This window comes from Pirellulaceae bacterium, assembly GCA_029243025.1.
GTDB lineage: Bacteria > Planctomycetota > Planctomycetia > Pirellulales > Pirellulaceae.
Window position 1 is genome coordinate 1 of the sequence record JAQWSU010000057.1, and the last position, 57,671, is coordinate 57,671.

At 51.7% G+C, this 57,671-nt stretch carries 42 protein-coding genes (1 of these 42 running past the window's edge); 24 read left to right on the forward strand and 18 right to left on the reverse strand.

What is annotated here, in order from left to right; all coding sequences use genetic code 11:
* The 4 genes from P8N76_28305 to P8N76_28320 all read left to right on the forward strand — a co-directional run.
* A partial coding sequence (locus P8N76_28305; GenBank protein MDG2385605.1) for a hypothetical protein occupies positions 1 to 1,077 on the forward strand: 1,077 nt, incomplete at its 5' end.
* Between the two features lie 294 nt (positions 1,078 to 1,371).
* Positions 1,372 to 4,461, forward strand: coding sequence for a HEAT repeat domain-containing protein (locus tag P8N76_28310; protein MDG2385606.1), 3,090 nt, complete (start codon positions 1,372 to 1,374; stop codon positions 4,459 to 4,461).
* Between the two features lie 10 nt (positions 4,462 to 4,471).
* Positions 4,472 to 5,254 carry an amidohydrolase family protein gene (locus P8N76_28315; GenBank protein ID MDG2385607.1) on the forward strand — a complete coding sequence of 261 codons (783 nt, stop codon included), beginning with the start codon at positions 4,472 to 4,474 and terminating at the stop codon, positions 5,252 to 5,254.
* Complete coding sequence (locus P8N76_28320; protein ID MDG2385608.1) at positions 5,251 to 6,024, forward strand: amidohydrolase family protein; 774 nt, start codon at positions 5,251 to 5,253, stop codon at positions 6,022 to 6,024. The genes P8N76_28315 and P8N76_28320 overlap by 4 nt, the downstream gene beginning before the upstream one ends.
* 173 nt (positions 6,025 to 6,197) lie before the next feature.
* On the opposite strand, the gene P8N76_28325 is transcribed toward P8N76_28320, so the two are convergent.
* The 3 genes from P8N76_28325 to P8N76_28335 form a co-directional block, all read right to left on the reverse strand.
* The gene (locus P8N76_28325; GenBank protein MDG2385609.1) at positions 6,198 to 7,205 is read right to left on the reverse strand and encodes a hypothetical protein; all 1,008 of its coding nucleotides are present in this window, start codon (positions 7,203 to 7,205) and stop codon (positions 6,198 to 6,200) included.
* 180 nt (positions 7,206 to 7,385) lie between these two features.
* Entirely contained in the window at positions 7,386 to 8,633 is a 1,248-nt protein-coding gene (locus P8N76_28330) for a PQQ-binding-like beta-propeller repeat protein (protein MDG2385610.1), read from the reverse strand.
* Positions 8,634 to 8,821: 188 nt separating this feature from the next.
* On the reverse strand, positions 8,822 to 9,229 hold the full coding sequence (locus P8N76_28335) for a hypothetical protein (GenBank protein MDG2385611.1): 408 nt from the start codon (positions 9,227 to 9,229) through the stop codon (positions 8,822 to 8,824).
* Between the two features lie 132 nt (positions 9,230 to 9,361).
* On the opposite strand from P8N76_28335, the gene P8N76_28340 reads away from it, so the two are divergent.
* Both P8N76_28340 and P8N76_28345 read left to right on the forward strand, forming a co-directional pair.
* Positions 9,362 to 10,654: a right-handed parallel beta-helix repeat-containing protein gene (locus P8N76_28340; protein MDG2385612.1), complete on the forward strand. Its 1,293-nt coding sequence runs from the start codon at positions 9,362 to 9,364 to the stop codon at positions 10,652 to 10,654.
* Between the two features lie 35 nt (positions 10,655 to 10,689).
* Positions 10,690 to 12,978: a hypothetical protein gene (locus P8N76_28345; GenBank protein MDG2385613.1), complete on the forward strand. Its 2,289-nt coding sequence runs from the start codon at positions 10,690 to 10,692 to the stop codon at positions 12,976 to 12,978.
* A 79-nt stretch (positions 12,979 to 13,057) separates the two neighbouring features.
* Here the strand turns inward: P8N76_28345 and P8N76_28350 are convergent, their stop codons facing one another.
* The 7 genes from P8N76_28350 to P8N76_28380 all read right to left on the reverse strand — a co-directional run bounded on the left by P8N76_28350 (position 13,058) and on the right by P8N76_28380 (position 24,481).
* The gene (locus tag P8N76_28350) at positions 13,058 to 14,116 is read right to left on the reverse strand and encodes an NAD(P)-dependent oxidoreductase (GenBank protein ID MDG2385614.1); all 1,059 of its coding nucleotides are present in this window, start codon (positions 14,114 to 14,116) and stop codon (positions 13,058 to 13,060) included.
* Positions 14,117 to 14,230: 114 nt separating this feature from the next.
* Complete coding sequence (locus tag P8N76_28355) at positions 14,231 to 15,880, reverse strand: aldolase/citrate lyase family protein (protein ID MDG2385615.1); 1,650 nt, start codon at positions 15,878 to 15,880, stop codon at positions 14,231 to 14,233.
* A gap of 72 nt (positions 15,881 to 15,952) precedes the next feature.
* Entirely contained in the window at positions 15,953 to 17,089 is a 1,137-nt protein-coding gene (locus P8N76_28360) for a bile acid:sodium symporter family protein (GenBank protein MDG2385616.1), read from the reverse strand.
* Positions 17,089 to 19,092 (reverse strand): hypothetical protein, encoded by a 2,004-nt coding sequence (locus tag P8N76_28365; GenBank protein ID MDG2385617.1) that lies wholly within the window; start codon positions 19,090 to 19,092, stop codon positions 17,089 to 17,091. The genes P8N76_28360 and P8N76_28365 overlap by 1 nt, the downstream gene beginning before the upstream one ends.
* A gap of 64 nt (positions 19,093 to 19,156) precedes the next feature.
* Complete coding sequence (locus P8N76_28370) at positions 19,157 to 20,596, reverse strand: DUF1501 domain-containing protein (GenBank protein MDG2385618.1); 1,440 nt, start codon at positions 20,594 to 20,596, stop codon at positions 19,157 to 19,159.
* 7 nt (positions 20,597 to 20,603) lie between these two features.
* Positions 20,604 to 23,660, reverse strand: coding sequence for a PSD1 and planctomycete cytochrome C domain-containing protein (locus P8N76_28375; protein MDG2385619.1), 3,057 nt, complete (start codon positions 23,658 to 23,660; stop codon positions 20,604 to 20,606).
* 47 nt (positions 23,661 to 23,707) lie between these two features.
* Entirely contained in the window at positions 23,708 to 24,481 is a 774-nt protein-coding gene (locus tag P8N76_28380) for an FCD domain-containing protein (protein ID MDG2385620.1), read from the reverse strand.
* A gap of 643 nt (positions 24,482 to 25,124) precedes the next feature.
* Between P8N76_28380 and P8N76_28385 the strand changes: the two genes are divergently transcribed.
* The gene (locus P8N76_28385; protein ID MDG2385621.1) at positions 25,125 to 25,322 is read left to right on the forward strand and encodes a hypothetical protein; all 198 of its coding nucleotides are present in this window, start codon (positions 25,125 to 25,127) and stop codon (positions 25,320 to 25,322) included.
* A 628-nt stretch (positions 25,323 to 25,950) separates the two neighbouring features.
* A complete protein-coding gene (locus tag P8N76_28390) occupies positions 25,951 to 27,345 on the forward strand; it encodes a hypothetical protein (GenBank protein ID MDG2385622.1) in 1,395 nt (464 codons plus the stop codon).
* 223 nt (positions 27,346 to 27,568) lie between these two features.
* Here the strand turns inward: P8N76_28390 and P8N76_28395 are convergent, their stop codons facing one another.
* A complete protein-coding gene (locus P8N76_28395; protein MDG2385623.1) occupies positions 27,569 to 28,360 on the reverse strand; it encodes a hypothetical protein in 792 nt (263 codons plus the stop codon).
* 1,048 nt (positions 28,361 to 29,408) lie between these two features.
* On the opposite strand from P8N76_28395, the gene P8N76_28400 reads away from it, so the two are divergent.
* From P8N76_28400 to P8N76_28420, 5 genes are read left to right on the forward strand one after another with little or no spacing between them, the layout of a single operon-like run.
* Positions 29,409 to 29,921 (forward strand): hypothetical protein, encoded by a 513-nt coding sequence (locus tag P8N76_28400; protein ID MDG2385624.1) that lies wholly within the window; start codon positions 29,409 to 29,411, stop codon positions 29,919 to 29,921.
* 2 nt (positions 29,922 to 29,923) lie between these two features.
* Positions 29,924 to 30,169: a GNAT family N-acetyltransferase gene (locus P8N76_28405; GenBank protein ID MDG2385625.1), complete on the forward strand. Its 246-nt coding sequence runs from the start codon at positions 29,924 to 29,926 to the stop codon at positions 30,167 to 30,169.
* Entirely contained in the window at positions 30,144 to 31,142 is a 999-nt protein-coding gene (locus tag P8N76_28410; GenBank protein ID MDG2385626.1) for a glycosyltransferase family 2 protein, read from the forward strand. The genes P8N76_28405 and P8N76_28410 overlap by 26 nt, the downstream gene beginning before the upstream one ends.
* On the forward strand, positions 31,135 to 32,310 hold the full coding sequence (locus P8N76_28415) for a glycosyltransferase family 39 protein (GenBank protein ID MDG2385627.1): 1,176 nt from the start codon (positions 31,135 to 31,137) through the stop codon (positions 32,308 to 32,310). The genes P8N76_28410 and P8N76_28415 overlap by 8 nt, the downstream gene beginning before the upstream one ends.
* Before the next feature lie 57 nt (positions 32,311 to 32,367).
* A complete protein-coding gene (locus tag P8N76_28420) occupies positions 32,368 to 32,820 on the forward strand; it encodes a hypothetical protein (GenBank protein MDG2385628.1) in 453 nt (150 codons plus the stop codon).
* Between the two features lie 456 nt (positions 32,821 to 33,276).
* Here the strand turns inward: P8N76_28420 and P8N76_28425 are convergent, their stop codons facing one another.
* Positions 33,277 to 33,441 carry a hypothetical protein gene (locus P8N76_28425; protein ID MDG2385629.1) on the reverse strand — a complete coding sequence of 55 codons (165 nt, stop codon included), beginning with the start codon at positions 33,439 to 33,441 and terminating at the stop codon, positions 33,277 to 33,279.
* A 774-nt stretch (positions 33,442 to 34,215) separates the two neighbouring features.
* On the opposite strand from P8N76_28425, the gene P8N76_28430 reads away from it, so the two are divergent.
* Entirely contained in the window at positions 34,216 to 35,523 is a 1,308-nt protein-coding gene (locus tag P8N76_28430) for an MFS transporter (GenBank protein MDG2385630.1), read from the forward strand.
* 83 nt (positions 35,524 to 35,606) lie between these two features.
* Here P8N76_28430 and P8N76_28435 read toward each other — a convergent pair whose 3' ends face one another.
* From P8N76_28435 to P8N76_28445, 3 genes are all read right to left on the reverse strand, one after another.
* Complete coding sequence (locus tag P8N76_28435; protein MDG2385631.1) at positions 35,607 to 37,346, reverse strand: sodium/solute symporter; 1,740 nt, start codon at positions 37,344 to 37,346, stop codon at positions 35,607 to 35,609.
* Between the two features lie 276 nt (positions 37,347 to 37,622).
* A complete protein-coding gene (locus tag P8N76_28440; protein MDG2385632.1) occupies positions 37,623 to 38,846 on the reverse strand; it encodes a Gfo/Idh/MocA family oxidoreductase in 1,224 nt (407 codons plus the stop codon).
* 93 nt (positions 38,847 to 38,939) lie between these two features.
* A complete protein-coding gene (locus P8N76_28445) occupies positions 38,940 to 39,803 on the reverse strand; it encodes a GntR family transcriptional regulator (GenBank protein MDG2385633.1) in 864 nt (287 codons plus the stop codon).
* A gap of 138 nt (positions 39,804 to 39,941) precedes the next feature.
* On the opposite strand from P8N76_28445, the gene P8N76_28450 reads away from it, so the two are divergent.
* The 9 genes from P8N76_28450 (at position 39,942) to P8N76_28490 (ending at position 53,119) form a co-directional block, all read left to right on the forward strand.
* Positions 39,942 to 41,120, forward strand: a complete 1,179-nt coding sequence (locus tag P8N76_28450) for an enolase C-terminal domain-like protein (protein MDG2385634.1) — start codon at positions 39,942 to 39,944, stop codon at positions 41,118 to 41,120.
* Positions 41,121 to 41,140: 20 nt separating this feature from the next.
* Entirely contained in the window at positions 41,141 to 42,523 is a 1,383-nt protein-coding gene (locus tag P8N76_28455) for an alkaline ceramidase (GenBank protein MDG2385635.1), read from the forward strand.
* Between the two features lie 36 nt (positions 42,524 to 42,559).
* Positions 42,560 to 43,477 (forward strand): dihydrodipicolinate synthase family protein, encoded by a 918-nt coding sequence (locus P8N76_28460; protein ID MDG2385636.1) that lies wholly within the window; start codon positions 42,560 to 42,562, stop codon positions 43,475 to 43,477.
* A 171-nt stretch (positions 43,478 to 43,648) separates the two neighbouring features.
* The gene (locus P8N76_28465) at positions 43,649 to 45,961 is read left to right on the forward strand and encodes a hypothetical protein (protein MDG2385637.1); all 2,313 of its coding nucleotides are present in this window, start codon (positions 43,649 to 43,651) and stop codon (positions 45,959 to 45,961) included.
* A 448-nt stretch (positions 45,962 to 46,409) separates the two neighbouring features.
* Positions 46,410 to 46,949, forward strand: coding sequence for a sigma-70 family RNA polymerase sigma factor (locus P8N76_28470; GenBank protein MDG2385638.1), 540 nt, complete (start codon positions 46,410 to 46,412; stop codon positions 46,947 to 46,949).
* Between the two features lie 5 nt (positions 46,950 to 46,954).
* Entirely contained in the window at positions 46,955 to 47,392 is a 438-nt protein-coding gene (locus P8N76_28475; protein ID MDG2385639.1) for a hypothetical protein, read from the forward strand.
* A 10-nt stretch (positions 47,393 to 47,402) separates the two neighbouring features.
* Positions 47,403 to 49,040, forward strand: coding sequence for a hypothetical protein (locus tag P8N76_28480; protein ID MDG2385640.1), 1,638 nt, complete (start codon positions 47,403 to 47,405; stop codon positions 49,038 to 49,040).
* Positions 49,041 to 49,494: 454 nt separating this feature from the next.
* A complete protein-coding gene (locus P8N76_28485) occupies positions 49,495 to 50,364 on the forward strand; it encodes a GNAT family N-acetyltransferase (GenBank protein ID MDG2385641.1) in 870 nt (289 codons plus the stop codon).
* 43 nt (positions 50,365 to 50,407) lie between these two features.
* A complete protein-coding gene (locus P8N76_28490; GenBank protein ID MDG2385642.1) occupies positions 50,408 to 53,119 on the forward strand; it encodes an alpha/beta fold hydrolase in 2,712 nt (903 codons plus the stop codon).
* A gap of 110 nt (positions 53,120 to 53,229) precedes the next feature.
* Here P8N76_28490 and P8N76_28495 read toward each other — a convergent pair whose 3' ends face one another.
* Positions 53,230 to 53,652, reverse strand: a complete 423-nt coding sequence (locus P8N76_28495) for a rhodanese-like domain-containing protein (GenBank protein ID MDG2385643.1) — start codon at positions 53,650 to 53,652, stop codon at positions 53,230 to 53,232.
* Between the two features lie 681 nt (positions 53,653 to 54,333).
* Between P8N76_28495 and P8N76_28500 the strand changes: the two genes are divergently transcribed.
* Positions 54,334 to 55,206 carry a PHB depolymerase family esterase gene (locus tag P8N76_28500; protein MDG2385644.1) on the forward strand — a complete coding sequence of 291 codons (873 nt, stop codon included), beginning with the start codon at positions 54,334 to 54,336 and terminating at the stop codon, positions 55,204 to 55,206.
* 75 nt (positions 55,207 to 55,281) lie between these two features.
* On the opposite strand, the gene P8N76_28505 is transcribed toward P8N76_28500, so the two are convergent.
* Both P8N76_28505 and P8N76_28510 read right to left on the reverse strand, forming a co-directional pair.
* The gene (locus P8N76_28505; GenBank protein MDG2385645.1) at positions 55,282 to 56,511 is read right to left on the reverse strand and encodes a serine hydrolase; all 1,230 of its coding nucleotides are present in this window, start codon (positions 56,509 to 56,511) and stop codon (positions 55,282 to 55,284) included.
* Between the two features lie 742 nt (positions 56,512 to 57,253).
* A protein-coding gene (locus tag P8N76_28510) for a hypothetical protein (protein ID MDG2385646.1) crosses the window boundary here: on the reverse strand, positions 57,254 to 57,671 show its 3' portion. It continues 200 nt past the right edge of the window; only the last 418 of its 618 coding nucleotides appear in the window; its start codon lies beyond the right edge, outside the window — the gene reads right to left on this strand; it ends in the stop codon at positions 57,254 to 57,256.

Sequence of the window (57,671 nt, forward strand, 5' to 3'; positions counted from 1 at the left end):
ACGATAATTCTTGCTGCTGAACAGGATTACAAAGACATTCGGTTTACCCGGAAGACGTTCGCTGAGGCTCGGGCAACTTATGATCTGCTGCGGCAGGCCGATCGCATGCAAATGTTTTCCTTCAATGATAAGCACTCATTCAGCCGACCTCGCCGTCAAGCGGCGACGCAGTGGATGCGGCAATGGTTGTTGGGCGATTCAAATCCCGTGATAGAACCCGAGTTGGCTACCTTCGAAGAAAAAGATCTTTGGGTTACAGAATCAGGGCAGGTACTTCGCGAGTTTCCCGATGCAGTCTCTGTGGCCGCGTTGAATCTGAGCCGAGCGCGCCAGTTGGCTTCGGCACGTAAGGATTTCTGGCAAACGCACGAAATTTCTGATGCATTGAAGAAAGTCCGTGAATTGGCTGGCATTGCCGAAATGATCGGTCCGACCGAAATCGAACGTTGTGGTCTGATCGATCGCGGTGATTACCAGATTGAAAAACTGATCCTGCGTCGAGAAGGTGAGGTTGCTGTTCCTGCCTTGCTGACTCAGGCAGTGCCAGCGGTCGAGAAATCGCCGGTAGTTCTTTATGTGGATGGGGCGGGTAAGGCGTTTGGGGCCTCCCCCGGGGGACCGGTCGAGAAACTTGTGCGGTCCGGACAGGTTGTGCTCAGTCTCGATTTGCGCGGTTGTGGAGAAACATCTGATCCTCCCAATCCGATCATTTATGTAGCTGGCGACCACCGGCCCGCGATGTGGTCAATGCATCTGGGTAAAACGTTGCTTGGTCAACGTGTCGAGGATATTCTGGCCGCGTTGTCTTGTGTTCCACGTCTGATGGAAATGGAGGAGACAATGAAGATTGATCTTGTCGGTGTCGGGAAAGCAGGGCCGGTAGCGCTTCACGCAGCCTGCTTGGATTCTCGCATCGATCGGTTGACGCTGCGGGAGTCAATTAGTAGCTGGGTGGAAGATGTGGTAGCACAACCACGCGACCTTCACGTTATCAGTCACGTTGTGCCCTCGGCCCTCAAGTTTTACGATCTTCCTGATCTAGCGGCGCTACTTGGAGATCGATTGGCCCTGGAATGAAAAAGAGGGTAGTGAAACTCTTTGAGCCGGAAATCCGAACAGATTTCCAACAACGTCTTGAAAAAATAGATGCCTCCATTCATCTTTGTGACGGCGTTGTCCCCTCAGTGTCAACGCCTGCGGATCTTTTTCGCCCAGCGATTTCGATTTCAGTTTCCGCAAGTGAATCGTGATAAGATGGGGGTTGGCTTTGTAAGGAGTCGGCAGGCTCTGAAGGCTCTCGAAAATTTCTTGTGTGAAAAAATAGTGATGCAAATACGTTCAGATTTTTCTTGCTCCAGCCGGAGAACGCTGGTGCCTCAGGTTCGCAATATCGCGATGTGGTTAGTGGGTGTCGTTGCGATGACAGGCGCAAGTCAGCGAGCTTACTCCGTCACACCCCGTGACGTAGTTAACGAGTCACTAGAACGCGTGCCGGCAACCGCACCCGCTGATGCAGCCAATACGCTGCGTTTGCAAAATGGATTTCGAGCCGAATTGATTGCGGCTGAACCTCTGGTGACGGATCCAATTGCCATGCAATATGACGAGAACGGTTTAGGCTATGTCGTGGAAATGAACGACTATCCCTACTCTGATAAGTCGCACGACGAGTCTTGGACGGATCAAACCTCCGCTTCGATCGGACGGATCCGGGTGCTGGAAGATACCGATGGGGATGGGAAGTTCGATCGATCGACTATTTTTGCCGATAAGCTTTCATGGCCGTCCGGTATCGCTTTGTGGAAAGGAGGGCTCTACGTTGCTGCCACGCCTGACATTTGGTATCTGAAAGACCTCGATGGTGATCGTCGCGCGGATGTACGCAGAAAGGTGTTCGCCGGCTTTCGGAAATATAATGTTCAGGCGATAATCAATAACCTTCAATGGGGACTGGATCACCGCATTTATGCTGCGGGATCAAGCAACGGCGGCAGCATTTCTGCCGTTTCAGCAATCGATAACCAGGCAGACTTGAATGATTTACGTCGCGACGAGCAACCAGTTCGGTTGGGTCGTAATGACTTTTGTTTTGATCCTCGGTCCGAGCAATTTGAATTGGTTTCGGGAGGGGCTCGATTCGGTCACACTCGAGACGATTGGGGAAATCGATTTCTTTGCAATATACGTAATCCGGTGCAACAGGTTGTTCTCCCGGCCCATTACCTTGCACGCAATGCTTTTCTTCCTGTCCAGTCCGCGATCCACGATGTGGCAAGGTCCGGCGATGATCTTGCCGTTTTTCAAATCAGTCCCGCGGAACCATGGCGAGCAATCAAAGCTCGCCGATTGGCTGCCAATCAGGCTACCAAATCACCGTACGACTCAACCGTTGCAAAAGGTTTCGTCACTTCTTGTAGTGGAGTAACGATTTATCGGGGCGCTGCCTATCCTTCAGAATTTTATGGAAACGCCTTTATTGGTGAGGTTGCGGGTAACCTTGTCATGCGCTATCAGATCGACTCGATGGGGATCGGGTTTACGGCAGCTCGCGCACACGATCGCGTTGAATTTCTGGCCTCAACGGACAACTGGTTTCGACCTGTCAATTTCATCAACGCCCCGGATGGGACGTTGCACGTGTTGGACATGTACCGCGAGACGATCGAACATCCGTGGTCGATGCCGGATGATCTGAAAGCTCAGCTTGACCTGACGAGTGGTCGAGACCGCGGACGCATCTTTCGTCTGACTCCACCCAAATATCGAGCTGGGTTTCAAGAACCGAGTCCGCCGCGTCTGGGATCTGCGACCATCATCACATTGGTTGATGAGTTGGAGAATCCAAATTCGTGGTGGCGCGATACGGCACATCGATTGATCTTTGAACGCCAGGATTCTGCAGCAGTTGCGTTATTGCAGAAAAAGTTGCGACACAGTTCGCTTCCCGTTGCGCGACTACACGCACTTTGGGCGCTGAAAGGGCTGAAGGATCTCTCCTGTGAGGATCTTAAGGTGGCCCTTGCTGATACCAGTCCGCAGGTACGCGAACATGCTGTACGATTGTGTGAGTCGCAGTTGCAGCAAGAGCCCGAATTGTTACCGTTGATTCTTGCCATGGTGTCCGATGACAACAGGCGTGTTCGATTTCAAGCAGCGTTGACGCTCGGAGAAATTCAGAGCGATCAGGCGACGACCGCTCTGATTTCACTCGCTAAACAAGATGTGGCAGAGCCGTGGTCTCGCATTGCCGTGCTTAGCTCTCTTTCCGACTCGAGTGTGCCGTTTTTGTTGAACTTGTTAGAGGACACCGACTTTGGAGCAGACGAGGCCGGTCGGCAGATGATGGGGCAACTTGCGTTTGGTGTCGGTGCACGTGGTGATTGGGAGGACCTCAATGAAGTCCTTACAGCATTGGCAAATCATCGAGCTGGGATTCAGGGTGCAAAGAAAGCAGCGGTGCAAGCGTTAGTTGAGTTTGAGGTTGTGAGCAACCTTGGTATGGGGTTGCGACGAACGCGGAACAATCTAGACCATTTGGCAATCGACACGACTGCGGGTGGTCAACTGGTGAAGACGATGTTGCTGGCGGCACACAGTTCAGTGTTGTCTTCGGATCGTGAGATGCTGAATCGGTTGCAAGCCATTGATCTGGTGGGCTTGGGTGGATTTCGAGCAGCTCAGAAAAGCTTGGCGAGCTTGCTTGACGCGAGGCAGCCTGCCGAGTTGCAGCGTGCTGCAGTCCACACATTGACTGGCTTTTCCGAGCCTGACGTGGCGGGATTACTGCTAGAGAAATACGCGGTACTTACTCCTGAACTCCAAGCGGAAGTGGTGACGCGTTTGCTAACGCGAGAAGACTGGCGCCTCGCCGTGTTCGATGCTATCGAGAATCGTCTCGTCCCGGCCACACGCATTCCAGAAGTTCGGCGTCAAATCTACATGAAAAGTCCCGATCCGACCTTTCGCGATCGGGCAATCAACTTGTTTGCGGCCGATTCGCCCAGTCCGCGTGAGGAGGTCATCGCCAAATATCAGCAAGCCTTGCAGCAATCGGCAGATGCAAAACGTGGTGAGGCCGTTTTGAAGCGAGCGTGTCTCAATTGTCACCGATTGGGTGACGAAGGAGGTGAGGTAGGACCGAATCTGGCAACTGTTCAGCATCGAAGTCCGAAAGAGTTACTGGTAAGCGTGCTTGATCCAAATCGGGAGGTGTCTCCGAATTATATGCAATATCTGTTGCTCACCCGGGATGGTCGATCACTAACGGGTATCATCGCTGATGAGACCTCGACCAGCATTACGCTGCGTCCAGCGGAAGGTACAACACAAATCTTACTTCGAAATGAAATTGACGAAATTCGCAATTCTGGGATTTCCATCATGCCGGAAGGACTAGAAAAAGATATTTCGCCGCAGCAGATGGCCGATCTGATCGCATACTTGTTGAGCAAGAGGAAGTAGAACGGGGAATATGATCTGGGATCTTCATTGTCATTTGTCAGGCGTGGAGGGCAGAACGCCTGATGAACGCATTGCAACTTTGATGAAATATGCGGATCGAATGGGGATCGATCGATTGGTCTTTTTTATGGGATTCCCATTTGCCCCCAACCCGTCACCGGCTGAGTTTCGACGGCAAAACGATCAGGTAATTCAAGCGCTTTCCCATTGGCACGATCGCGCGTTTGGCTTTGCCTACATTAATCCCAATCATCTAGATGAAAGCTTGTTAGAAATCGATCGTTGTATTCGTGATGGTCCGATGGTGGGCATTAAACTTTGGGTTGCGATGAATTGTGACCATAAGAATCTCGATCTGATCGTTCGACGTGCCTGGAAATACAAGGCCGTTGTTTTTCAGCACACCTGGCAGAAGACAACGGGTAATCTTGACGGCGAATCAACGCCGAATGATTTGGTTGCATTGGCGGGGCGACATCCCGATATACCGATGATTTGTGGACATACTGGCGGTAATTGGGAACTCGGGATTCGTGCCGTGCGTCACGCAAAGAATGTTTCGATCGGAACGGGAGGATCGGATCCAACCGCTGGCTTTCTCGAAATGGCAGTGCGTGAATTAGGTGCGGAACGAGTGCTTTACGGAAGCGACATCGGAGGTCGCAGTTTTGCCTCACAGCTGGCAAAGGTTCGAGGCGCTGAGATTCCCGACGACGCCAAAAGGTTGGTTCTTGGGCAAAATCTCAAGCGAATGTTGTCCGGCATTCTGAACGAAAAGGGAGTCCGGTTTTGATTATCGACTCGAATGTTTATCTGTCTCGATGGCCTACTCGCCGGTTGCCATGCGATGAAACTCCTTTGCTGGTAGCAAAGCTGAAAGAGAATCAAGTGCAGGCTGCATGGGTGGGTTCGTTTGACGGGATTTTGCATAACGATATTTCTGCGGTTAACTCAAAACTCGTCTACGAATGCGAAACGCATGGCAAGGGATTGCTGGTGCCTTTTGGGACGATCAATCCCATGCTTCCCGACTGGCAAGAAGATCTACGGCGATGTGTGGAAGAATATGGTATGCCAGGGGTCCGACTCCATCCTAACTATCATGGCTATGGGTTGGACATTCCCGTCGTTCAGGAATTGTTCGCGCTGTGCGAGCAGCATCGTCTCGTTATACAACTGGTCCTTCGAATGGAAGACGAACGTACACAGCATAGACTGTTGCGAGTGGCAGCGGTTGACACGAAACCGCTCGTCAAAATTCTAAAGAGATACCCGGCGCTGCAGCTTGTGGTCCTGAACGGACTGCGAACATTATCGGGTGATGCAGCCGCTGAGTTGATAGCTGCTGGTAACGTTTGGTTTGAGATTTCGATGCTTGAAGGCGTCGGCGGAATAGAAAACTTCTTGAAGAATGTGCCGCTGGACCGAATCCTGTTCGGCTCCTATTTCCCGTTTTTCTGTTTCGATTCAGCGGTGCTCAAATTACGTGAATCGGAATTGGGAGGTGTCCTGGTGGATACGATTCAACAGGGAAACGCCAAGCGGCTTATCGATCCCGATTGAACACCGGGTGCTCAACAAAATGTTCACGTGTTGGGATTTGCTGAGCGATAGATCGATACGCAGTGGATCGATTTCTGAGCTCACAGGTGAAAGCGTCTGGGGCTAGAAAGATCAGGGCGGGCGGAATCTTAGTCCGCAATGGCCAAGACCCCGCCCGTTATCTTCTACTCCACTTATTTGTCGGTGGAATTCAGCTCTTTTCCGTAAAGTCGATTCGCGACGAGATAATCGCTGTTGTATTCCTCAACGGAAAGGATTTTCCCGTCCTTGAACTTGAAGACCCAGACGTAGTCGTTGTTGTAGGGGCCATATTTGGCGTCGGAATTGCCTTTTTGAAGCACGGCTACTCCGTCCTTATCAGCGATGACATCAATCGTTTTCAGGGTAATCCCATTGGGGACCGCTTTGCCGATATGGGGGAGCCACTTGGTGAAAAAGGATTCTCGGTCATAGGGCACCCCATAAGGGACGAGTGTGTCTTTGATTTTTCCCATGTACGTAAAAGTGAAATCGTCGTGTAATATTGGCTTGATCTGGATGGCGTCCGTCAGCAGATATTTGAAGAAAGTCTCAGTCATTTTTCGATTTTGTGCTGCAGCAAACCCCGGACCCTTTTTTCGCTTAAGTTCGATGGCGGGAATGGGAGTAAATTCTTTGTCGTTGATCACACGACTCGGCATTTCGATCGTCAAGGTGTTCCGATCTTTTTTGGTTTTCCTGACCGAATACTTTGACAGGGTGCCGTTGACGGTATTTTCGACAAGGGTCAATTCATGACCTTTCTTGATCAACTTGACTGTTCCGCTGTTTGACCACTGCACGTCACCATCCAGCCCGAAGCTAATCACCTTCAGTTCATCATTTTTCGCGTCTAGGAAAATGACTTCCGTGCCAGTGCTGAAATTCTTCTTGCTCGACTTGTAGTTGACCTGCCATGTTTGTTCGACAGCCGTCTTTTCCGATAACCAGCGGTAACGAATGTTCCACTCAAGTTCGCCTTCTTCCGTCGTACCTTCAAAACCTCCGAATGCTTTTGATTGACCGGTCCAGTTGCCAATGAAGGGACCAAATCTTCGCTGGAGAGTCTTATCGGCGACCGCGTGTGTAGTGCAAATGCAGATCATTGCGACAGCAAATATGATAGGAACGCTTGAGTGCAGCTTATGGGATTGCCGTTTCATTGTGGTTTTTTCTCGATATAAGGGTTGGCGTCAAGTGACTGACGATTCAATAATGCCGATTGTCTGTTTGCCCGATTTGCATATCAAGCATCGGTTGTTGACGATTTTCTGTTTGCGAGGATTTGGATTGCTCTCTTGGGTCCGAAAAGCATGTGACGCAAATTAGGAAGTGGTGCTTGCCTATCCGCCAATTCGATACAGATGGTTTCGCGTTCGTAGGAAGATTGCACCGTCGGCAACCGCCGGTGAAGCAAAGCAGCCATCGTCCAGTTGGTTTTCAGCTAACAATTGATAGCGTTGCCCCGGGGCGATCACGAATGTCTTGCCCGATTCGCTGACAATGTAAATTCGATTGTCGGCGTAAATAGGTGACGCGGCGTAGTTGCCACCAATTCTCTTCCGCCAGATCGAATTGCTTGTCTTGGCGTCACGGCATGTCAAGACACCGTTGTCGTGGATGCAGTACAAGAGACCGTCGATATACAGGGGCGAAGGCCGTTGAGGAACTCCCTTTTTCAGACGCCAAATGACCCCGGTGTCGGTGATGTCACCTCGGGCCGTGGGGTTGATTGCGAGCATCTTGGCATCGATGCAACTGGTCGTTAGGTAAATGATGCCGTTCCCCAATACCGGGCGAGCCGTGGCAGAATCACCCAGAAAGCGAACTCGCCAAAGTGGATTGCCATCGGCGGGATTGTAAGCGATTGCCGAGCGTGCCGCCGTTGTGACAAGTTGCTTCGATCCATCGTGGCTGATCAAAAGCGGTGTGCAGAATGATTTTTTTCGTTCGCCATTGTCCGAGTTGTAGGCAATATCTCGCTGCTGCCGCCAAATCGTCCGGCCGGTCTTTTTGTCCAACGCAATCAGAAACTGAATGTCCATGCCATCGAACTGCAAAACCAATTGATTGTCGGCCAGGATGGGTGATGAACCTGGGCCGTGTCGGTGATCCACAACCAGGTCGTTGCGGATCCAACGGGTCCGGCCAGATGTTGTGTCGAGACAGGCGGTACCATAACTGCCAAAGTGGACATAGAGATGTTCCTGGTCGATCACCGGTGTGGGGGATGCGTGGCTATTTTGTAAATGGGTCGGCTGCGGTGTGACATTCTCGAACAATTTGCGATGGTGAATGATTGATCCCGTTTTGATGTCGATACAGATTGCGTCGAGCTGTTGTCCTTCATTGCGAGCCGTGGTCAACCAAAGTTGGTCTCCTCGGATGACAGGCGACGAATGTCCTTTTCCAGGAATCGAAATCTTCCAAGCAATATTGGTTTGCTCATCCCAATCGATGGGGGCAGATTGCTGGTGAGCGTGGCCGTCTCCACTCGGACCACGAAATTGCGGCCAGTTTTTCGCTTCGTCATTGCTCCGAGTGGTCCCGGGAAGAATCGCCATTAGGAGGCCGATAAGTAGGGATGACACAGTTGCCTCCTAGATTAGCTTGTATCCAACACGTAGTTGGACAACATGGATCCAAAGTGGACGAGTGAAGTTGAACACGAATGCTTATTGTAGCAAACTGGATCGTGCGTACCGAGGAGTATTTCGGTTCGAGCACGGTACGGGGGTACGCTTGTCGTGCTCATTAAGATGGACGGAGCCGATCCGGGTCAGGGTTTCTGTTTGAATCGAAGTTCCGTGCTCGGACGAACAACGTCGTTGGTGAAAAAGGACACAAATCCTTCTTGTTCAACCTTGCCAACTTCTATTTCAGCGAGTTTGACGATGGGAATCGATACGGCGCCATCAAGGGTTGATTGTCCTACTCGTTTTGCGGCTTCGGCTTGCAGAGGTGTGAAAATCAGACGGCAACTATCCGCCAACTTGAAATGGAAGTTTGCACCGTCTGCTTTGAGATCCGAATTCGCAATATCCTCGGGCGGTTTGCTGATGTCGACGATACTCGCAATGCGACCGGCAGGAAGGGAGAACTTTCGAATTCTCTTCGGGCAATTCGGTCTTCTTGTAATTATCATCAGTAGCAGATCTGCCACGGCTTTCACCTGGTGTTTTTTCATGCGGTATACTAGTCGTCTTGGAGTCGAATCCACAACGCAAGTGATTGCTTGAAATGGAGACGGCGCCCCGATGATGTGGTGTGCTCTTTCCTAACAACGATAACGTCATTTCAACTGCACGAGTGTTTACCCATGTTCAGTAAAAATGTTCTGTTGACGAGACTCATTTTGTTCCTGCTGGTGTACTGCCTCTCGGATTCTATTTCTGCACAAGAAGGCGGCCGACGTCATCCTGAAAATGAGCTTCAGTCGCGTCCGGCCATTCGCATCAGCGTAGGCAACTCGAATGCGGATATTCTTGGGAACGATAATCGGGCTCTCCAAGCTGCTGTCGATTACGTGGGGAGTCTCGGGGGCGGGACAGTTGAAATTCGCCCGGGTGAATACTTGATGAGAGATTCGTTGCACTTGCGCAGTCGCGTCACGGTTCGAGGGGCTGGCGAAAAAACGGTTTTGAAGAAAGACCGTGAATACCGCACACCGTTGGTTCTCGATGGAGATTTTGGGGAAGCGGCAATTACGGTTCGGGATACGGATGGTTTCGAGTTTGGTCGAGGTGTTTATGTTGCGTCGAAAAAACAACGGAACTTTCATGGTGTTTGTGCCACGATTCTCAATGGAAAAGGCAACTATTTTACCTTAAGCCGCCCCATGAACGCGGATGTCATGGTTGCGGATGGTGGTTTTGCAGCGACGATTCACCCTGTCATCAGTGGCTACAATCTTCAAGATGCGCGGGTCGAGCGACTGACCGTTGATGGCAATCGGGCAAATAATCCGACGAAGGTGGACGGCTGCCGCACGGCGGGTATTTTTCTCTACCGGGGTGACAATTGTGTGATTCTCGATTGCCAAGTACGCGACTATCAAGGGGACGGGATCAGTTTTCAGCAGTCGAACGACGTCAAGGTGGATCAGTGCATTGTGACGAATTGTGCCGGCTTCGGACTTCATCCCGGTAGTGGCTCGCAGCGTCCTGCTGTCACGAATTGCCGCGCGACCGGTAATGACGAGGACGGCTTCTTTTTTTGCTGGCGAGTTCGCGGTGGTGTCGCTGAAGGAAACTGGTTGGAGGGAAACGGTGGTTACGGCATGTCGATCGGGCATAAAGACAGTGACAACTTTGTCCGAAACAACACCATTGTGGGAAATAAACAAGGTGGTGTTTACTGGCGAAAAGAAACGCAGCCGATGGCCGCTCACAACATTACCTTTGAAAACAATCAGGTTCGTGACAATATTGGCTGGGGACTGTTTGTTGATGGAGCGACCAACGGCACAATCATTCGAGACAATGTCATCGAAGATACGGGGAGCGGCAGACAGGAGACTGGTGTAGTGATTGGTGCTGAAGTTCGAACAATTGCCATTGAAAATAATCAGATTAAGGCAAAAGTACAGTTGTTGGATGAAAGAACCAAGTGATGAGCGGATACAGCAAATTTTCGATGAGAAATAAGATGAAGGATTGTCAGCGAAAACGGGCTTCGGTGTGGTGGGTGCAACCAACACCGATCATCGGCCTAATCTGCGGTTTGCTATTGTTTCTCCGTGTCGGCTTTGCTCAGCAGCCGGACGAAATGAAGGCGAAGCAGCCGGAACTGATTGGAGTTCCGGCTCGCTATCACATTGATGTTGAACGCTATCGGTTTGGTCAAACCAACGTTGACGACCCGCATTTCTATCCGATTCCACAGGACAAGGTCAGCCGCGACAGTTATAGGCAATGTATTGACGCGATGAATCCCAGCCAGATCGCCAGCAATCCTCGGCATGGGATGAGTGGGCCTCAAGTATTCCTGCCGGTTTTGGCCAAATTTGCTCAGACCGGCGAGCGGAAGTGGTCAGATGCCTGCATCGCGATGTTGCGTGATTTTCATGAAGCGATGAAGCGGCAAGTCAGCGACCGAAAATGGTTTTGGCAATTCGAACATCCTGCGGCTTTGATTCCCATTTATCGCGAGCAGCTTCTTGCCCAAAGTGCGATGCAAGCGGATGACGAATGGTTTCGTGAATTATGGTTATTTTACTGTCGTAATCTCCACGTATGGGATTCCGAGCCGGTTGAATGGCGAGGGGCCTGTCACCGCTCGATGCCGGAAGGTTATGCGAAGGGGCGAGCCGCCGCCTGGTATCCCGATATTCCCGAAGCGAAACAATGGGCCCACTATTCGCAACTGGTCTTCAACGACTTTTGGCGAATGAAGGACGTCCCGCAAAACGATACGGGCTACATGATGGGGCCGTTAATCATTTTGGCCTGCGGAGCAGATCAATGGACGAGCGATGACCGTGCCTACACGGATCCAGGAGTGAAACGATTGTGGGAACGGCTGCTGGTTGAAGTTGGTCCGGATGGGTTGATCAATCCGTACGGGCCGAATGGAGGCTGGAATAGCACAGCCGATTATCGAATCGCGATGTTGGAACGCCTTGCTGCCAAAACAGGAGACGGTCGCTTTCGTTTTGCTGCGGCTAAGTTGCTGAATTATTTGCGTTATCAGTCGAACGATGTCGCTTTGTCCAATGGTGATTCGTCTTACCGGATTGATGCTGGTGCGAATTGGCTGATCGCGCTTGCCTATCTATTTGCTGATGACTCTGTCAAGCCAGTCCAACCATCTCCGGATTCACTTTGGACGACACGCGTCGAGGCGATACGGATTCCGCACACGAACAAAGAAGTCACCGAACGTTTGCTGGGAAACGCGGATCCGCGTGAAAACTTTGGTCATATCTGTTGCAGTTGGTATTTGACTGGGAAGGAATGGCCGGACAAATTGGTCCTGCGAAGCGGATGGGGAAGGGGAGATTTGTTCGGTCTCATTGAGTTACACCCCACAAGTTTTCCAGCAAATCCTGGCGGAATCATGGGGCTGAATCGATGGGGATCGCCGTTCACACAGGTTGTTACTAGCAAGGGTGCGTCTGTCGAAAATCGCCTCCTGATTGAGGATGTTGACTCGACGGTACAACGACGATTTCATCCAGAAAAAATGCGGATCAACGAGTTCTGGCGATCTCGCGAAATGCCTGATATTCAGTCAGAAGTTACCTATTTCAAGGAAACAGCTGCTGCAACTTACGCAACGATTTGTGTTCGTAACATGGATGGCTTGCCGGTCAACTATCGACGCGAGATTGTTTTCGTAAAGAATCGTTTTTTGGCAACGCGGGAATCAGTAGCATTCGAAGAAAGTTTTTCTGCACGAGTGGCGCCGTTATGGAATACTCATAACATTGGCCCTCAGATCGGAAATCACTGGGCCAATACGTTTGTTCACCAACCGGTAGCTGCAAATGGAACGCGCAGTGCGAAATCGCCGCCTGTTGATTTGCTTGTCTGGTTTGCTCCGCGAGATGATTGTCGACTGCAGATGGTGGACCGACTTGTTGATGACCCACGGGCAATTGGTTGTCCTAATCAAGTTCGTTATGTTTGGCAGGGACGCCCTCAGATTGGCGACGAACTGGTTTTTACTCAGGTTTATTATCCGCATCGACCTTATCGTTCACTTCCCATTTCGAACAACCCAAATCCCAACACCAAAGCTGCCTATGAGAATCGGATTCAGGCGACGGCACATGCGTCAGGCATTGAAGTTGTACGAGATGATGCCCAAGCCTCCGTGCTGCGATTGGAGTTAGAACCCGATCATGTTGAGTGGGTCGTTTTTAATCCAACTCACCAAAAACAGAGGCTGGGCCAAGCGGAAACCAGCGCCGAGTTATATTATCTGAGCGAGTGATGCGGAGAGCATATAGTCCCTGGCCAATTGGACTGAAGACGGAAAAGGCACTGTTCGTTTCAAAATATGAATTTCTGTTTTATTGGTGGGCAAGCTTGGCTTGCTCCCATTTGGTCATGAAGCTCGGCTTGTCAAAGACCTCGGGATTGACGGCCCCGGCTGGACGGCGGCCCAGAGAAAGGTCGAGTAGAGACTGACAAGCAGTTCGGCCAATGTCCCGGAAGAGTTCCTCTGTCCAGGCGATTGAATGCGGTGCGAGGATTACGTTCTCCAGTTCGCTTAGGCGGTGAGGCGAGATGACGGGTTCATTCTCGAAACAATCGAGTGCGGCGCCGGCAATGTGATGGTTGGCAAGTGCATCGTAGAGCGCGTCCTCGTCCACGATGCCGCCTCGTGCCAAATTCAGCAAGTAAGCACTCGGTTTCATGAGTTCCAATTCTTTGGATCCGATGAGTCCCCGTGTCTGATCACTGAGTGGACAGTGGAGTGAAACAAAGTCCGAACTTGCGAGCAGTTCTTCCAAACCCACCTGTCGCGCGCCGGTTTCAGCGAGAGTTTCTGCGGATACAAATGGGTCGAATGCGATGGGCTGTCGCATACCAAAGCCTTGTAATAGCTCGACAAGTTTTTTCCCGATACCGCCAAGTCCTACGACGCCGAGAGTTCGATCGCGAAGTTCGCAGCCCATGTGGTGGCTGCGTTCATCCCATTGACCGGTTCGAACGAGACGATCTTTTTGCAACATGTTATGGGTCAGGACTAGCATCCAGCCAATGGTCGCTTCGGCGACAGGCCGATCGACCGCTCCGGGAGTGATTGTGACCAGCACATCATTTGCGGTGCAGGCTGCTATATCGACCGTGTCATAGCCAACTCCGAAGCGACTGATCGCCAACAAATCCTTACTGTCAGCCAGTGAGTTGGCTGTTACCTTGGGAGTCAAAACAAGTGCCGCGTGATAGCCTGCGAGTTGGTCAGGGGTGATTTCGCCGCGATGCTCGCTGAATTTCGCAAGACCGATGTGATCGTGCCCTTCGAACTGATTGAGCCCGAGGTCTGCATAGCGTGGCTCACCAGCTTCGTTGTAAAAGTCGGCTGTCAGAGCGATGTTGAATGGAGAAAGGCTGGGTTGTGTCATAAATTCGTTTTCTTCTCGGAGCTTACAGATTGCCACCGTAATTCGTAGCACATTTGAATTTGTAGCACACTTGAGTCGCAAAATGGAGCCGTGGGCTGGTCCAAAACGGGAACTCTAGCAGATCGGTTCTCGTACGAAACCAGGACGGATGACGACCCGTTCAGGCATGGGGCCGGCGTAGACCCAGATCATTTCCATCAATTCATCTGACTCATTGGTGAAATAGTGAACCCTACCACGAGGAACCATCGCCGTGTCACAGTGAGCGAGTGAATATTGTCGGCCTTCGACCAAGCAGTGGGCGCTACCTCGAATAATACAGATTGATTCGTCAAAATCATGCAGGTGATCGGGCAAGCGTCCGCCTGGGGCAATACGTGCGAAACCACCGCTCATTTCAATTCCAGGCAGCAAATCGGCATTGAAGTAATCAATGAATTCTACGCCTGGGCCGAGACCGCCGGTGCGTGTCGTGGTGGCAAACCGAGTGACTCGCTCGAACCCAGGCTCACCGCAGGAGTCGGCTGGCATATCGTTTGAGTTGAATGCCCGAGTGACCAACTCGCGTTCGGGGACGCTCATCGCGAGTGTAACATGAAGACGTGCCACGTGATTTGGATCTGGATTACGGGCTTGATGGGGTAACCAGCGTGGAATCGTGATGTTGTCGAGCGGCTTTAAATGGTAAACCCGACCGTCCACAGCTATTTCTGCAGCGCCCTCCAGCACCGTGATTGATTCACCGCACGGATGCGTGTGGTAGGGGAGGATTGCCTCAGGCTGTGCCGTTACGATGCCCGTCATCAGTTGCCGAGCGCCATTGAATTCACCCACCAGAACATTCAGCATGACGCCCGGTGCCAGCTCGACGCTTTCCTGATCGCCGACGGAGCTGACAGCTTCGTTGCGATCAGGGGTGCTGCCCTTGGGAGGTTCCGAGAGTGGTAAGCGGACCTCCCGACCATCGGCCGGATCGAGGCTAGGGGCAGCTGATCGATCGCGATCGACAGCCTGAAGGGCTTGGTGAATCGATCGAAGCAGTAAGCCATTGTCAGCACCGACACCCAGCATTTGGAATCCCTGCTCTCGCCGTTCGACAAGATTGTCGATACTGGTTGTCATCACGCCACAATGTTTACCTGCTGCTCGGATTGTGTCTTTTAATTGGAGAATCTGTTCGGCAATGCCAGGGCCTTCCCATTGCCCTCGAAAACCGGCGGTGGCAGAGAAGTCGGCAGGTCCGAAAAACAGCATGTCCGTGCCGTCGAGTTCACACATTGCGGGTACATTGGGGATGGCCGCAATGCTTTCGATCAGTGGGACGACTATCACGTGTTCATTTGCTTCGGACGTATGTTCGGCAAGGCATTGGCCCCATGCGGTCGCTCGCTCGCCGCCAATGCCTCGCCGGCCTTCTGTGGGATAACGACAGTCGCGGATCGCTGCTTCGAGTTGTTCGACGGTTTCCACCCAGGGGATTACGACACCATCGGCGCCGATGTCGAGAGCACGCTTGGTGAGAGAGGTGCTCCGTTCAGCCAACCGAACCAGGACGACAGTGTCGCTTCGCAATCCGGCTCGGATGTGTTCATTAATCTCTTTCCAGTCGAGATATCCGTGCTCGGCATCGATCACGACCCAATCCATTCCGAGGGCAACCGCCATCTCCGTGATGCTTGCGGATTCGAGCGTCACCCAGAGTCCATAAACGGGCTCGTTCTCTGACAGTTTGGTTCGAAAGCGTCTCAGTGCCTGTGTCTTCATGATTTCCTGACTGTTTCATCGGGTGTTGGTGTGCTGCTGGGGGGGGGCTCGTTGACTGCGGTTGCGGATCAGTTACTCACGATTCAAATCTTCATCGGCCAATGTTATCGGATGCGATCTCCACCAGTTGGCGAGGATCGATGCAACGATGTTCATGACAGGACCAAACACGATGGGCACGAGGCCGAGTGTAGCGACTTTTTGGAGTGTTGCAGCGAGGCCGGCCGCCAGGCCGGAATTCTGCAAGCCGACTTCGAGCGAGATGGTTCGGCAGGTGAGTGGGTCTCTTCCCAGCAGTCGAGAGACAAAGTAGCCAAGTGTAAATCCAGACGTGCTATGAACAAGACAGGCGAGAACTAACAGAGGACCGACCTGCATTAGCTTGTCACGTCCAATGGCGACCGTCAGTACCGTCATGATCAGGATGCCGACCATTGAAGCCATCGGCATCACTCGTTCGAGCCACTTCAGGCGATGGTAGACGAAATGATTGAAAAGCAAGCCGACCAGGACTGGAAGCAGCACAATCTTGGTCATGGTCCACATCATTGCAAGGGCATTGATGTTGACCATTTCACCCGCAAGTGCCTTCATCAACAGCGGCGTTAGCAGGGGAGCGAGCAATGTGGAGCAGGCGGTGATGGTAACGGACATCGCGACATTTGCTTTGGCGATGAACGCCATTACATTTGAGGCCAACCCACTTGGCGAGCAGCCCACCAGCACAAGTCCAGCGGCGATTTCAGGCTGCAATCCGAATGAGTTGGCAAGGCCAAAGCCAATCAATGGCATGATTGTGAACTGGCAGGCAAGTCCGATGAAGATGCCCGTTGGCATCTTGAAAACCCGCATAAAGTCCGTCCAGCTTAGTGTTGTTCCCATTGCGAACATGATGATTTGCAGGATCGGAATGAACAGCACGTTCATTTTTTGATTCTCCAATCCGAAGAACCAACGGGGGAACGTGATGAATGATTCGTGAAAGGCCATGCCGACAACGACGGCTGTTACAATCCAGATCGTGAAAGCCAGCTGTCGTAGCAGCCCTTCTCCCGCCGCCGCCGCCAGTGCAAGGAAAAGTAAACTGGCAGTCAACGCGGGGCCCATCCACGAAGTTTTGCTGGTAGCCCAAGCATTGGCAAAGATGATCGTGCTGACTGCGGAGCAAAAGCCAAACAGTTGAAAGAAAAGTCGTGAATTGGGTTTCATTAATCAACCACCCGATTAATGCGAGCGATCCCATAGGGTGGTAGACTGATTGCAAGTTCTGGTGTCGCCTGGATTTCTTGGCCATTTAGTAGCTGGACCGTCACTGCTTTACCGCTAATTCCTCGTAATGTAATTGTCTGCGATTCGCCGGTCAGGTTTCCCACTAGCACTCGCATGTGACCAGGCTTGCGTAATGCGAGTCCCACCGCTGAGAGGTCGTTCGAAGAATTGATTTTTTGTACCGACCCACCTTGGAACTCGCCAATTTCTCGTAACAACTGATAGACAGGGAACAGTTTGCCGGGCCGCGATGGAAACGCTTGCGGCCGTGCCGAGACATCATTAGCGTCCATGATTCCGTTCCAGCCGATAGTTTCGAAGAATGTGGCTGAGTGGGCACTGGCGTCTGCCAGATGTTTGACACTTCCCAGTGTCCAGACTGCTGTGAACGGTTCCACTTGCCGCTTGTCGATATAGGTCGGTAGCGGACCTCCTTGGGGCGGTCCTCCCGGCTGGTCAACTCCATCGAGAAGTTGTGGTGTGAGCGTTATCGGCCCAATAACGAGAGGGCGATCTGCAGAAAATTCGCGAGCACTTCTGACCGCATCCGCTTGGATTGGAAGTGTCTCAACCATGGATGCATGATCAAAGGCGTGTATTTGTGGGGTAATCGCGAAACCGACCGCTTGAATGGAATCGCCCTCGGGGTGAGCTCGATTCAGGTCGACAAAGTTGGTGGCACGCGTTACACCAAGCTTCGCGGTCCCTAAAACGGAGGTTAGCTCTGCTTGTGCTCGCTCAAAATCTGCCGGATCGCCACCTCTCACGAGCCAGAATGAAACGTTTGGCTGAAGTTTCTTGATTTCTTTCAGCAACTTTTCGAAATTTGGCGACTTGCCAAGCCCCAGACTCACTTGCAGCGAAACTCCCAACTCTTTCGATTGGGCATTGGCTCGTTGAAGTTGATCGACAAACGATTTGTCCGATAGGTTAAGGTCGACCCGGAGATGATCAAGGTTCAGCGCTTTGAGTTGCTCCAGTTGCTTGTCCGTGAGGGATTTGAATTCGTTCGAAATCTGCAGGCCAAGTCGTGGAATTGGGGATTTACTTTTCTCCACGGTGAGCAGGGTGTGCGATGAAGGTTCTTGTGGATTTTGGAGAGCCTTGCCGGCGAGGCTAATCCGGATTTTTTGGAAGATCTTTGTCCCTTTGGGGATTTCGACAGGATAAGGAAGTGCGAGGGGAGTGCAATAAGTCTTGAAAGAAGCATCTGTCCAGTTGCGCTGATCCTCCATCTCAAAAATCTCGCCTTCAAAATCGACGCGGGCCTGGAGAAACGGCGCAACTTGATGTGTGATGGCCCGCAGGTTTTTCGCGGGCTGGTGAGCTGAAATGAAGTCTGGAAATTGTCCTCCGACCTTCTTGCCGTCCACCAATTCAAGCTGCCAAGGCTGGCCAGCGGCGGATGGTCCGTGCAGCACGCAGAAACCAATTCGGTTTCGCTTAAAGGTGGAAAACGCTTCGCCAGCAAAGGTGAATTCTACGACTCCCTTTTTGCTGCCTGTGATCGTGCCTTGCCAGCGAAAATCAATGTCGGCTTGTTGGCATGTGGCATCAAACGTGACTGCAAAGCTGTCGCCATGATTCTCGACGTTGAGATGCGATACCTGCGGAGAGATCGTTGCCCAATTTTGGTTGCGGATCGGCGCGTTGATGCCGCGCAAAATTTCATGGGAGCCTACCCGGATGTAACGGAGAAACACATTGTCAGCGTCAAAGACCATCGTGACGGGGCCGGCCCGTAGAGGGATGAGATCAGCAGCCTGTGTCGTGGAGCAAAATGTGAGTAGTCCGAGCAACAGACTCATCGCTTTTAAAAGTGTTTGCATGTTGCTTGTTCCTTCTTGATGGATTGCCATTTGACGCAGTAAAGACAGGCCGATGGTGTTGACAATTCGTTTTTTGTCGATGAGGGGCATGGCTGCCTGTTTGTGAAATTTCATTGTTAGCTCAAGGTCGAATCGTCTCGAATCTCGCCAACCATTTGTGCGAATGGAGAGGGGTGGTTCATGCTATGATTTCCTTCACTACATTGCCTGCCACATCCGTGAGGCGGAATGGACGCCCCCGATGTTCGAAGGTCAGTTTCTCGTGATCGAGACCCATGAGGTGAAGCATGGTGGCGTGAAGATCGTTGATGTGGACCTGGTTCTCCACGCCGTAGTAGCCAAAGTCATCGGTTTTGCCATAGGTGAGGCCGCCTTTGACTCCACCTCCGGCCATCCACATGGTGAATCCGTGATGATTGTGTTCTCGGCCGGGCTTCTGCTTGTTACCGTCTAGAATTTGTGTGTGGGGAGTTCGTCCAAATTCTCCGCCCCAAAGTACGAGTGTGTCTTCGAGCAAGCCTCGTCGTTTTAGATCGGTGAGAAGCCCTGCGACGGGTTTGTCCGAGATCGAACACTCCTTTCGGAGACCGCCATTAATATTACCATGATGATCCCAACCACCGAGCGAAACTTGGACGAATCGAACGCCGGCTTCCGCAAATCGACGGGCGAGCAAACATTGTTTTGCGAACTGGTCGGTCGGTTTTTCACCAACACCGTAGAGGGCCAATGTTTCTTTTGACTCTTCGGCAAAGTTGACAAGACGTGGTGTTTCCGTTTGCATCCGAAAGGCGAGTTCAAATGACTCGATGACACCTTCCATTTGTTGATCTGTGTTCAATCGTTCAAGTTGTTGGCGATTCAGCTGTTGAATCAGATCGATTCGGTGACGTTGGACACTGGCAGGCAGGCTTGCATCGGTCAGGTGGCGGATGGGAGCTTTGTCAGGAGAGGATTCTACGTGTTGGATTGCCGTACCCTGGTGGATCGCGGGTAGGAATGCGCTGCTGAAGTTCGGCTCGCCTTCCTGAGGCAGAATCGTGATGTACGACGGGAGTTTTTGGTTTTCTGTTCCTAATCCATAGGAGAGCCACGCGCCCATTGAAGGAACGACGTCAAACAGATTGCCTGTGTGGAGTTGTCGAATCGCCACCGGATGGTTGGGGCTGTCGGCCTGGACGGCCCGCAGAACACACAAGTCGTCCGCGTGCTTTGCTGTGTGGGGTAGCAGGTTACTCATGTAGAGATCCGATTCACCCTGGTGTCCGAAACCTGCGATTGGACCCAGCAGTCGCGTGTCTTCAAGACCTACTGTTGCTTCGGTCTCCGGTAACGAATACGGTAACTTCTGACCGGCCCTCTTCGCCAAAAGTGGTTTGTAATCGTAGAGGTCCATCTGCGAAGGGCCACCTGCCATGAACAGAAAGATGATGCGTTTGGCTTTGGCTGGTGACTGTGGAGGTTGGGTGGCGAGAGGCGACCTCCCTCTAGATTCAACTGCCGTCCTCACGGGGCTGGCAGCGGCCTGCTGCTCAAACATCGACTGCAGCGCGATGGCACCGAACCCGCAACTTGTGGCCCGGAGAAAGTGTCGCCTTGATGGTTGGAGCGTGCGCATGGCAAATCTATTCGCGGAAAAGGAAGCCGTTGGATCCTAGCACGGCGTGACATAGTTGTATCCAGGCAGTTGAACGAGCTTCTTCTGATGCTGCAGTTTTTTCGAGTTCTTGAACACATTGGTCCAGGAAGGTGAGTATGGTTTGGGTTTCAAAAGATGTGGCAGGTCGATTCATTGCGAGCAGGTAAAGCTGGTTAATTCGAGCCCGTTCATCATCGGGGTAAGCCTGATTCAGACGCTCCGATAAGCGACTTGCCTGCTGTTTGACAAATGGTGAATTGAGCAGGAATAAGGCTTGAGTTGCGACGGTGGTATTCGATCGAGCGCCGTTAATTTCACTCGGATGCGGAAAGTCAAAGACGCTAAGCACTTCGAGTTCTCCCATGGGGCGTTCGCGTTTGAAGGGCAGGTAAACCGTGCGTCGATTCTTGACGTAATCCGCTGTCTTCCCAACCCAAGTTGGTGGGTTCACGTTGCCGCCCAGTCCAGCAATGTTGTTTTTCAGTTCCAACCCCAGTGACGGTCCGCCTCGTTCCGGATCCAGTTGTCCGCTTACTGACAGCATTGCGTCGCGAATTGATTCGGCCGTAAGGCGTCGACGGTCCATGCGCCAGAGTAATTCATTGTCGGGATCTATTTTTGTCGCGCGAGCATCATGATTTGATGAAAGTTGATAGGTACTCGACAACACCATGCCACGAATTGTTTGTTTGAGAGACCATTGATCATCTTCTTGTAATCGGATGGCGAGGAAGTCAAGAAGTTTCGGATGGCTGGGCAGGGTGCCATGGACTCCAAAGTAATCGACCGACCGAACGAGTCCTTTTCCGAAGAGGTGATGCCAGATTCGATTGACCAACACACGTGAAGTCAGTGGGTTGTCGCCGTCAGTAAGCCATTGGGCAAGTTGTAAACGCCCGCTGGTTTTTGCGGGAATGTGATGTCGGTCGGAGACTGCGATGGTTGTGAGGAACCCGCGTGGTACAATTTCGCCTAGCGATTGAAAGTCACCTCGTCGGTAAATTGGAGTGTCATGTGGCTGATCGACGTCACGCACGGCCAAAGCTTGCATGCGGTCAGGTCGCGCCGCTTCGAGTCGTTTGGCAAGACTTTCGATCTCATCGTTGATTTTTGCGATGCCTGGATGGTCGGCAGCAACTTTCGAACCGCTGAAAATTTGCAGAGCAAAATTCGGTTGATCGCCTTTGCCAATGTTGACGATGTGTGAATGATTGATTCCAAGGCCGGTCCAACCTGGGATGGAGCACTGTGCATAGATCGGGAGTCCCGTATCAGCTTGTTTTCCCTGGATGCTACCGAGTTCCACTTTTTCAAAATCTTCGGCAAAGATCTGTTGAGATTTGCTGGACTCCACGATGCTCAAATCGTCAATCGCGCCGCTGAAGCGACTGGTGTAATCGCTTGACGTGATGTGGATCGTGACGGTACCTGACCCATCGCCCTGATAAACAAAAGAAATAGGACTCAGTTGTTGAGCGCCCGTCTTGCCTGACCAAGCCTGCACGCGATGGAGATGGTGGGCCAGAACTGTGCCATCTTCGCGCAATACTTGCAGCAGCAAACCGTCATTTTCATTTGTTGCTTGATCAGCAGTAGCCCAGGTGGAAGGGCCTGCCATCAAAGAAACGCGATATTCTCGTTTGGCATCGTTTGCATCGATGCTGGTTTCTAAGGTAAGTGCGTTTGCCTGATCGTTGACTGCCTTGGTTGTGAATCTGTGTTTGTCATCTTGCTGCTGTAATTGTTCGAGTTCTGTTCGCAGGCTCTGTTGTTGCTGATCGATTTCCTGGCGGAGTTGTTCGAACTTCTCTACAGCGTCTGTGGGTTCCGGAAGGCTTACGTGATTGATCTGACTCCAAACACCGGGGCCGTCATAGCTGGTCGTGAGTGTGCTGTGGAAAATCCCGGCTAACGCGTAATAATCGGCCGTGGTAACCGGGTCGAATTTGTGATCGTGACATCGAGCACAAGAAAGCGTTTGCCCCAGAAAGGTTCGGCCAATCCGATCGATCTGATGATCGACAACGTCTGCCGCGAGTTGTTCCTTAATGTAGTTTTGAAGCGTCCATGGCCCGATCGCCAGGTATCCGGTTGCGATTAGGTGTTCACGTCGCTGTTTGTCATTTTCGAAGGGTAGCAGATCACCCGCAATTTGCTCGTGGATGAACTGGTCGAGCGGTTTATCTGCGTTGAAAGCTTCGATGACGTAGTCTCGATACCGCCAAGCATCGCGGATCAAAATGTTACCTTGGATGTCGGCAAGATCTGCGTAGCACGATAAATCAAACCAGTGCCGAGCCCAGTGATCGCCGAATCCAGGTGAATCCAATAGCCGATCAACAACTCGTTCATAGGCCCCATCAGACGGGTCGTTGATAAACGCGTCGATTTCCGCGGGCGTTGGAGGCAAACCTGTTAGGTCGAACGTGACGCGGCGCAAAAGAGTGTAGCGGTCAGCGTTGTTTACCGGTGATAGCCCTGCGGCTTCGAGTTTTGCCAGAATGAAAATGTCCGATTCATCCTGTGCCCAGTCGTGATCCTTGACGGTTGGCAGCCGAGCCTGCGAAATCGGCTGAAAAGCCCATCGCTTTTCGGGAGCGATTTGGGGTTGTTTCGACTCGCGTGGATCGGGTGCGCCCATCGCTATCCATTGTTCGAGCAAGGCGATTTCTGACGCCGGCAGTTTTTCGTCCGGCGGCATTTCGTAGCTCTCATGCCGGATGGCCTCCATCAGAAGACTCTTGTCCGGCTTGCCAGGGACGATCGCGGCCCCTTCGCTACCACCTTTTTCCCAGCCGTGACGGGAATCAAGCACGAGCCCGCCTTTTGCTTTACCTGATTCGTGACTGTGGCATCCGAAACAGCGACGCTCCAAGATCGGTGCAATCTGACCTTCGAAAAATTTGATCCCGTTAGCCGAGAGTTGCTGGCTGTTGACCGGTTGCACTTCATCTGCAAAGACGACTGCCAAAGGCACTAGCCAAACAGCCATTATTCCTGCCGCTAGACATAGACGCATTGAAATCAGTCGTCGAAAATTCATTATGATTTTCTCAGTGAATGCGGTTGTGAAATAACGGATGTTTCCAGCTAACGAGACTGAGCAGATCTTTCGGACGCGTCGGTCATGGGCGGCGGGTCTCGAAGCTCATCCAGCAAACTGTCGTAAGCTGTGCGAATGTGGTCTCCCATTGCTTTTCGTGCTTGTTGCACGTCGCCTGCTACGAGTGCAGAATAGATCCGAGCGTGCGAGCCGTTTGCTGCTTCGCGACGACTTTCGGACCAGCGGATTCGCACCAAGTGTGGCTCCAGTGTTTTCAGTAAGGTTGAAAGCACAGAATTCATCACTGAATTTCCCGACAAACGGCCGATTTCGTGATGAAACTCGAGGTCCAATTTAACGTATTCCGGGGACGCCGTTGTAATCGGAATAGCGGCCATTTTTTCGAGAATCTGTCGCAGTCTGAAAAGCTCTGGCAGTTCACGCCGCTCAGCCGCACGAGCCACCATGGTCAATTCCAAAACCTCTCGCATCTCCAGCACATGGAATAGGTTGTACTCTTCCCGGCTCATGAGCTCCCCGAAATCCCGACTCACCTGCCGGTCAAAGGATTGTGGATCCGCTGAATCGTCCACGGTTTGTACGATCGCGCCGACTCGGGGGAGCACCTTTACAAATCCCCGCCCTTGAGCATCAAGCAACGCGTCCCGAACAACTCCTGCCTTCACGCCAAATTGAACCGCCAATTCTCGAATGGGTGGCAGGCGAGCGCCGTGCGCCAGGCCGTCGTTAGCGATCAAATTGCCGATCAACCCCACAACCTCGGAAGCGTTGCCCGTCATAGAGGTGGTTTCAGTACTCATGGGTCCCTTTCCATTGTTTACATCGCATCCCGGTGTTTACGATCAACGCAGTTGTTTGGGGTGGGTCGATTCTAGTCGTGAGTTCTTCTGATTGTCAAATAAACCAAACTGATCTTCCTCTGATTGTGATGTTTTTTCGTTCATGGCCGATCGTATGATCGCCACGCGAATGACGTTTTCTTCTGCAAATGTGATGTTTATTGGGGATAGTGGCGGTTGAGCTGATTTGCAAATGATGCGATGTCCGGTTGCCATGTTGGTCCTCAACCAGCCCTTTGTTGCTGGATGGAAAATCAACTGATTGGTCGGCTGATGATCAGGTATGGCCGCGGAGTCATCGGTCGTTTTGGGCCGTTGGATCGACAGAGTAGAAACAGCCAGATTCGAGCACGGTTGACCACTAGGAAAGGGCGCTCATGATTTTTTGCCGCAGTTCTCGAGGCTGGCTTTGCCATGATCAATGGCTGGTATTCACAAAAAATCGCAGATGCCTTTCCGGAAATGGTCGCGATCTGTAACAAAGGCTCAAAATGATTTTTGGGATTATTGGCAAGAGTTCGCAGTTCCGACCGAAAATATGGTTTTTGGGCCCGCATCGGTCTATTTTCTCTGGAGACCATGGAACTTTTAAGGAACGGCTTCAATGACATCATCGGAAAAACCCGAGAAACAAACCGCAGCGAACACAATGATTGCTGCAGGAATCGCAATCGGAACCGGGGTTGGTGCTGCGATTGGCAATTCAATCGGAAATGTTGGAGCGGGAGTTGGGGTTGGAATCGCGCTCGGCGCAGCGATTGGATTAAGGATCGCTTCGCAACGGAAAAAGGCAGCGACTTAGTCTCAATGGAATGTTGTCGCTAGGCGGTTTGAGTCCAGGTCCGGATTGTTTTTTTGGGGAACGCCGTTCTCCACGAACTCGAAGATCTTAATCGTCCGTTGATCTGGGGATTTAGAATCGAGGGTAAAGATTTGACCTCTTTCTGGCTTTGGTCGCCAATTTCAGATGGTGGTTGGTGGGTCAAACGGGCGAGTTGACTTGCTGCCTTGCTTACAAGGAGTAAGCAGTCGCCAGATTCATTTGTCGGGCTACGAAACGGTCAATTTGGTTGTAACGAACACCTTTATCGAACGATGAAACTTGCTTTGCGGTTGGTGCTCCTGTGATTGAGAGCCGAGTCGACGATCGAGAATAAAGGAGCGAATGACGAGGCCGTGGTTTACCGTTGCGAGGGAAATCGATAAATGGTTTTCATCAACTTGAGCTTCCGCTTAGAATCTCGTTAGACTCTTGAGGATGGAATGTACGTTTTTCGGTACTGATTCGGTCGGCGAAAATGATTCGGTGGTCTCTACTATTTTGGCTGATATCTTCCTCATCCTTGGTTGTTGCGCCATCGATCCAACGTTTTCCCTTAAATCAATTCACGAGCAACGGGTTTAACATTTCACGCGATGGTCAATCGATTTTGTCTGTATATCAAGACGACGGAGCGTTTTTAATCACACGCCAATTAGGAGCCATGCAACTTACGCTGGACGGTGCCAGTGATCCAACCTTGGAACGTCCCTCGTTGATCAATGCCGTGAGTGATGATTTATCGGTGTATGTCGGTGTTGGTGAAACATCAAATTCTGGAGATTCCGATCGTGAAGTGTTGCGTTGGACGGATGAATTAAAATGGCGGACGGTAACTGGCACCGATAGCGAATTTGCCGCAATGTCCGCGGATGGGAATACGGTGGTAGGAGATTTCTATGATGATGAATCGGAAGACTCTCAGACTTACGCGTTCTATTGGAATGTTGACCACGGTTCCATCCAGATTCCAGTGATTCCTGTCGAAACCGCGTATCGCTATTCCTCTTGGGCCACGGATCTGTCCGCAGACGGAACGCAAGTCGTGGGTTATTCGCAAGCGAATCTACCGAATGACGAGAACGGAAATCGCCGTACATTGATTGAGCCGTTTCTCTGGCGTTCGGAGATCGGGACGACAAATCTGGGAAGACTTCATGGCACGGACTCCCGCTCCGTGGCAACCGCGATTTCAGGTGATGGCGATGTTGTGGTTGGATATAGCGAAGGAGTAAGTGGCGCGAAAGCTTTTGTTTGGACGGCTGATGACGGAATGCAAGGGTTGGAAGGGATTGATGCAAAAACAACGCGCGCGTTCTGGGTGGCAAATCGGGGAACCGTCATTTTTGGTGATTGTGGAAACGAGCTTGTTGTTTGGGACGAACGCCGCCGTATCCGTTCATTGGTCGATTACCTTGGTGGGCAGGGATTCGAGACAAGTGGTTGGGAGGAGATGCATTTAGCGGGTATTTCTGATGACGGTAACAAGCTGTTACTCGAAGCTCGTATTGATGGCGATCACCACGCAATGGCGTTGAACTTTCATCAGCAGAGATGTGACGTGTTGGGAGACGGTCTTTGCAGTGCGGCTGATCTAGATGCGATTTCTGCGGAAGCACGGGGCGATAAGGACAATCCTTTTTTTGATCTTACCCGCGACTTTTCTGTTGATGAGAGTGACCGCGAATTCTGGGTGACAGAGACGATGGGGAGTTTCTTTGGGGATTCAAATCTGGATGGGCAATTCGATTTGGCCGACCTTGTCCAGGTGTTTCGGATGGGCGATTACGAGGATGGATTCTCGATCAACTCCGGATGGGGAGCAGGTGATTGGAATGGTGACGGAGAATTCGATTCTCAGGACCTTGTGTTTGCGATGAAAAAAGGAGGCTTTGAAGCAGGCCATCAGGAGTTGATACGGGTGATCCCGGAACCGAGTTTTCTTGGGGGCTGGCTGCCACTAGGAATAGCGGTGCTTTGGCGAACAGTTGGCAAGTCCGGATGAATTGCAACGAAGAGAGGATTCTCGGCGTTATCGCAATCCATCCACGAATTTGAATTAACCGCTGTGCGGCATTGCCTCAGACGATTCTTGCCTGGGCTCCCGATTGCCGATAGATAACAGAACGGCTCTCTTTAGTTACACGGGTCAGCCGTTTCAGGCCAAGAGCGGCCAGCAGGAATTCTCTGAGGATCTGTTTCGGTTGCTCCACAAAGCATCGACCGCACTAGTTGAGTTCTGCCTTGGTACGTCCGAACCCCGGTGCCTCGACACGGATGGTGCAATCGTCGGTGATCGGTAGTAGGCTAGGAATGGATCCGGTTAATATGATCTGCCCGGCTTGAAGTTGATCACCGCGTTGTCGAACGACTTCCGTTAGCCAAGCGAGTGAAGAATTGATCGTGTCAATCAACGGCGCTCCGTCACACTGGTCGAGTAAGCGATCGTTGGAGAAAATTTGGAGAGATGAATCCTTCTCGACGCCGGTGGATTTCAGCTCGTCTCCCCACACAAATCCGGCATGAATTGCATTGTTTGCAACTAATTCTCCTGCCGATGGCTGTTTGCCTCGAATAACGTGATGATGCAGTTCAATCACCGGTACGACGTGAGAGACGCAGGTCGGAATCTGACCTGCAATGAAGTCCGTCGCAATCGGCTCACGCGATAATTGCACTGCCAACTCGCCTTCGATTGCTAGGTTGGTGAAGTTCGATCGTGATAGGGTGGTACCGGATTGGTGCATTTCCGAGTTGAAGAGCCTGCCGGTAATGCAATGGTCAATCCCCAGTTGTGCTCGGACTTTTGCAGAAGTGCAGCCGACCTTGTATCCAATGACTTGCTCGCCCCGATCACAGCGTAGATCTGCGATTGCTGCTTGAATCTCATAGGCTTGCTCAATCGTGAACTCGACGCCCTCCGCGAATAGCGTGCCCGGGCAATGTGCGTCGTAGTCTGCTAGTTGGCGTTTAGCGAATTCGTCGAGTTGAAATCGGGTCAATCGGTTTTGTGCCATCATGTCTTGTGAGAAGTCGGTTTAGGGGGGGCGATTAACGATGCTTTTGTGGTCTAGCGACCGTTGGTCGGGTTGAAAAAGAGGTGTGCCCTAGTTGGGCAGCTGTGCGGCAATTCAGGATGCTGTACGCTGGCTTGTCTCACGGCTGTGGTTTCGCCAAGGAGGTGGTGAATGGAACTCTTTTTCTCCAGTGTTTTTGGGAGTCTGTCAAGGGCTCCGTAATCCCGATCGGATTACCCAGGCAGGCGGGCAACCAATTGCGGCACGTCTTGCTGCCTTGTGTCAGGTGATTGGGAGAGTTAGTTAAACCGACCGGCGATATTCAGCCTGCAGGCAACGTCCTTCAGTGAATTCCTGTTTGATGGCCATTCACTTGTTGTAGGCGGTCGGGGGTAACGACAGGGAACATGGATCGTTTCCGAGCCTTTCAGGTGAATCGTATCGTGTCGGGTTTACTTGTTTGTCTTAATAGCTCTTTTGGTCGTCGTCCGTCTGTCTTCTGAGAGTTGGAGCATCGCTGTTCCCATCGCTTTACCAACGTTCATATAGGTGTCGGCTAGGTGTCGGCATTGCCGCCGTCGTGGCCACTGGAAGAATTCAGCGACTTCGTATTGATTTGTAGTGACCTAGTATTTATCAAGCTTGCCCAAGACTTTTTTGACTCGGCTAATATCTCTGTGGTTCTTCATGCCGACGTGCCAATTGAGACTTTTCTTGGCTCTGTTTCTTTTTGCCAGCGTTCGGGCGGTTCCTTCTATCCGAGATGGATTCAGGTGACTCCCTTGGCGTTGGTAAACTCGCAACCCAATGCGTCGTTGCCAATGCAACTTTTCAGAATCATAACGGGAGCTTCGATCGCAAGTCCCAATTGATGGCCGATGGCAGTTCGGGGCGGCTATTGAGGTTGCCATTTTATCATGATTTACACGAGGCAGATCAGAGCTTCATCATTGATGCCATCATTCAGTTCTTGAGAAGTGTGTCCTGAAATGTGTCGGTGACGCTGATCAGCCCCATCGGGTACTGAATAATACTTGTGTAGCACTCAGCCTTGGTTCGACGCTCTTGGGATTCGTCTCACTTTGGTTTCAATGTTGCAGAAATTGATGATCCTGCTTTGAATAATGATCACTTGAAGGGAATGATGGGTCTCGCCCGTGTACGAAATTTCGATTTAGTTGATTGGTTTACGAACGGAAGTCGTCGATTGCCTGACGAACTGCTCCAGGAATTGAGAGGTCAACTGGTCGATCGTAAAGTGACTTATGATCGGGCATTTGACCCCACTGCAGTTCAATTGGAAAGTGAATTGAATCGAACCGATTTGAATCGAAATGGAGGCGATGGGTTTACCGTTAAAACGGTATCGCACGAACCGGATTCGATTGCAGAGCAACTAATTACCCTGCAATTGAAGTCGACCGTCACTCAAGGTTTTACAAAGATCCGCGCATTTTGGCACTGCTCGCCGACCGATATGTACACAAATTGGATTCTTCACTGTACAATCGGGGCATTGCCGAGGGCCTTTTGGTGGCCGTCAGCCAACGTGACGAAACATTAGGAATGATCACGCTTTCGGTTGAATCGCAAAGCTGTCGAGTCGGTTTGCTCGCGGTGAATAAGTTTGCTCGCCGCGATGGAATTGGGAAAAGATTGCTTGTGCGAGCTCAGGGGTGGTGTTTTGCTCAAGGAGTTTTTGAAGCGATTGTTGTAACTCAAGATCGCAATAATGCAGCCGTCCGCTTTTACCGCCACTGTGGTTATCAGATCAAGCAAGAGAATCATGTCTATCATTTCTGGCCGGTCTGATCGACTATCTACAGAATTCGCATCAACCGATGAAGTTGACCTGTCGATCGTCATTCCGGTTTATCAATCGGCGTCTACGTTGCAACGACTATTTGAACAATTGATGGGGGAGCTAGATCAGTTGCAGCTCAACTATCAGTTGGTTTTTGTTGAGGACGGTAGTCCTGACAATTCGTGGGATTTGCTGAAAGATCTTCAGCGTCAAGCGCCGGACAGAGTTGTTGCCATTCAATTAATGAAGAATTTTGGACAGCAGAATGCGATCATGTGTGGGCTGCATCATGCCGACGGTCGCTTGATTGTTACGATGGATGATGACTTGCAGAATCCGCCGAGCGAAATACACAAACTTATCGAGGCGATTGCAGAGCAAAGGGCTGATCTGGTCTATGGGCAGTATGTTAGCAAGAAGCATGTGGTATTTCGTAATATTGGATCAGCGATGGTCAACGGTTTTTACCGTTTGGTTTTTCCCTCGAAGGTCACCGTGACATCGTTTCGGATTATGCGACGAGAATTGGCGAAGAGCATTCTTGGATACACCTTGAACTACACCTTCATCGATGGGTTACTTGCCTGGAATACAGATCGCATTGGCGGCGTCGATGTTGAGCACCACTCCCGCATGGTAGGGAGAAGCGGTTATTCGCTGAAAAAGCTGGTGGTTCTCGCGCTTAATCTTTTTACGAATTTCTCGCTCCTTCCGTTGCAATTTGTTTCAGCATTGGGTTTTGTGTTTGCGCTTGGCGGTCTGCTAGGTGGTGCCTTTTATTTCGTGATGTATTTGGTAGGGCAGATTAGTGTGCCCGGGTACGCATCAATCATTGTGGCCCTAAGCATCTTCGCTGGAATTCAGCTTCTCGCCCTCGGTATGATAGGCGAATATGTTGGCCGCCTGCATCTCAATGTGAATCAAAAGCCGCAATTTGTACAACGTCAGGTTTTGTCGCCGTGTGAGAAGCTCTGTGAATGAAGACGCCGTTGATCAACGAAGAGGAGAATTTTTGGGTCTTGGCATCTATCTCGGCATTGTCGTGGTCGCGTTGGCGATCGGGTTGTATGGAGTCGGTGATTCTGGCGAGCTTTGGCTGGAGGATGGCGCTCGGTATTGCAACAATGGTGCGATGGTCCATGATTGGTTGTTGTCCGACCAACTCTTGGATCCCGTGAGCTTTGCAAAAGCAAACTACGCCCAATACCCGGCTCACAGTGTTCCCTACCATCCGCCCGGATATGCAGTTCTTCTCGGGAGCTGGTTTCTGACGGTTGGGTTTTCTTATGCTTCAGCGCGATGTTTTACGGCTCTGTGTTTCGCCGTGGGGTTGTGTTTCTTTCATGCTATCCTTCGTCGGCAAGGTGTGGTGGCATGGGTGGCGTTGTGCGCAACCCTGATCTTAGCGACGTCGCCGGAAACTGCTCGATGGAGTCGCTCTGCAATGTCGGAGACTCCCGCCATGACTTTTATTTTGGCGGCATCTTATTGTTTTTTTCGTTTTACGCAGACGGACCGAGCCCGATGGTCTTGGCTTGCGTTCTTGCTCGCAGGGATCGCTTTTTTCTGTCGGGTCTCTTCGGCTGGAGTGCTGCCGGCCTGGTTCTTATTCGTGCTCGTAACGCAGGGAGTGCGCCGAGTCTTCTCACTGTGCATGACAGTTCCGGCAATCATCTATTTGGTGATTGGTGCCGGATGGTGCAAGTTCATGTCTGGATTCGCGGCGATCGAGGTACGTCTGTCCCTCTTTGAGGCGTTGTCGACCAGTCTATCGATTGAGAACTTGACCGTTTGGTTCCAAGGTTTGCCGGTGATGGTTGGATGGATCACCTTAGGGGCGGCACTGATCGGCGCTGGTTGGGCGTTCTACGATCCGAGCAAAAGAGCATTCGCCTGGTTCTGGTCGTTCTGGTTTCTAGGTTGCTATGGTCTCACGGTAGCCCAGTCGGGGTTTTTTGAAACTCGATACTTTATCTTTTCAGTCCCAGCAATTTGTGCGTTGTCGGTGGCCTTTCTCCCTACGCGGTTTTCATCGTCGCTCTGGCGGTCGGTCGCTGTTCTGCCGCTTGGGGCTGCGATCGCAGCAAACGTTGTCATGCTATTCGGGATGCCGCAAGGACTGAGGGGGTACCAGGAAGTAGCGGGCTAACTTGCGAAGCAGGAGTTGCCTGGGCATATTCTTTCAGCGGTTTGGTACGATTCGGACTTGATTTTTCGGTATCGTTGTCAGGTGCAAGAACAAGATCGGCAAGTGATTCGCGGAGATCGAGTACTGGCAATCCGAATGCCGAGCTATGCCAACGCTGAGTCGAGGCTGCTTGTTGAATCACCTGAGGAAGTACTGGGAATCATTCAGCAAGGTCGCATTCGCTATTTGCTTACTTGTTCTGCCACGCCTTCATCAGCCGCTGCGGATGACAAAAGAACGACTGAAATGGTGCTGGCGCATCGAACTGCAATTGGCTTGCCGGAACAGTTTACGTTGATCAGCCGTTCGCCGTTGTTGATTAGCCGGTCGGACGCAGTGTTCCCCTGGAGTCCGAAGCTCAAATCTCGTCGAGAGGAAATTTTTCTTTGGCGATTTGAAGGTGAATTACCTGAAGGCGAAAGCGAGCTTCCCGTGCGAATTCCTACTGCGGGAATCGAATTTGGTTTATAGGAATCGCCTCCACCGGATTGTGCGTCTGAAATGATTCGTGAATATCAGGCAAACAGTCCATTCGAGACCTGTGATTGATGGATTGATGGATTGATGGATAACGGCTGTGCGTTTGCGTTCGTGATGAAACATGATGACGATAGAGTCCTTAACTTGTTTCTGATGGCGATCGAGTCATCAATCTTGATCGGCTGACCTATGCGGGTAATCTTGGTTCATTAGTCGACTTCGCTAACAACGAAAATCAGCATTTTGTCGAGGGAGTATGCCGTTAAGTCGAGAAGGCTTGCCCCGATTTGCCTCACGCTCCCGTTGGGAATCTGATTCAGTTTGTTACCGATCGCCCCGGGCATGACCAGAGGTAGGCAATTGACTGTTCGAAAATCGAATCAGAACTGGGGTGGAAACCCAAGGAATCATTCGAGTCAGTTCTAGAACGAACCGTTCACTGGTCCCTTAACCACTTCGAATGGGTTGATCGGGTGACAACTGGTAAGGACCGCGGCGAGCGCCTGGGTAACCGCCAGGTGGGTAGCCGCCAGAATTCAGACGGAGCAAGCATGACGGAGGAGAGGAGATTTGCATGAGGAACGGCGGCTTGCCGCCGGTGGATCGCCGCATCTTTTCATTCGCAAAGCTTCGTTGGCAATGGCGGTTGTCTGTGGGCTCATCAATGTCGACAGTAAGCAGGCTTGTTCAGAACAAACTTTCGTTGGATTTTTAAAGCGATCGTTTGCAATTCATGCGAGGTCGTAGGTCGATCCGATTTTTGCCGATCGTCAATCGCTCCGCGAGTTGGGGTGAAAGGTTAACGTCATGGTCGATTGATCGAGGTCATTTTGTTCGAACGCGAATTGACTGTTTTGACAGGTCGCAGGGTTCTGCAGGTGATCGATGGTGCAGGACGAGCACGCTTCCGTGAGGTCATCGCTCGCCAACTGGTTTCGGCAAAGTGGTTCAGAGCATTTGTCGACAGGAGACGCGCTGCTACCGAAAGTATGGCAGCCAAGCTATCGATGTAAGATCAAGATGCCAGTCTGTTCTCGATCAAGTGATCTGTATCTTGCCCACAATCAAGAAGTGATCTCGTCATCTTACTTGCTGGGAGACCCCGTTCTCCTAAATGTTCTGGCAAGTGGGCGTTTGGTAGCAATCTGGCTAAAAGCGGAGTCCGGATTCGTCGTTGCGTTGAACAATTTCAAGATGGGTGCGTCTAACTCGTCTTGTTGACGCTTGGTTTTCCAGTAGCATGACGGGACGGCAATTCTCGGTTTCTGGAATTTCTGGTCCCGTTGGTGAACGCGATGGATTTCAGCCGAATTTGCGGCGATCCGGAATGACGATCATCCTTCAGGCAATCGCCAATTGTGCACGGAGTTCGAGGGTTACATTTTTATGAATCACTCAGGCAATGCTCGCGGATTTTTCTTCCTCAATGTGACCCAGTTTTGTGGCGCTGCCAACGACAACATCTTGAAGCAAGTGCTGATCTTCGGTTTGGCAGCTGGAGGGATTTGGGCAGACAAGCTAGGGGCTGGTGCACAAGCGTATGGTTCCCTTTGTTTGGCCATTCCGTTTGTACTGTTTTCAGGATTTGCGGGGCAATTTTCCGATCGCTTCAGTAAACGCAACGTGAGTATCGGTGTCAAATTGTCCGAGGTGCTGATCGCCGGTTTAGCCATGTATGGTTTATTGTTGGAGAATCTTTGGTTGGTGTTGGCATCACTGCTCCTGATTTCGTTGCAGAGTACATTCTTCACCCCTGCCAAGTTTGGTATTCTTCCAGAGATTCTTCCGGCGAAAAAACTGAGTCGCGCAAATGGAACGATCAATATGTTTACCTACATCGCTGTGATTCTCGGCGGTGCGGTTGGAGGCCCGTTGTACGATGCTTATGCACCCGATTCATCGATGCATCCGAACTCGCTGCCCATGCTCTGGTTGCCGGGCATGGTGCTATTAGTGATTGGTGCGGTAGGCACGGCGGCTTCATTCGGTCTACCTCGAGTAGGTGCTAAGAATCCAACATTGAAAATCAGACCGTTGTTGTTTCGCACTTACTGGGAGACTTGGCATGAGATCGCCGGAAAGCCCGTTGCCTCGGTGATTGTTGCCTGGTCGTATTTCTATTTCATTGTTGGTGGCTTCGCGATTTTGATTTTGCCTGATTACAAAGAACTTTTGGAGATCACGGCGACGCAAACTGCCGGCCTGATGGCCCTGTTGGGAGTTTCTATTGGAATCGGTGACTACGTTGCAGGGCGAGTTTCAGGACACGAAATAAAACCTGGTTTGATACCAATCGGCGCGATTGGCACAACGATTACCTTTTTTGTGCTGGGTGTGATCCCACTGGAATATTTTTCCGTCTTAGCTTGCCTGACGGCGAGTGGGTTCATGGCCGGATTTTTTATGGTCCCGTTACAGACCATGATCCAATATTTGACCGACCAGGAGCAACGTGGCCGAGTGCTGGGACTTTGGAGCTGCGCATCTTTCGTTGGCATTATCATTGGTAACATCGTCTTCTTGATGGTGAAGCAGACGGGCATTGCATCCAATCGAGTATTTCTTATTTGCGGCCTCTTGGGATTGATGGGTGTGTTTCTTTATTATTTTCACTGGCGTTCCATATTTGCTGGAGCGCTGGGCAAGATGCAAAGCGATGCAGGAGTCGAGCCGACGGAACCTTCCGCTGAATGATTCGAAGATTTCGAGGCGATTCCGAAAAGGGCTGATCCCCGATTTTTGCTGTGACCGATTTCCGCTATCTGCGGTGAGCTGTTTTAGAGCACGAAGCCTGAGAACAGGAAAAACAGCGTTAGAATCGTGACAACAAATAGTCCCCACCAGGTCACCACGCTTGTGTACCACCGATCGCCGAGACCATCGAAGATGTTCATTCTGCGCCAGTTGAACGTGAGTTGATCGGTAACCTGTTCAGGACGGGGCGGGGAGGTCAGTAAGCTCACGCTGATGCAAACTATCAGGCAGAAGAACCAGTTGATCGATGCTTGGTTCGCGTAGGGTCCGAGCCAAGCTACAGGTTCGGTGGCCAGGTTCAGATAGATTTTGATTGCGATACCGAGGATGAATCCCAGAATGACAGTTGTCAAAGCCCCGGCGCCATTGATCCTGCGCCAGAGGATGCCAAGTACAAAGACCGCCGCGAACGGTGGCGCGAAAAAAGCATAAAGTGACTGGATATATTCAAAGAGGCTGCCGCCTAGCTCGCCGATGAAGCCGCCCAAGACGATCGAAATCGCCAGGATAATCACGGACGTGGTCACTCCGGTCCTCACCAACTGTCGATCAGACGCGCCGGGACGAAATATTTGCTTGTAGATGTCCAAGGTCACGATGGTGGAGGTCGAGTTGAGCACCGAGTTGACGGTTGACTGAATCGCTCCGAAAAGAGCTGCGAGAAACAAGCCACGCAGCCCTGCGGGTATAAGCGTCTGGATCATCTGCACGTAGCCCTTGTCGGCTTCCGGCTTGACCTGATCCCATGGGCGAAGCAGGATTTCTGGGTGAAGTGCGAAAAGTATCATGCCGGGGAGAACGACGATGAGCGGTAAGAATACCTTGATCCATCCGGCAAACACAATTCCCATGCGTGCGTCGTATTCGCTTCTCGCACCGAGGACACGCTGAATCATGAATTGGTTGAGCACGTTGTACCAAATGCCTACTGAGAAGACCATCGGCAAGAAACTTATTGCAGGGATGACTGGATGGGTTGCATTTTGGAAGATTGAGAGGCGATTGTACGAATCAGATTCTCCGCCCGAAAGATGGTTCGTGTTGGCTGTTACCGCGTGAGCCCACTCGCCATGAGTCGCCTGGTTTCGCTCGATCATGGTGCGAAATCCATCGATCAACGAGCCGTCATCGCCGGCCAGCGTATGCAAGCCGAGCAAGCTGACCGTGAGCCCCCCAATAATCATCACCACGACGGTGAGTAAATCCGTCCACGCCACGCTCGCCAGTCCGCCGTAGATTGCCCACACCCCGGAAACGACTCCTAGGGCAATAATGGCGATCCATGGGTTCCAGCCAAATAGGCTCTCTAATGCCAACGCACCACCGTAAAGGACTGCCGCCAGAAAGGCGACCACGTTGCTGATCACTGTGACAATGGCAAACATTTGTCGCAAGGCGGCGTTGAAACGAAGTTCCAGATACTCGGGTGTTGTGAAGATTTTTGCCGACAGGAGAAACGGAATGAAAAACCAGATCAATAATGAAAAGGTAAAGATGTTTCCCCACTCCATCATCGAAATGCAGACGCCGAAGACGACCGCCGAACCGATCATTCCAATAAAATGTTCGCTGCTAATATTGGAAGCGATAAACGATCCCCCGATGACATACCAGGGCAGCTTTTTGCCAGCCAGGAAATACTCGGTACTCCCCGATTGTTCTCCGCGTCCAGCCAGATATCCAACCAGCGAAAGCATTGCGAAGAATGCACCGATTGCCAGATAGTCCAGCGGCGATAGCGCAAACGATTCGACTCCTGGCATTCTCGTTTCTCTCGTCTTTTAGTGGGCTGAGGGGGTCGCCTTTTGAACGTATCGCATCATTGCTTGCCAGTGCTAGATCGGAATCCAGCGAAAGAAAAAGATCGCGGGCCTGATTGATGTCAGATCAATCAGGCATTCGCTCTGGTTCGCTCGGAGCAACCATGACTGCTGCGGTGAACCATGGGGGACTCATGCTCGAGGATCATCACGGGATGCTACTTTTGTTTCGATTGGACGCGCACTTGGCTGATCGAGGCCATCTGTTTGCCTTGATATTCACATGTTGTACTGTGGGATCTTCAGCAATTCTCCGTCATTGAGTGCTGACTGATGAGCGACGATACCGGCCACTGTCATGTTGAGCGCTTGCGCCACGTCGACCCACGGCTTGCGGTCTCTTAAGATCGCGTCGACAAATTCGTTCGTCAGGCGACCGTGTGACCCGCCATGACCACCGGCGCTGACGCCCGGTGGTAGGGACGGCCTTTTGGTGTTGATGTTGCCCTTGCCGGTTTTCTCTCCATAGACTCGTCCCTGTTCTCCGTGTGCCGCTGGCATGTCCCAACAGACGGCCATGCGCGACATGCCGCCCTCGCTGGTCCGGAATAGGGCGATCTCAGATCCAAAGGGATTCTTGTAGTCGTTGTTCTTGGCCTGCAAATGTGGCACGGTGCTAAGATTGCCCATGCACGATACCTCGGTGAAGCTCCCACCTGTGACGCCGATGTAATAGGCGTTTGAGTGTGTTGGATAATATTGAGGTGGCAACCCTTTCCGCCAACCGTTGGTATCGACTCGCCGGGTCTTCGGGTTGTAACCTCCTAGGGGAGAGCCAAAGTAGTGGAAGTATTCCCCTTCCGAGTAAACAAGGTTACCGAAGAGTCCCGCTTTGTATTGCTGGTGCCAAGCGTAAAGGTTGGCGTGGAAATAAGAAGTCTCAAACAACATATACTTCTGACCGGTTTTCTGCACGGTTTCAAACAAAAGGTCAGCCTCTTCCAGCGATCCGAAAACAGCGGGTACTGCGGAGCCTACGTGTTTGCCATGTTCCAACGCCGCGATGGCCAACCGACCGTGACTCGGCGCGTCGGTGGCAATAAACACCGCCTCGATTGTGTCGTCCTTGATCATCTCCTCACAGGATGAATAGGTAGTTTTGCATCCACATGCTTTTGCCAATCCAGCTCGACGCGCCGGAATGAGGTCAGTGACCGCAACCACCTCGACGTTCGGATGGTTTTGGAAACCGAATTGTGCTCCGAAGGCGCACAGACCATAACCGGCGATGCCAACCCGGATCTTGCGATCGGAAAACGGTTCCCATTGCTTGGATCCATCAGGGTTGCTTTCGCTTTTCTCAAAACCGGGGATCACCTTGCCGCTGGCATCTTTGGGCGTTTGTTCCTGTTCCACTGCTAATACCTTGCCGCCCAGACTTAACGCGGACGTGGCGAGACCAACCGATTTCAAGAATGTGCGTCGTGATGATGAATGATTCATAGAAGGATGTTCCTGGGGAAATGAAGTTCAAGCGAGAATCTCCGACTCTTGATCTCAACCGACCTCGCTTGTTTCCGATTTCTGGAAAAGGTCCTATTGTGAAAAATCTTTGACCTGACTCAGGATTGGATGGTGATTCAGGATGTGATGCGACAACGCTTTTTTTGCTGCGGACCAGCTCTTCTTTAATAGGGCAGTAAGGATCTCGTGGTGCTGTCGCATTGTCTCAATCGCAACGTCACGATCATGGTCTTCCCATTCAAACAACAGCCTGTAGTAACGCCCGTGACGGGCAAGGAAATCGGTGATGTACGCGTTGTCGGCCGTTGCAATTAGGTATTCGTGCAGAGACTCATCCACCTTGAGTGAGTGGGCTGCAGATGCTGGAGGTATATTCGAGTCAAGCATTCGTTGTAATTCTCGGGGCTCGAGTCTGGGGCGAGCCAGTTCCAACGCTTTGAGCTCCAGTAGCTCACGTACTTCGATAAATGCCTGGAGGTCATCCTGTCGAAATGGATGCAGACGCCAGCCGCGTCGCGGGATGTGATCGAGTACTCCTTCGCCAGCCAGTCGATGCAGGATGTTGCGAATGGCAGAGCGGCTGATGTTGTATTTCTCAGCAGTCGCTTCCTCTCGTAAGTAGATCGGTTCGCCCTGCAGACTGAGTTGCATCAGATCGCCAGCAATCAGTTCGTAGGGATCGCGTGGCGGTTCTGGTGGTTTTGGCTTCTGCCGCGGACTCGTTCCGGGGCGGGCAGTTAGGGTCGTGGCAAGGCGATGGTTTTTTCCTTTTTTCAACAAGCCTTCGTCAATTAACTCAGCCACTGCGGTTCGTACGGGGGTCAGGCTGACGTTGTAATGCCCCGCCAGCGATTCGAGCGTCAGTTGGATGGGTAATTCACGTCCCGACTCGAGTTGAGCGGCGAGGTCATCTTTGATGTAGGTTGCGATCGACATGCGGGTAAGATAATTGTCTTAGGCAACAAAAACAAGTATATTGCCAGCCAGTTAAAAATGGAGCGTCTTGGTTCGTCTCGAGATGGGTTCTGTCCTTCTCTTTGATAAGTCGCCGCGATTCAGGCGGATGGAAACACGATGAGAATCACCGCAGTCGAAACGCATGTTTGTCACGCCCGCATGCGCAACTGGGTATTTGTTAAGGTGGTCACGGACCAGCCAGGGTTATACGGTTGGGGGGAGGCGACGCTGGAATGGCACACTCGCGGCGTGGTGGGTGCCATCGAAGACTTAGCCACCTTGCTGATTGGAGAGGATCCGACATGTGTTGAACATCTTTGGCAGATGATGTGGCGGCAACACTTTTGGCATGGGAGTGGCGTGACTCGATCGACGGCGATTGCCGGAATTGATCTCGCTTTGTGGGATATTGTCGGCAAGATTCACGGAGTGCCTTGCCACAAGCTGTGGGGCGGTCCGGTACGAGACACGATTCGACTCTATTGTCACCTGGGGGGCGGCAATCTGGAAAGTTTTTACGAGACGCCCGTCGATAATGCCAAGCAATTTGCAAGCCTCGCTCACCAAGCTGTTGCGGAGGGATTTACCGCATTCAAATCAATGGCGGTGCCACCCACCATGCCCATCGAAGGGCTCAAACCGGTCAAGGCAGCCGATGTGTGTGTTGCCGCGATGCGTGAGGCTGTTGGAGACAACATTGATATCATGGTGGATTGTCACGCGCGGCCGTCACCGGCGATGGGTTTGCAGTTTGCCAAGGCTCTTGACCCATACGGGCTCTATTTCTTGGAAGAGCCTTGCTGGCCGGAAAGTATCGAAGGACTTGCCGCCATCAATCAGGCTGTCACGACACCGATCGCTACCGGTGAACGCATGACCCACCTCGCGGCCTTTCGAGACCTGTTTGCGGTTCGCGGATGCGAAATCTGTCAGCTCGATATCACACACTGCGGCGGTTTTACGGAGGCTCGGCGGATTGCTGCTTTGGCCGATGCTCATCGGATCTCGCTTGCGCCGCACAATCCACAGGGACCCGTTAGTACAGCTGCGTCGCTCGAGTTCGGTTTTTCTCAGCCGAGTTACATCATTTGCGAGTCGGTGCACAATGACGTTCCATGGCGAAAGGATATTGTCGAGGAAGGTTTTATCGTTGATGAAAAAACGCGAACGGTGACGCCCAATAAGAAGCCGGGGCTTGGGATTACGATCAATGAAGCGGAAGTGAAAAAGCATCCGTTTGAACAGGAGATTCCCCAACGCGTCTTCCATCAGGACGGCAGCGTTGGCGATTGGTAATTGTTCCGGAATAAGTAACCATGCACCAAGATCTTGCTCGACGACACAGCGCGTTCCAAGGTCGTATTGGAATCGCTCGTGAGGAAATTACGCCACCCGTTGGTATCTATTCACGAAACTGGGGCGCTGCAAAGCATGATACGGCCGAATCGATTCACCGACCCTTGGCTCTCACTGCTCTGACGATGGTGTCATCCTCCAGTGATAAACCGTTGGTTCTGATCGAGGCTGATCTAGGCTGGTGGCGTTCGTTGGAGCTGTTTCGTCAGTTTCAAAAGCGAATGCTGGAAGAACTGTCGCTTGATTCCACTCGTTTTATTTTTTCTCTGACTCATACGCACGCATCCCCACCACTTATGGAGTCGGACCCGGTGTTGCCTGGAAACACGTTGCTGTCGTCGTGGATGGAAGGCCTGAATGAGGCTGCCGTTTCCGTTATGAAGCGGGCCTTGGCAGGTGCGGACGAAGCAATCCTCGATTGGCATACGGGGCGGTGCACACTGGCCGCCGTTCGCGATTTACCGGATCCCGACCCAACGGTCGATCGTATGATTTGCGGATTCAATCCTGCGGCCAAGGCAGACGACACGCTGCTCGTGGGGCGTATTACGGATCGATCGGGAACGGTGCGGGCCACCCTCGTTAACTATGCCTGCCACCCGACCACTCTGGCCTGGGGAAATACAGCGATCTCTCCCGACTATATCGGAGCGATGCGGGAAACGATGGAGACAGCGACTGGAGCCACGGCCTTCTTTCTCCAGGGAATGTCGGGAGATGTTGCGCCGAAACATCAGTATGTTGGCGACGTTGAGGTGGCTGATCGTCATGGCCGCCAGTTGGGGTTCGCTGCGCTGGCAGCTTTGAATGATATGGAGCCCGCAGGATTCCAACTTCGCTTTGATGGCGTTGTCGAATCAGGTGCACCCTTAGCGGCCTGGCGACATCAATCCTGTGGGATTTCGACGGAGTTGCGAGCGGTTGAAGTCGTTGCCGACCTGAAGCTCAAAGAATGGCCGACCGCCGATCGTCTCGAGCAGCAGCGACTTGCCTGTGATGATCGGGCCGTGGAAGAGCGGCTTCGACGGCAGCGAGATATCCGACGATCATTGGGAGACGGGACTTCGTTTCCGTTGATGGTGAATGCTTGGAGGATTGGCGATGCACTGCTTGTTGGTTGTGCCGGCGAAGCCTATTCTCAGCTGCAGCGGGATTTGCGCAGTCGTTTCCCTCATTTGACAGTGATTTGTATGAACCTGATCAACGGTTCCGTCGGCTATCTGCCTCCGACGGATCTCTACGATCTGGATGTCTATCCTGTCTGGCAGACTCCGTTCGATCGTGGTTGCCTAGAACGATTGGCGAATACGATGGTAGCTGGCATCGAAGAACTTCTCGCTTAATTTTAAACCAACACCAGATCCCAAATAGTGAAGATCATGACTGTGACACCGAGCATCGAAGGCATTCTGCCGATTCTTCACACTCCATTTGACGTCAACGATGAAATTGATCGTGATAGTCTCGAACGCGAAATTGACTGGGCCTTTGAGCAAGGATGTAACGGCGTATGTTCGGCCATGGTTTCTGAAATCCTACGGTTAACGACCGAAGAACGCGTTCGTCTGAATCGATTGATTGTGGAAATGACGGCTGACCGGGGACATGTCGTTGCCAGCGTCGGTGCGGAGAGTGCCAAGCAGGCGATCTATTTCGCAAAGGAAGCTGTTGAGGCTGGATGCAGTGCTGTGATGGCGATTCCTCCTATTGCAACAGCATTGCCGCTGTCCGCACTGCATGATTACTTCAGCACGTTGGCAGATGCAGTGCCGGTCCCTCTGATCGTTCAGGATGCATCGTCCTATGTTGGCACATCGATTCCGACCGAATTCTACGTGCGTTTACTGAATCAATACGGGCCGCAAAAAATCCTGTTCAAGCCAGAAGGTGCGCCGATCGGACCAAATATTTCAGATTTGCGTGACGCCAGTGACGGTCGTGCCTGCATGTTCGACGGATCGGGCGGCATTTTGCTGATTGATGCCTTTCGACGTGGCGTGATGGGTACGATGCCGGGAATTGATTTACTTGATGGAATTGCGGCTTTGTGGCACGCCTTGAAAAGCGGCGACGACGAAACAGCCTATCGGATTTACTTTCCAATCTGTGCGTTGGTTGCCTTGCAGTTGCAAGCGGGATTAGACGGATTTCTCGCTATCGAGAAATATATTCTTGTGAAACGCGGGTTGTTTACCACGGATCGGCGACGCGAGCCAAACTCCTGGAGCCTCGATCCGGAAACACAGAGCGAAATCGATCGACTCTTGGTCCGGATGGCTGACATGCTGTCTGCCTGAACGGTCCAAACCTCATCGCGTTCTCGCCGTGTCTGACTTGATACGAGCGAAGAGTCTGTCCAAAAGGCAGGTGGTTTAATTGAGGAATGTGGCTCTTTGCAGATCGAAACATGTTTCGGCTCTTGGGTTTTGCAGTCACTTGAATAAGTGTTGACTCATTGGGAAGAATGGATGAGTTGTTGGCTGATAGCTTTTCTATTGGCTTGGTTCGAGTTAGGCTGGAATAGGTTCTTGAAAGGTGTTCTCGATCGGATGGGGGTTAGCAAAATGCGACCTTGGCATAAGTATGGCTACGCGACGAAGGTGTTTGCAACGCTGCTGTTTATTGGCTGCATGTGTGCAAAACCGATCTTCAGTCAAACTCCACCGAAAGAAAAGCTTTGGTTTCAACGCGCCATGGTTGGAATGGAAGTTGGCCCAACGGGTGCCCAATTCGGTTACAGCGACCCACGCGACAATCTTTACTGCGAAAAGTGGGATGGGGCAGAAATCGTACGACGTTGTGTTGCGGCGGAAGCGGAGTATCTCGTGCTGTGGCTGCGCGATGGTGACTTTGCCTATTACAACTCAACACGCCTGCCAAAAGCTCCGGGACTCAGGGAACGTGACCCGCTTCGCGAAGCAATCGATGAGGCAGCGAAACACGATTTGCCCATTATTTCGTATTGCGTCGTTCAGCAGGGAGGCCTTTTTCTTCAAGAGAATCCTCAGTGGAAGATGAGGGACGTCTCAGGGAATGAAATCGAAAGATTTTGTTACAACTCCGGCTATCTGCAGGAAATGAAAGAGATTATCGCTGAGCAGCTTGCTTACGGAATCGACGGCTTTCACATCGATATGCTTGACCAGGGATTTGGCAAACCCTATGGATGTTGGTGCGACACGTGCCGTCAGCTTTTTCGGGAAAAGTATCATCACGATATGCCGTCAAATGTTAAGTGGGATCAGCTTTGGGACGAGATGTTGGAGTTTCGTTATGCCACGAGTGAGCGTTTTGAAAAGGAACTGACGGCTTATATCCGGTCGCGTCATCCCAACGTGACTGTCGATTACAACTATCACGGTAGCCCGCCGTTTTCATTCGAAGTTGGCCAACGTCCTGTGCAGCATGCGGGTAATGGAGATTTTGTTACGGGCGAAACGGGTGTTTGGGGATTCAGTGCACTGGGGGTCGGATTAAACGCCGAGTTTTATCGTGCATCCACACCTCGGGTGCCATTTCAAGTCGCGATTCAACGCGGAGTGCGGATGTATCATGATCAGACCACTCGTCCGTTGCACGATATGCGTTGGGAAACGCTGACCCTGTTGGCGCACGGAGCATTCGTCACGATGATCGACAAGACCGCATTCGACGGTTCACTCGATCCATTGGCCTACGAACGGATCGGCAAAGTGCTGGGCGAAGCGAAATCGAAGCGAGAACACTTTGGGCAACGGCAGGTTTTTGACATTGGGCTTTACTTCAGCAGTCGCACTCGTGATTGGATGGGCCGAGAGGATCCGGCAAAATACTTTCACAGCTTTCAAGGTGCTCATCAGGCCTGCGTGATGGAGCATCTCCAGTACGGAGTTATCCTAGACGAAAATGCAACACTGGATAGGCTGCGAAAATTTCCCGTGGTCTGTCTGCCCAATGCGGCGATTGTCTCGGAGGAGGAAGTCGATCTGTTTCGTAGTTACGTTCGTGAAGGTGGTAGACTATTGATTACAGGTCAGTCCGGGCAATTTGATCAATGGGGACAACCGTTGTCAAAGTCCGTTTTGGAAGGGTTGATCGGTGCCACTTTGACGGAACGACTCGAATCGGAAGACAACTGGGTCAGTGTTGACGAAGGAACGTCAAGCTGTCCTGAATCGCAACTTGTCGCGGATGATTTGCGTGTGAACTGGCCTTTTCTTGTGAACGGGCCGGCTACCATTTACCAGCCAACGACTGCCAAGCCGCTTGGTAAGCTTTACAAACCACACCGGACGAAGCGTCAACTGCAGGGGAAAATGCATACCGAGTGGCCGATGAGTGCCGATTCACCTGTTGGCGCTGCGGCGTTCATAAATAACTACGGAAAGGGAAGAGTCGTTACTTGTGCCGCATCACCCGACTACGCTGCCGCAAGTGAGCACGCCTTGGTGGAACATCGAACCTTATTTCGCAACTTGTTTCGCACCTTCCAGACCCAACGGTCCGTTGTCGTCGAAGGGCCTGCCAATGTTGAGGCGGTCGTCACCGATGACCCGCAAGGACGGACGTTGCGACTCCATCTGTTGGCATATAACTCAACTCCTCGCACAACACCGGGAAAGAATCGTCCATATGTTTTACCTGGTATGATTGTGGACAAGCCCATCTATCGAGTTCGCCTTGTCGTTGACGGCTTACGCTCGGCTGCAGCGATTAATCCAACAACTGAACTCAAGGTGAATGAAAATACGGTGAAAGCGACAGTCGAAGATATTCACGAAGTCATTTTGCTAAGATACTAAGAACCGAATCCAAGTTAGCCGTTTGCAAATCCTGCAGTGGTTTGTCGCTGGTTCCCGGAGTATGCGTGGCAGCGGACGGGCTAGTTCGATGAGCCTCGTTCTTACTGAATCGCCGTCAATCGATCGTTGGTCATTTCGATGGCATCTTATGGTGAGTGCAAGGGTGAGCTTTTACCGTAGCGATTTCCCATTGAGCACGCTTTTCAAAGAAATCGATTTTGGGTATTCCTGCCAGCGATCGAAGTCATCTTGCTCAGGAAGGACCAATAATCGTGATTTGGCGAGAGTCATATTTTTCGGCGGATGCAGGGCAGGGGCTGGTAATCTCTTGTGGTGAAACGGTTTAAGCCTCCAGTCGATTGCCAATTGAACATGCAGTCTGAAAAAAAGTCTCGAAATTTAGACAAAACGACGATTTGTTTGGCTCTTCCTTACAGTGGAGCAATGAATGAATAAATCCGTCGATCCCCTCGTCAGTGATCTAGCAGCCGGTCAGCTTGAGGCCTTTGGCCAGTTGTATGACCAATATGCTGGTCGACTGTTCGCGGCAGCGCTCAGGATGCTCCGCCGTCGGGAGTGTGCGGAAGACGTGGTTCAGGAGGTTTTTGTGGCGATGGTCCGATCAAGACACCGATTAAGCGACGTCGAGGATCTGACGGCCTACCTATTCGCCACGTTGCGTAATGCGGTTGCTCAGCACGCGTCTCGTCGGGCGCGCCTTCCAATCGTCAATGAACCGGCTGAAGATTTAGCAGTGACCTTTCCGGATCAACCTGATTCGCGTCGTGACGAACTGCGCGATGCAATTGCCAATTTGCCATCAGCGCAACGCGACGTGATTGCGTTGAAGATTGACGGTGAATTGACCTTCGCTCAGATCGGACAGGCAATTGGTGTGAGCACGAACACCGCAGCGAGTCGTTATCGCTATGCATTGGAAAAACTGCGGGCGAATTTTCAGGCGTCCTCAAAAGGGGAGACGGATTAAATCTTATGGACAAACTGCCAGACGAACTAGGCAAACTCGAAGAAGAATTAATGAACGTCTGTCGAGAGAAACCTTCTAAGGAGTTTCGAGATCGGCTGTTAATGACTCTAGAAAAGGAGTTGGTCGTCGAGTTACCTCCAGCGACCGAGCGAAGTCGATGGGCGTTTGCTGCTGCAGTCGCCCTTTCGGTTTTGATCTGGATGAATCTGTCGATTAGCGCAACGAACTCGATTGGCAGGCATGGTCAAGTGGCGTGGTCTGCGTCGGAGATCGATCAAGTGGCCGCGGATCTTCACGAATTGTTACCCGAGCTCTCATCGAGCCAAACCCGTCGATATGCGATGCTCTTACAAGCTCGCGATACTTTATTACTGATGCCCGAGTTGCCCCCCAGCACTTTTTTTCAACAGGCGGGTGGTGGAATCGATCGAGGGGCAGAATAGGAGCGGCACAATGGCTTACATATTACTTTGGTTTGAAAACTTGACATTTGATCTCCTGCTCGTTGCCACGCTGATTGCATGCATCGGGCGGTTGAAACGAGTTGGGTTGCGGCGATTGTTGGCGATACTGGTTGTGTTGGCGTGGTTTTCCGCGAGGGGAGCTGCGATTGCAGGTCTAGCGGTTCTGCGTTTTACTGCCTTGGTGAATGTTGACTCGGCTCTTTATCTGCTGGTCAGTTCTACGGTTTGTTTTGGAATCGGTGCTGTGTGGCTGCTTGTTGTGGGGTTGCGGACTTGCAAAGACGATTCAGCCGTGGCTGCATCCTGGCCACGCGGGCGACTTGCGATGTTCACCTGTATCGCACTGGGGCTCCAGCTAATGACGACCTGGAATGTCGATCTCGCAGTCCGACAGCAGTTTGCCGGACTTCAGGCCGAAGCAGGTGGCATGGGCTTATCGATCGCGCCAGCGCGAATTCCTGATCGTGACAACGCGGCGATCGTCTATGAACAGAGCTACGATGCGCTTGAGGAGGCTTCTTGGTCTGAGACACATCGCGACAAATGGCAGGATTGGATCGATCTAGAATCGAAGGATTTCAACGTTGACGACCCCGACCTGAAGAGCTTTCTCAAGAAACAGGGACCGACGTTAATTTTGTTGCGGCAGGCGGCGGAAAAGGCAGGATGTCACTTTGGTCGTAATTACAGTCAATTGAGTTTTGACTTGATGCTGCCTGAGCTCACCCATTTGCGACAAGCCGCGCGTCTCTTGTCACTTGACGCTCGATATCGAGCCGCTCAGGGAGATATGCAAACGGCTTTGGAAGACGTGGGTGCGATCTATTCCCTAGCGGAGCATGTTGGTAGCGATCCACTCTTGATTTCCACGTTGCTGACAAAGGCGATTGATCAGGTGGCAACCGATACGTTTCAAGAGGTCCTCGCGCTCGCGGGGCAACAGGACATTGCCCAGCGAATCACGTCTGATCAGCTTCAAGCGATTGACCTTGATGGAAGTATGTCTTTGGCTCGGCTCTATCAGCGATCTCTCCGAGGTGAAACTGCATTCGGATTGAATCTCTTTTATCAAATGAGCAATGGAAACCTTGATTGGTCACAAGGGTTTTCTGGGACGACGTCACAGCCCTCACCGGCCAATTCCTTTTTTCGAATATTCCTACTGCCGGATGACTTGACGTCGTATCGAAAGATCATGAGCGACTTTTCGAGCGTCGCAGCAAAACCTTTTTACGAAGCTCGAGACGATCTCGATAATTTGGACGAGCGATTCGAGCAGGAGCCCATGGGGATCATCACCAAAATGATCACACCCGCGTTAGCAGCCGCAACGGAGCAAGTGGCCCAAGGTGACGCGCGACATCAGACGGCCCGCTTAGGACTTGCGGTAGCTCGTTATCGATCCAAGACAGGTGATCTTCCGAAGACTTTGGAAGAGCTTGTTCCTGATTACATCCCGATTTTGCCGCGTGATCCGTTTGACGGGGAGTTCATGAAGTATCGCGTGACAGATGACGGTGCCGTCATTTACAGTGTCGGCCCCGATGGTAAAGACGATTCGGGTACCATCTTCGATGCGAAAGAAAGACAGGGAGATATTGTCTTTCAGCTGGAATCGTATCAGTGATCCCGATTGGGATCGTGACACGTGAACGAATTTTTTGAAAGCAGCGTTCGAACCATCAATCGAATTCAATCGCCGGCAACTACGTCGCAGCGAGCTCCTTGCTGCAAACAAGATACGCTGGAAGTTGCAGTGATCCACTTCGCAGCTGTTCTCACGTCCAGAACGCATTGAAGTTGCCGCAAAAGATTTCGATCGTGAGATCCAATTTAACGATCGCCACGCCGGTTCTCGGCGATTGGCGCCGTTTTCGATCCTAAGCATTAATTAGTGGTGGTGCTGAGTTCAACTGAATTGCAACGCCCCGTGCTAAGGGAATGAATCAGGATTGGAGAAAAACCGGCTCGATTTGAGTGCTTTTTAGCAAAAAGACTGGCCGATCCATGGTAAGCGGTGGAAAAATTTTCATTGGCAAATATTCTTTATAGTGGGGAATGTTTCGGCTCGAATTTGAAATTTGAGTTCTGCACTGGTCGTGATTGATTTCTTTGGGGCGTTTGAAATGGTGATGCAGGTAAAGTCCAAGGGGCGCGAACAGCATTTATTGGATATTTTTTGTTCCTATGATGTCTTACGTCTCAAACACTACGCAAGAAGAGGTGATCCAGGCAGGATCGAAGTCCGATCGATGGAAGGTGCTGTTGCACTACGATTTGATGAAGTTGGTTATTTCAATCGCGTTTACCATGTGGAACCGAGGGCTCTGACAAAGCTGCCGGAGCTCATGCAGGTGTACCGCAACTCGCAGCATTCGATTGAGTTGATTCCGTCAATGGGAATGCAGTTTACCGATCACGCGGCGGAGCTGAACGCTCTCGGGTTTGCTCCGGACACGCGTTATGCTTGGCTGAGTCGAGACCTCACCGCTTCAGACTCGGGTGATCTCTCTACGGATGATATTCAAGTACGTCGCCCTCTCACGACCGAATATGATCAAGTACTGGATCTCTATTTACGTGGATTCGGCGCACCACCTGAGAGCTGCGTTTCTGCCAAAGCAAACATGCGGCTATTGTTCGACGAACCCCGTTTGCACTTTTGGATCGTACTGGTCGATCGCCAGCCCGTTTCACTTGGCATGCTTTACCATGTTGGCAACTGTGCTTTTTTATGTGGTGGTGCCACGTTGCCTGAGTTTCGTAAGCATGGATTTCATCGCATTTTGATTCGTCGTCGTTTCCACGAGGCACGTCTTTTGGGTTGTGATTCAGTGGTTTCTTGGGCGGTTGAAAATGGGCAGAGCCATGACAATATGTGTTCGATGGGCTTTGAAATGATTGCTGGTGCTCAGAGCTGGGCAAGAAGCTGTGAACAGATCGAGAAATGAACCTGCAGTGAATCCGCGTTCGGCGAGAGGTCCTAATTAGGTCGTGAAGACAGATCGCCAGTATCGGCCCGTGCAGGCCGCTGATTTTTTCGGAACCCTCACTGAACGTTTTGGTCACGCATGCGTTGATTTTGCAGAGCGAACCGCAGTCGTGGGTCGTGAAAGATTGACTTATGCGGAACTCGATCGAATCACTAACTGCTTGGCACATGCTCTTGTCAAGCATCGCGTCGATTTGAATCACCCTGTCGCCATTCTGGCAACTCCTGGGATCGAATTTGTGTCAGCCGTGTTGGGGACGCTTCGGGCTGGTGGCAGTTATTTGCCGTTGGATGTTCGCGATTCGACGCTAAGACTTGCCGAGACGATTGACGATATTGGATGTCGCACTGTCATCGCTCACTCAGATTTCATGGATCGGTCGGGTGATCTTCGAAAACAATGTCCTCAGCTGACTGCGGTGTACGACATCGCGATGTTGGGCAGCAAGAAAGTTCTACCGCCGATTGAGCCACCGACAAAAGTGACGCCCACAACACGCGCCTGCGTTTTTCATACTTCCGGATCGACGGGCAAGTCGGTTGGAGTCTCGATGAGTCATGGTTTTGTTTTATCGGACATATTGCGACAGACAAACGACTTGGCGATTAGCTGCGAAGATCGATTTGACTTGTTGTTTTCACCTGTGTTTAGTGCCTCACTAGCCCCGATGTTTGGGGCTTTATTGAATGGTGCGGGACTTTGGATCTTTGAAACGGCCGAACAAGGGGTGCATCGAATTGCGTCTTGGTTGCAGGCATCTCGCATTTCACTCTCCACGATGTCTGTTTCGACGATGCGAACGCTGTTGGATTCGCTGACGGAAGGAGAGAATCTTGCTGCTTTGAGATTGGTTTCGGTTGGTGGAGAGCCTCTGTGGGCCTCTGATGTGCACGATTTTCAAAGAAAAGTCCATCGCAAGTGCTTGTTGCAAAATGCCATGGCCACGACCGAAACACGTACCTACGCACAGTTGTTTATCTCGCATGACGATGATGTCAGTGACCCGGTACCGGTTGGATTTGGAGTCAACGATCGTACGATTCGATTGCGCGATGATCGTGGGCAAGATGTATTGCCAGGGGAAACCGGTGAAATTGTGGTGGATGGCCGACTGTTGTCAGACGGCTATGTCAACGAACCCTCGTTGACTCATGCTCGCTTCGAACAACTGCCAAATGGCCTAACGCGATACCGTACTGGTGACTATGGACGGTTCGATGACCGTGGCCGTCTGATCTGTATTGGGCGAAAAGATTCGATCGTTAAAATTCGAGGGCACCGAATCGAAACCAATATTGTTCAGCGGGCCTTCGAGGCGCTTGATTCGGTTGAGCGGGCAGCTGTGCTTGCCGATGAAGCAAACTCACAGGAACTGCGACTGGCGGCTTTTCTGCAGTTGAAATGCAGTCTGTCGACGGAAGAAATCAGAAAACAGGTTGGCGAGCATCTTCCCCAATATGCGATCCCCCAACAGATCGTTCCCCTGGAATCGCTGCCACAAACCGCGACGGGTAAAGTCGATCGGCAAGAGTTGCATCGAATCTTATCGAAGGAATTCCCACGACAACATTCGCCTAGCCAAAACATCCGTCAGCCAGTTGACGGAGGGCAGGGAATCTTAGGCAAATTTCAAAACATGACTGAGCAACAGCTGGGTGAGATTTGGCGAACCTTGTTGTGCAAGCCGATAAGCCGTTCGGATGATTTTTTTGATCTTGGCGGCGATTCGTTGGCTGCTGTTCCGCTACTAACCGCAGTTGAAAAGCAACTCGGATGTCGACTCAGTTTTCAACAATTGTCTGAACATTCAAAATTAGGGGAATTGGCTCAACTGATTGAACAGTCGGAGACTAAAAAGTCTCCAATGGTGAAGTTGGAGAGTGGCCGATCCGAGAGCGATTGTCCACCCATGTTTTTTGTCTCGGGTATCATGGGCTATGCGACCGATTTTCAATCCTGGGTAGACAACACAGACGGTTTGTTTGGGGATCTGTACGCCTTCGAGACAGCTTATTTGAGCTCAGATACAGAACCGGAGCTGCATCTTGATGCTGTGGCAAGACAATATGTTGCCTGTGTGGAAGAGGTGGCAGACGGCGCGCCGGTGATTGTGGGTGGTTATTCTTGGGGAGGGCTGGTTGCACACGAAATGGCTTGTCAGTTGAGAGATCGTGATATCCCGGTAGAACTGTTGGTCATTTTTGATACACCAGTTCCTGGTGCCGTTTTAAAAGATCATCCATCCTGTTTGTCACGACTCCTGACCATTCTTGGTAATTTGCCAGCTTGGATTCGATATGACTTGTGCCGGATGCCTTGGTCGGTGACCTGGAATCGATTCCGAGGTAGTGTGGAGCAAGCGTTTGGCCAGTTGTTTGGCAGCCAAGATCGCGACGATGCAACCAATGTCCGCCGATTCTTTGGCCGGGATGTTAGCTCGAATGCCGGAATGGATGATTTTAAAAAACATTGTCGCGCGGCTACTAATCTGACACCGAAAGTTTTTTGCGGGAAGACACTTGTCGTTCGGGCCCGGGCACAGTCGTTGACTGATCCGCGATGCGGTGCCTTAGGATGGGAGCAATTTGTTGTCCCAAATCCGTTGGTGCGCGTTGTGGGCGGGAATCACAAATCGATGATGGAGGAACCATACGTCCGGGAGATCGTCTCGTCCCTGAGACTTGTGGTGGACAAAGCTGTCAACGATGTTTGATCGACTTGTGAAACGGTGAGCGTCGGCAGCCAACAAATCCAGGAAGTCGGTATCGCCAAAGCGATCCGACCTCTTAAGAATTTCATGACTTCTAGGATGTGACGGCCTTCTTATTCGCTGCCAAACCTCTGTTGAGCGTCTTCCAGGCCGCCCACGTTTTCTACGTCCGTGTAACCCAGATCCTCCAGTGCCGTTTTCGCCCTGCCAGCTCGACCGCCTGCTCGGCAGTGAAGCACGATAGGCGTCGACTTGTCGGAAACGTGTTCTGCGATTTTGGCGGCGATTTCGTCATGGGGAATGTGGATCGCTTGTGCCAGATGGCCAGAATTCCACTCTTCCAGCGAGCGCACATCAATGATCACCGGTGCTGTTTCGGCCGCCGTATTATCAGTTGGTTCCGTTTGCTCTTCCACTACGTCGACGGAAATGGCTGGCACATTCGTTTGAGCGGCAGGCTCTGTGGATTTCTGACAGCCGATTTGCGGTGCCAAGATCAGGAAAGAAAACAGGATGAGATTTCTATCGGATAACATAACGATTTCCATGTTCTGATGAAATGAGCCCCCAATGCCAATCGCTAATCGGGGCGAAACGGGTTCCTAGTCCTTTTTAGAACCGTCCATCCGTTGTCAGTCAACCCAGGGAAACGAAACCAATTCCAGGGATCGCTGTGTTGGGTTCTGTTGCACCTGGGTGAGTCTCCTGCCAACAAGGAGTCGTTGTCTGCCATTCGAATCAACGATGTCTTGGCTGCGAAACCAAGTGATCGAGTTCTGAGCGTCTTTCGCCGTAATGGAAACCTAGGGACGTTGACTCGTGAAGGAAGGCGTAGATCGATTAAAAAGCTGTCTAGGAAAAAGGTGAAGACAGCCGCCAAATCGCGGCCCCGTCTTCGAAGATGTGTTCGCCAAAGATTTTTCGGTTGGCAGGGTCGTATTCACACCCTTCCAGGGTTGGGACGAGTCAAAGCCGTAATTAAGTGGTCCCTACAGCGGGCTTTCGGCAAGGACGGGCAATGTCACTCCGATTGAGCGACGTGGGGGCTTCTGTTGGGGTTCTGTCAGCGTCATCTTTCGGAATAGAATAGGTTCTCAACGCATAAGTCGAGTAGGCAATATAACGACGCGTGGGTGTGAGATTGCCGATGCGATATCCTCAACCCGTCTGTCATCCGCATCCTGTGGGAGATGGTCCATGTTGCTCAAAGGAAATAGATGCCAAAGCAGAATTTTCGTATTGCTCTTCTGATCCTTACGCTCTTGTCGCTGTTGACCTGCAGCTACCAACTCGTCGGTGAAGAACAGCACACGGTTAGCCCGTTCCTCGCATTCAATTACAACGGAGTTGTAAGGAAGTATCTGCTGCACCTACCGCAAGAGCTTCCAGACAATGCTCCGTTGGTGTTTTTGCTTCACGGGTACGGTGGTGATGCCCGAGATTACGTTGAGCTAGGAATGAATCAAGTAGCAGACACACACAAGTTTGTGGTCTGCTATCCACAAGGCGAAAAAGATTTCGAAGGCATGCCCCACTGGAATGCCAGGCTCAAGATTAGTCAGACCGACGACATCGGCTTCCTGTCGGCACTGGCCGCCGATGTCCAAAAACGCCACAATCTTAATTCCAAAAAGACCTTTACCTGTGGAATTTCCAACGGTGGCTTCATGAGCTATACCCTGGTGGCAGAACGCCCCGATGTATTCAAAGCAGCCGCCTCGGTGATTGGCACCATGAGTGGATACACTTGGCAGCATCGTGAAAAGATCCAACCGATACCTGTTCTCCAGATTTCAGGCTTGAGTGACAAGGTCATTCCGTATGATGGGACGATGGCATCGGCCGGCGGTTGGGGAGGGGCACCGAGTCAGGACATCGTTATTGATTTTTGGGCCAAGCTCAATAAAACCCAGACCAAAGAGGTCGTCAAGATTTCTAAGAACACAACAGCTGACTATTACAGAGACGGTGTGAACAATCACGAAGTCTGGCACTACAAGATCGCGAGATTTGGCCACCGAGTGCCGAGCAAAAGAGAAACGGGAATTGTCACCGCAGAGCTGATTTGGCAGTTTTTCAGTCGATTCTAGTGTCCGCTTCAATCGTCACTGGGCTGTCTTGGCGACGTGCAGGCCTGGGGCATGTCGAGGTAGTTGTCAGCGATGTTACATCGCATCCGTTTTAATGGCGGCATACACCACGGGGCGGATGGCCTGTTTGATCTGCCGCATTGGAGACTGGTTACTCAGTGTGATGACGGCCAGCTCATCGCTTGGTGAGATAAAGAACTCTGTGCCGAGTCCACCGAGCCATTCGTATTCACCGATCGGTGACGAATTGACTTTTCGGATTCGGACGGCGAATCCGAGGCCGAAGCCTCGCCCCGCAGGCTGGCGGCTGATTTCGCCGACTCCTCGGGGTAACTGGTTGCGAGTCATCATTTCGACCGTTTCCGCCTTGAGTAAACGTTGGCCGTTGAACTCACCTTTACCGGTAAGCATCAGGCAGAATCGCATATAGTCGGCAGCTGTCGAGACGAGTCCACCGCCGCCGGAAAGAAATTTAGGTGATTTCTCAAAAGTGAATGGACCGCTTGTTCCCGGTTGTTGGGCGATAACTGGCTTCAAGTCGTTGTCGTAAGCCACTGCCAATCGGTTCCATTTTTTTTGGGGAACATGAAACCCCGTGTCTGTCATGTTGAGTGGTTCAAACACCATTCCTGCCAGCGCCCGATCAAGCGACTTACCAGCGCCGATTTCCACCAGTCGGCCCACAACATCTGTCGCAAAGCTGTAATGCCATCCCTTGCCCGGTTCGTATCGAAGTTTCACGGCGTCGAGGTGGTTCATCATTTCCTTAAGTGTGCTGTCGGCCAGCGGAGGATGTCCTGCTTTGCGAAGAGCCCGATCGGTGGTGACGTTGTTGGGCAATCCAGATGTGTGTCGCAGCAAATCTCGAACTGTCATTCCTCGCTGAGGTAGTTGTCCGTCGAATTTCATCTTGCCGAGCGACGCAATATATTTTTCGGCAGGTGCGTCAAGTTCCAATTTTCCATCCTCGACAAGGATCATGGCGGCGACACTAACGACCGCCTTGGTCATCGAATAGAAACGGAAAATGGTCTGCTGTTGCATGGGCCGATTTGCTGCAATGTCCTGCATGCCGTAGGCCTTGAACTGGATTACTTTGCCACGTCGTGCCACGATTGTGACGGCGCCCGCCAATTGCTTCTTGTCAATGAACGACTGCATGATCGTATCGATGTCAGTTAGCTTTTCGGGCGACATTCCCACCTCATGGGGCTCAGCAGTCAGCAGCTCCTGGCCGACTGCGCTAACTAGCGGCGTAACCAAGTAGGTAGCTAACATCACCGTGATAAGGTTGGCGTGGTTCATGAAATGATCTTTCAATCTCAAGAATGATTTACCGAATCGGGGTGAGCAAAGCTTGACTCGTGACTGTTGAAATGGAGTCCGAATCGAAAAAGGTAACCGACGCGTTTTGCCATCCAAATGGGTTGCTCGGATTCTGCCTCGCGCGACCGAGGCAACAAGTTGTCATTGTAATGGGCAAGTTATCGGTCTTGACGGGTTTTTAAAGGGAACTGTTTCGTGATTGACGTTGTGTTTCTAGTTCATTGTCTGCCCCATGCCAAATCCGGTGCGGATCGGGATTAGTTTTTAAATGATTAAATTGCGATTGAAACGGTGATGCTGAATTCGATCGTACTGGGCTGGTGGCTGCATTTGCGGACGGCGGTTACGAACTACCGCGGCACGAGGCGAATGTCACAGCCGTATCGGATCATCTGACTTCGTGTTAGTAGTGTTCCCAATTCCAGGGCTGTTGTAGACGATGCGGCAGCAATGATAGGAATGCGACATTTGTTGACGACCGATCAACCTCGCACCCGTTTCCTCAAATCGGCTGATCTTGTTGGGATCGAGGAAGAACGTTGTCGATCGTAAGATTTTCGACGCGCGGAGTCGCTGCGCCGAAATTTTCGATGCAGGAAGGAATTCCGGTGAAAGAGATTTCCCACGCCAAAACAGAGGGGTGTTTAAGATTGCAAAGCCACTACGAAATGCTCCGTCCTAGAGCATTTCGTGCCAGGGCTTTTTAGCTGCCAGATTGCAATTAGTCAGATGAGTTCAGTGCTTTTAAGCCTCTGCCCAACTCTTCGTGATCCAGGCTGCCGTTCGCATTGGTATCCCATTTCTTGAGGAGTTCCTTCGCCCCACCACCACGCCCGGTCGGACCTGCCTTGCTTGAGGGGCCATCTTCTCCAGGCCCTGTGCTTCGGAAAACATTGGTCGTCTGGCTATGGTTGATCCCGGGAATTGCCGAGGGACCTACCGTGTGGTATTGAAGGTTGCTATGGGGAACTCCGTAGGAAGTCCAGCGACTACCCGTCACATGCGTATTCCCTTCCCAACGGTTCACGCGGCGCCAGGAACCGGGATCGATATGTCCTCGATTAGGGTCGATTGCACTTTCTTTCACCTTGCTCTGAGTTGTGTCGACCGTCCAGCGACCCGTGCTCGGATCGTAATGG

Excerpts from the sequence above, each read along its gene's own strand:
- P8N76_28405 (MDG2385625.1), top strand. The coding sequence starts at position 29,924 with ATGATCACGCTTTCGGTTGAATCGCAAAGCTGTCGAGTCGGTTTGCTC.
- P8N76_28470 (MDG2385638.1), top strand. The coding sequence starts at position 46,410 with ATGAATAAATCCGTCGATCCCCTCGTCAGTGATCTAGCAGCCGGTCAG.
- P8N76_28315 (MDG2385607.1), top strand. The coding sequence starts at position 4,472 with ATGATCTGGGATCTTCATTGTCATTTGTCAGGCGTGGAGGGCAGAACG.
- P8N76_28465 (MDG2385637.1), top strand. The coding sequence starts at position 43,649 with ATGAGTTGTTGGCTGATAGCTTTTCTATTGGCTTGGTTCGAGTTAGGC.
- P8N76_28455 (MDG2385635.1), top strand. The coding sequence starts at position 41,141 with ATGCACCAAGATCTTGCTCGACGACACAGCGCGTTCCAAGGTCGTATT.
- P8N76_28440 (MDG2385632.1), bottom strand. The coding sequence starts at position 38,846 with ATGAATCATTCATCATCACGACGCACATTCTTGAAATCGGTTGGTCTC.
- P8N76_28325 (MDG2385609.1), bottom strand. The coding sequence starts at position 7,205 with ATGAAACGGCAATCCCATAAGCTGCACTCAAGCGTTCCTATCATATTT.
- P8N76_28375 (MDG2385619.1), bottom strand. The coding sequence starts at position 23,660 with ATGAATTTTCGACGACTGATTTCAATGCGTCTATGTCTAGCGGCAGGA.
- P8N76_28340 (MDG2385612.1), top strand. The coding sequence starts at position 9,362 with ATGTTCAGTAAAAATGTTCTGTTGACGAGACTCATTTTGTTCCTGCTG.
- P8N76_28385 (MDG2385621.1), top strand. The coding sequence starts at position 25,125 with ATGACATCATCGGAAAAACCCGAGAAACAAACCGCAGCGAACACAATG.
- P8N76_28345 (MDG2385613.1), top strand. The coding sequence starts at position 10,690 with ATGAAGGATTGTCAGCGAAAACGGGCTTCGGTGTGGTGGGTGCAACCA.
- P8N76_28495 (MDG2385643.1), bottom strand. The coding sequence starts at position 53,652 with ATGTTATCCGATAGAAATCTCATCCTGTTTTCTTTCCTGATCTTGGCA.
- P8N76_28360 (MDG2385616.1), bottom strand. The coding sequence starts at position 17,089 with ATGAAACCCAATTCACGACTTTTCTTTCAACTGTTTGGCTTTTGCTCC.
- P8N76_28500 (MDG2385644.1), top strand. The coding sequence starts at position 54,334 with ATGCCAAAGCAGAATTTTCGTATTGCTCTTCTGATCCTTACGCTCTTG.
- P8N76_28450 (MDG2385634.1), top strand. The coding sequence starts at position 39,942 with ATGAGAATCACCGCAGTCGAAACGCATGTTTGTCACGCCCGCATGCGC.
- P8N76_28435 (MDG2385631.1), bottom strand. The coding sequence starts at position 37,346 with ATGCCAGGAGTCGAATCGTTTGCGCTATCGCCGCTGGACTATCTGGCA.
- P8N76_28475 (MDG2385639.1), top strand. The coding sequence starts at position 46,955 with ATGGACAAACTGCCAGACGAACTAGGCAAACTCGAAGAAGAATTAATG.
- P8N76_28430 (MDG2385630.1), top strand. The coding sequence starts at position 34,216 with ATGAATCACTCAGGCAATGCTCGCGGATTTTTCTTCCTCAATGTGACC.
- P8N76_28380 (MDG2385620.1), bottom strand. The coding sequence starts at position 24,481 with ATGAGTACTGAAACCACCTCTATGACGGGCAACGCTTCCGAGGTTGTG.
- P8N76_28365 (MDG2385617.1), bottom strand. The coding sequence starts at position 19,092 with ATGAAATTTCACAAACAGGCAGCCATGCCCCTCATCGACAAAAAACGA.
- P8N76_28350 (MDG2385614.1), bottom strand. The coding sequence starts at position 14,116 with ATGACACAACCCAGCCTTTCTCCATTCAACATCGCTCTGACAGCCGAC.
- P8N76_28505 (MDG2385645.1), bottom strand. The coding sequence starts at position 56,511 with ATGAACCACGCCAACCTTATCACGGTGATGTTAGCTACCTACTTGGTT.
- P8N76_28395 (MDG2385623.1), bottom strand. The coding sequence starts at position 28,360 with ATGATGGCACAAAACCGATTGACCCGATTTCAACTCGACGAATTCGCT.
- P8N76_28425 (MDG2385629.1), bottom strand. The coding sequence starts at position 33,441 with ATGCGGCGATCCACCGGCGGCAAGCCGCCGTTCCTCATGCAAATCTCC.
- P8N76_28370 (MDG2385618.1), bottom strand. The coding sequence starts at position 20,596 with ATGCGCACGCTCCAACCATCAAGGCGACACTTTCTCCGGGCCACAAGT.
- P8N76_28460 (MDG2385636.1), top strand. The coding sequence starts at position 42,560 with ATGACTGTGACACCGAGCATCGAAGGCATTCTGCCGATTCTTCACACT.
- P8N76_28335 (MDG2385611.1), bottom strand. The coding sequence starts at position 9,229 with ATGAAAAAACACCAGGTGAAAGCCGTGGCAGATCTGCTACTGATGATA.
- P8N76_28445 (MDG2385633.1), bottom strand. The coding sequence starts at position 39,803 with ATGTCGATCGCAACCTACATCAAAGATGACCTCGCCGCTCAACTCGAG.
- P8N76_28410 (MDG2385626.1), top strand. The coding sequence starts at position 30,144 with ATGTCTATCATTTCTGGCCGGTCTGATCGACTATCTACAGAATTCGCA.
- P8N76_28480 (MDG2385640.1), top strand. The coding sequence starts at position 47,403 with ATGGCTTACATATTACTTTGGTTTGAAAACTTGACATTTGATCTCCTG.
- P8N76_28355 (MDG2385615.1), bottom strand. The coding sequence starts at position 15,880 with ATGAAGACACAGGCACTGAGACGCTTTCGAACCAAACTGTCAGAGAAC.